The organism is Peptoanaerobacter stomatis (assembly GCF_000238095.2).
GTDB classification, from domain to species: Bacteria; Bacillota; Clostridia; order Peptostreptococcales; family Filifactoraceae; genus Peptoanaerobacter; species Peptoanaerobacter stomatis_A.
Genome location: NZ_JH815226.1, coordinates 36,850 through 94,520 on the forward strand (window position 1 = coordinate 36,850; position 57,671 = coordinate 94,520).

50 protein-coding genes and 1 other annotated feature (1 of these 51 running past the window's edge) are annotated in these 57,671 nt (G+C 28.5%); of the genes, 7 read left to right on the top strand and 43 right to left on the bottom strand.

The window, feature by feature from the left end:
- Window positions 1–214: 214 nt before the first annotated feature.
- The 17 genes from cas2 to HMPREF9630_RS08625 form a co-directional block, all read right to left on the bottom strand.
- Window positions 215–493 (bottom strand): CRISPR-associated endonuclease Cas2, encoded by a 279-nt coding sequence (gene cas2 / locus HMPREF9630_RS08545; RefSeq protein WP_009528181.1) that lies wholly within the window; start codon window positions 491–493, stop codon window positions 215–217.
- Between the two features lie 350 nt (window positions 494–843).
- Window positions 844–1,836, bottom strand: a complete 993-nt coding sequence (gene cas1b, locus HMPREF9630_RS08550) for a type I-B CRISPR-associated endonuclease Cas1b (RefSeq protein ID WP_009528182.1) — start codon at window positions 1,834–1,836, stop codon at window positions 844–846.
- Window positions 1,837–2,094: 258 nt separating this feature from the next.
- On the bottom strand, window positions 2,095–2,589 hold the full coding sequence (cas4, locus tag HMPREF9630_RS08555; protein ID WP_009528183.1) for a CRISPR-associated protein Cas4: 495 nt from the start codon (window positions 2,587–2,589) through the stop codon (window positions 2,095–2,097).
- Window positions 2,590–2,774: 185 nt separating this feature from the next.
- The gene (locus tag HMPREF9630_RS08560) at window positions 2,775–5,153 is read right to left on the bottom strand and encodes a CRISPR-associated helicase/endonuclease Cas3 (RefSeq protein WP_009528184.1); all 2,379 of its coding nucleotides are present in this window, start codon (window positions 5,151–5,153) and stop codon (window positions 2,775–2,777) included.
- A 151-nt stretch (window positions 5,154–5,304) separates the two neighbouring features.
- Window positions 5,305–6,429: a CRISPR-associated protein Cas5 gene (cas5, locus tag HMPREF9630_RS08565; RefSeq protein ID WP_009528284.1), complete on the bottom strand. Its 1,125-nt coding sequence runs from the start codon at window positions 6,427–6,429 to the stop codon at window positions 5,305–5,307.
- Complete coding sequence (gene cas7i / locus HMPREF9630_RS08570) at window positions 6,419–7,327, bottom strand: type I-B CRISPR-associated protein Cas7/Cst2/DevR (protein ID WP_009528185.1); 909 nt, start codon at window positions 7,325–7,327, stop codon at window positions 6,419–6,421. Before cas7i ends, cas5 begins: the two co-directional genes overlap by 11 nt.
- Window positions 7,317–8,759 carry a type I CRISPR-associated protein Cas8a1/Csx8 gene (gene cas8a1 / locus HMPREF9630_RS08575; protein ID WP_009528186.1) on the bottom strand — a complete coding sequence of 481 codons (1,443 nt, stop codon included), beginning with the start codon at window positions 8,757–8,759 and terminating at the stop codon, window positions 7,317–7,319. Before cas8a1 ends, cas7i begins: the two co-directional genes overlap by 11 nt.
- Window positions 8,756–9,499, bottom strand: coding sequence for a CRISPR-associated endoribonuclease Cas6 (gene cas6, locus HMPREF9630_RS08580; protein ID WP_009528187.1), 744 nt, complete (start codon window positions 9,497–9,499; stop codon window positions 8,756–8,758). Before cas6 ends, cas8a1 begins: the two co-directional genes overlap by 4 nt.
- Window positions 9,500–9,818: 319 nt before the next feature.
- Window positions 9,819–11,168 carry a UDP-N-acetylmuramoyl-L-alanine--D-glutamate ligase gene (gene murD / locus HMPREF9630_RS08585; protein WP_009528188.1) on the bottom strand — a complete coding sequence of 450 codons (1,350 nt, stop codon included), beginning with the start codon at window positions 11,166–11,168 and terminating at the stop codon, window positions 9,819–9,821.
- Between the two features lie 172 nt (window positions 11,169–11,340).
- Window positions 11,341–12,321, bottom strand: coding sequence for a phospho-N-acetylmuramoyl-pentapeptide-transferase (gene mraY / locus HMPREF9630_RS08590; protein ID WP_009528189.1), 981 nt, complete (start codon window positions 12,319–12,321; stop codon window positions 11,341–11,343).
- Between the two features lie 20 nt (window positions 12,322–12,341).
- Entirely contained in the window at window positions 12,342–14,510 is a 2,169-nt protein-coding gene (locus HMPREF9630_RS08595) for a peptidoglycan D,D-transpeptidase FtsI family protein (RefSeq protein WP_009528190.1), read from the bottom strand.
- A gap of 13 nt (window positions 14,511–14,523) precedes the next feature.
- Window positions 14,524–15,039 (bottom strand): hypothetical protein, encoded by a 516-nt coding sequence (locus HMPREF9630_RS08600; RefSeq protein WP_009528191.1) that lies wholly within the window; start codon window positions 15,037–15,039, stop codon window positions 14,524–14,526.
- Window positions 15,020–15,976, bottom strand: coding sequence for a 16S rRNA (cytosine(1402)-N(4))-methyltransferase RsmH (gene rsmH / locus HMPREF9630_RS08605; protein WP_009528192.1), 957 nt, complete (start codon window positions 15,974–15,976; stop codon window positions 15,020–15,022). Before rsmH ends, HMPREF9630_RS08600 begins: the two co-directional genes overlap by 20 nt.
- 190 nt (window positions 15,977–16,166) lie before the next feature.
- Window positions 16,167–16,907, bottom strand: a complete 741-nt coding sequence (gene lgt / locus HMPREF9630_RS08610) for a prolipoprotein diacylglyceryl transferase (protein WP_009528193.1) — start codon at window positions 16,905–16,907, stop codon at window positions 16,167–16,169.
- Window positions 16,908–16,930: 23 nt separating this feature from the next.
- Window positions 16,931–18,661 carry a B12-binding domain-containing radical SAM protein gene (locus HMPREF9630_RS08615; RefSeq protein ID WP_009528194.1) on the bottom strand — a complete coding sequence of 577 codons (1,731 nt, stop codon included), beginning with the start codon at window positions 18,659–18,661 and terminating at the stop codon, window positions 16,931–16,933.
- 2 nt (window positions 18,662–18,663) lie between these two features.
- Complete coding sequence (locus tag HMPREF9630_RS08620) at window positions 18,664–19,062, bottom strand: RrF2 family transcriptional regulator (RefSeq protein WP_009528195.1); 399 nt, start codon at window positions 19,060–19,062, stop codon at window positions 18,664–18,666.
- 33 nt (window positions 19,063–19,095) lie between these two features.
- Complete coding sequence (locus HMPREF9630_RS08625) at window positions 19,096–19,983, bottom strand: hypothetical protein (RefSeq protein ID WP_009528196.1); 888 nt, start codon at window positions 19,981–19,983, stop codon at window positions 19,096–19,098.
- 298 nt (window positions 19,984–20,281) lie between these two features.
- Between HMPREF9630_RS08625 and HMPREF9630_RS08630 the strand changes: the two genes are divergently transcribed.
- Together HMPREF9630_RS08630 and ilvC are read left to right on the top strand one after the other, a co-directional pair.
- Window positions 20,282–21,418 carry a cysteine desulfurase family protein gene (locus tag HMPREF9630_RS08630; protein ID WP_009528197.1) on the top strand — a complete coding sequence of 379 codons (1,137 nt, stop codon included), beginning with the start codon at window positions 20,282–20,284 and terminating at the stop codon, window positions 21,416–21,418.
- A 191-nt stretch (window positions 21,419–21,609) separates the two neighbouring features.
- A complete protein-coding gene (ilvC, locus tag HMPREF9630_RS08635) occupies window positions 21,610–22,605 on the top strand; it encodes a ketol-acid reductoisomerase (RefSeq protein ID WP_009528198.1) in 996 nt (331 codons plus the stop codon).
- Between the two features lie 76 nt (window positions 22,606–22,681).
- Here ilvC and HMPREF9630_RS08640 read toward each other — a convergent pair whose 3' ends face one another.
- The 14 genes from HMPREF9630_RS08640 to potA all read right to left on the bottom strand — a co-directional run bounded on the left by HMPREF9630_RS08640 (window position 22,682) and on the right by potA (window position 39,875).
- Complete coding sequence (locus tag HMPREF9630_RS08640) at window positions 22,682–23,461, bottom strand: ABC transporter ATP-binding protein (protein ID WP_009528199.1); 780 nt, start codon at window positions 23,459–23,461, stop codon at window positions 22,682–22,684.
- Window positions 23,462–23,524: 63 nt separating this feature from the next.
- Window positions 23,525–24,394, bottom strand: a complete 870-nt coding sequence (locus HMPREF9630_RS08645) for an ABC transporter permease (protein WP_009528200.1) — start codon at window positions 24,392–24,394, stop codon at window positions 23,525–23,527.
- A gap of 220 nt (window positions 24,395–24,614) precedes the next feature.
- Window positions 24,615–25,580 carry an ABC transporter substrate-binding protein gene (locus HMPREF9630_RS08650; protein WP_009528201.1) on the bottom strand — a complete coding sequence of 322 codons (966 nt, stop codon included), beginning with the start codon at window positions 25,578–25,580 and terminating at the stop codon, window positions 24,615–24,617.
- A 128-nt stretch (window positions 25,581–25,708) separates the two neighbouring features.
- Window positions 25,709–25,951 (bottom strand) — a binding site (T-box leader).
- Between the two features lie 161 nt (window positions 25,952–26,112).
- The gene (locus HMPREF9630_RS08655; RefSeq protein WP_009528202.1) at window positions 26,113–26,886 is read right to left on the bottom strand and encodes a sulfite exporter TauE/SafE family protein; all 774 of its coding nucleotides are present in this window, start codon (window positions 26,884–26,886) and stop codon (window positions 26,113–26,115) included.
- Window positions 26,887–27,340: 454 nt separating this feature from the next.
- Window positions 27,341–29,365, bottom strand: a complete 2,025-nt coding sequence (locus HMPREF9630_RS08660) for a diguanylate cyclase domain-containing protein (protein WP_009528285.1) — start codon at window positions 29,363–29,365, stop codon at window positions 27,341–27,343.
- A 430-nt stretch (window positions 29,366–29,795) separates the two neighbouring features.
- On the bottom strand, window positions 29,796–31,616 hold the full coding sequence (locus HMPREF9630_RS08665; RefSeq protein WP_009528135.1) for an oligopeptide ABC transporter substrate-binding protein: 1,821 nt from the start codon (window positions 31,614–31,616) through the stop codon (window positions 29,796–29,798).
- Window positions 31,617–31,807: 191 nt separating this feature from the next.
- Window positions 31,808–32,749 carry an ABC transporter permease gene (locus HMPREF9630_RS08670; RefSeq protein ID WP_009528136.1) on the bottom strand — a complete coding sequence of 314 codons (942 nt, stop codon included), beginning with the start codon at window positions 32,747–32,749 and terminating at the stop codon, window positions 31,808–31,810.
- Between the two features lie 10 nt (window positions 32,750–32,759).
- On the bottom strand, window positions 32,760–33,722 hold the full coding sequence (gene opp4B, locus HMPREF9630_RS08675) for an oligopeptide ABC transporter permease (RefSeq protein WP_009528137.1): 963 nt from the start codon (window positions 33,720–33,722) through the stop codon (window positions 32,760–32,762).
- On the bottom strand, window positions 33,722–34,663 hold the full coding sequence (locus HMPREF9630_RS08680) for an ATP-binding cassette domain-containing protein (protein ID WP_009528138.1): 942 nt from the start codon (window positions 34,661–34,663) through the stop codon (window positions 33,722–33,724). Before HMPREF9630_RS08680 ends, opp4B begins: the two co-directional genes overlap by 1 nt.
- Entirely contained in the window at window positions 34,663–35,667 is a 1,005-nt protein-coding gene (locus HMPREF9630_RS08685) for an ABC transporter ATP-binding protein (protein ID WP_009528139.1), read from the bottom strand. The genes HMPREF9630_RS08680 and HMPREF9630_RS08685 overlap by 1 nt, the downstream gene beginning before the upstream one ends.
- Window positions 35,668–36,106: 439 nt before the next feature.
- A complete protein-coding gene (locus HMPREF9630_RS08690; protein WP_009528140.1) occupies window positions 36,107–37,162 on the bottom strand; it encodes an ABC transporter substrate-binding protein in 1,056 nt (351 codons plus the stop codon).
- 31 nt (window positions 37,163–37,193) lie between these two features.
- Entirely contained in the window at window positions 37,194–37,991 is a 798-nt protein-coding gene (locus HMPREF9630_RS08695) for an ABC transporter permease (RefSeq protein ID WP_009528141.1), read from the bottom strand.
- Window positions 37,985–38,827: an ABC transporter permease gene (locus HMPREF9630_RS08700; protein ID WP_009528142.1), complete on the bottom strand. Its 843-nt coding sequence runs from the start codon at window positions 38,825–38,827 to the stop codon at window positions 37,985–37,987. The genes HMPREF9630_RS08695 and HMPREF9630_RS08700 overlap by 7 nt, the downstream gene beginning before the upstream one ends.
- Window positions 38,820–39,875, bottom strand: a complete 1,056-nt coding sequence (gene potA, locus HMPREF9630_RS08705) for a spermidine/putrescine ABC transporter ATP-binding protein (protein ID WP_009528143.1) — start codon at window positions 39,873–39,875, stop codon at window positions 38,820–38,822. The genes HMPREF9630_RS08700 and potA overlap by 8 nt, the downstream gene beginning before the upstream one ends.
- 709 nt (window positions 39,876–40,584) lie before the next feature.
- Between potA and HMPREF9630_RS08710 the strand changes: the two genes are divergently transcribed.
- Window positions 40,585–41,319, top strand: a complete 735-nt coding sequence (locus tag HMPREF9630_RS08710) for a hypothetical protein (RefSeq protein ID WP_242824701.1) — start codon at window positions 40,585–40,587, stop codon at window positions 41,317–41,319.
- 166 nt (window positions 41,320–41,485) lie between these two features.
- Here the strand turns inward: HMPREF9630_RS08710 and xseB are convergent, their stop codons facing one another.
- The 8 genes from xseB to HMPREF9630_RS08750 form a co-directional block, all read right to left on the bottom strand.
- On the bottom strand, window positions 41,486–41,677 hold the full coding sequence (gene xseB / locus HMPREF9630_RS08715; protein WP_009528145.1) for an exodeoxyribonuclease VII small subunit: 192 nt from the start codon (window positions 41,675–41,677) through the stop codon (window positions 41,486–41,488).
- Window positions 41,678–41,714: 37 nt separating this feature from the next.
- On the bottom strand, window positions 41,715–42,905 hold the full coding sequence (gene xseA / locus HMPREF9630_RS08720; protein WP_009528146.1) for an exodeoxyribonuclease VII large subunit: 1,191 nt from the start codon (window positions 42,903–42,905) through the stop codon (window positions 41,715–41,717).
- Entirely contained in the window at window positions 42,902–43,549 is a 648-nt protein-coding gene (gene nusB, locus HMPREF9630_RS08725) for a transcription antitermination factor NusB (protein ID WP_009528147.1), read from the bottom strand. The genes xseA and nusB overlap by 4 nt, the downstream gene beginning before the upstream one ends.
- Window position 43,550: 1 nt before the next feature.
- The gene (locus tag HMPREF9630_RS08730) at window positions 43,551–43,877 is read right to left on the bottom strand and encodes an Asp23/Gls24 family envelope stress response protein (RefSeq protein ID WP_009528148.1); all 327 of its coding nucleotides are present in this window, start codon (window positions 43,875–43,877) and stop codon (window positions 43,551–43,553) included.
- A gap of 131 nt (window positions 43,878–44,008) precedes the next feature.
- Complete coding sequence (locus HMPREF9630_RS08735; RefSeq protein WP_009528149.1) at window positions 44,009–44,719, bottom strand: YebC/PmpR family DNA-binding transcriptional regulator; 711 nt, start codon at window positions 44,717–44,719, stop codon at window positions 44,009–44,011.
- 195 nt (window positions 44,720–44,914) lie between these two features.
- Window positions 44,915–46,051, bottom strand: a complete 1,137-nt coding sequence (gene cbiD / locus HMPREF9630_RS08740; protein ID WP_009528150.1) for a cobalt-precorrin-5B (C(1))-methyltransferase CbiD — start codon at window positions 46,049–46,051, stop codon at window positions 44,915–44,917.
- 183 nt (window positions 46,052–46,234) lie between these two features.
- Window positions 46,235–46,870: a precorrin-8X methylmutase gene (locus tag HMPREF9630_RS08745; RefSeq protein ID WP_009528151.1), complete on the bottom strand. Its 636-nt coding sequence runs from the start codon at window positions 46,868–46,870 to the stop codon at window positions 46,235–46,237.
- 22 nt (window positions 46,871–46,892) lie between these two features.
- Window positions 46,893–47,558, bottom strand: a complete 666-nt coding sequence (locus tag HMPREF9630_RS08750; RefSeq protein ID WP_009528286.1) for an RluA family pseudouridine synthase — start codon at window positions 47,556–47,558, stop codon at window positions 46,893–46,895.
- Between the two features lie 320 nt (window positions 47,559–47,878).
- On the opposite strand from HMPREF9630_RS08750, the gene HMPREF9630_RS08755 reads away from it, so the two are divergent.
- From HMPREF9630_RS08755 to HMPREF9630_RS08765, 3 genes are all read left to right on the top strand, one after another.
- Window positions 47,879–50,350 (top strand): putative bifunctional diguanylate cyclase/phosphodiesterase, encoded by a 2,472-nt coding sequence (locus HMPREF9630_RS08755; RefSeq protein WP_009528152.1) that lies wholly within the window; start codon window positions 47,879–47,881, stop codon window positions 50,348–50,350.
- Window positions 50,351–50,435: 85 nt separating this feature from the next.
- A complete protein-coding gene (locus tag HMPREF9630_RS08760; protein WP_009528287.1) occupies window positions 50,436–50,681 on the top strand; it encodes a hypothetical protein in 246 nt (81 codons plus the stop codon).
- A gap of 12 nt (window positions 50,682–50,693) precedes the next feature.
- Window positions 50,694–51,371: a GNAT family N-acetyltransferase gene (locus HMPREF9630_RS08765; protein WP_009528153.1), complete on the top strand. Its 678-nt coding sequence runs from the start codon at window positions 50,694–50,696 to the stop codon at window positions 51,369–51,371.
- A gap of 204 nt (window positions 51,372–51,575) precedes the next feature.
- Here HMPREF9630_RS08765 and HMPREF9630_RS08770 read toward each other — a convergent pair whose 3' ends face one another.
- The 4 genes from HMPREF9630_RS08770 to HMPREF9630_RS08785 form a co-directional block, all read right to left on the bottom strand.
- On the bottom strand, window positions 51,576–52,505 hold the full coding sequence (locus HMPREF9630_RS08770; protein ID WP_009528154.1) for an ABC transporter permease: 930 nt from the start codon (window positions 52,503–52,505) through the stop codon (window positions 51,576–51,578).
- Window positions 52,505–53,557, bottom strand: a complete 1,053-nt coding sequence (locus tag HMPREF9630_RS08775) for an ABC transporter permease (protein WP_009528155.1) — start codon at window positions 53,555–53,557, stop codon at window positions 52,505–52,507. The genes HMPREF9630_RS08770 and HMPREF9630_RS08775 overlap by 1 nt, the downstream gene beginning before the upstream one ends.
- Before the next feature lie 164 nt (window positions 53,558–53,721).
- Complete coding sequence (locus HMPREF9630_RS08780) at window positions 53,722–55,233, bottom strand: ABC transporter ATP-binding protein (protein WP_009528156.1); 1,512 nt, start codon at window positions 55,231–55,233, stop codon at window positions 53,722–53,724.
- Window positions 55,234–55,243: 10 nt separating this feature from the next.
- The gene (locus HMPREF9630_RS08785; RefSeq protein WP_009528157.1) at window positions 55,244–56,359 is read right to left on the bottom strand and encodes a BMP family ABC transporter substrate-binding protein; all 1,116 of its coding nucleotides are present in this window, start codon (window positions 56,357–56,359) and stop codon (window positions 55,244–55,246) included.
- An 808-nt stretch (window positions 56,360–57,167) separates the two neighbouring features.
- Between HMPREF9630_RS08785 and HMPREF9630_RS08790 the strand changes: the two genes are divergently transcribed.
- Window positions 57,168–57,671, top strand: partial view of a hypothetical protein gene (locus HMPREF9630_RS08790; RefSeq protein ID WP_009528158.1) — the beginning only. Its footprint extends 561 nt past the window's final position; only the first 504 of its 1,065 coding nucleotides appear in the window; its start codon is at window positions 57,168–57,170; its stop codon lies beyond the right edge, outside the window.

Here is a 57,671-nt window from a genome sequence, read left to right on the forward strand (position 1 = left end):
ACAACATAATTTACATTCCAATTTGGTGATTTTACTATAGGTTTAATTTTATATATTGAAATAACTATGTTATAGACATATGTTTTGTCTATCTACAACAAAAAATTTATTTTATTATATAAAATTTAACTTTAATATTTATTTTTATTATTATATCAATATTTTTTTATCCTGTCTACCCCTTAATATTTTAATGTTTATCTGCAATCGACAGTTATATAAATCTGTCCGTAGCCCTAATATCCACTCCTAAAATATCTTTTTCCAACCATCTTTCATTTCTGCTTTTAAATAATATTAATGAATCCATATCTTTTCTTATTGTTTTAGATAGTCGCTTTTTTAATTCAAATAGCTGTGATTCGCTTATCTCTCCTTCAAAAACTGAATTCTGCACATGTGATAAATATTTTTTACATATTTTATAAGTATCTCTCCAAATCTTTGTGCCTCCATTTTCTAATGATATATCATAAACCAGTATAATATACATCTGACATCCTCTCATTTTTTATAATAAATTTATCTTGTATTAAAAACTATTTTATAAATTAAGATATGCTCAGATTTTTTATGAACACAATTGCTAACACTTTTATAAACACTTGTCTTATAGGTATTTATAAAAGTGTTTCAAATAAATATATTTGAACATTATATAAAAAAATATATTTATTTAATTAAAATAATAGAATTATTTATAATCATAATAAAATTCTATCAAGTAATAGAAAACTAATTTTTTAAAGCAATTGTAAAAATCAAGCATAAATTTTTCAAAAAGACCCTTTCAATATATTAACTTATAGAAATAATTCAAACTGTTAATATAAGTTTTAATATTTACCACCACAATCTAAAGCTTTGATACTCTTTTTCTCCTATGAGATGTTTTATGAGCTTATATGCTTCTAATCTTATCAGGTATTTATAACTTACGTCTTTTCCCAAATTTTTATGTTTTACAGTTCTTGAAAGTCTATCATCAAATTCCTTTGATATAATCATTGAGCCTTGTTTAGTCAATTGCAAACCGTTTAATTCTTTTATAAAATGTTTTTCACTTATTTGTAATTTATTGAACAATGAAAATATCATTCTGTCTCCAATCAGAGGTTTAAATATTTCGGCTATATCTAACGCCAATGAGAATCTTTTTGTACTTGGAACGTGGAGATAGCTTATGGTTGGATTGAGTTGTGTTATATAGATTTGAGATAATACTGTTGTATATATCATACTATTCACATAAGATATAAGCGTATTTATCATATTATCAGGTGGTCTTTTTACTCTTTTTTCAAAATCTATTTCTTGATTTATTATATCGTTCCAAGTTTTATAATAAATTTTATGTATGTTCCCCTCTATACCCATAAGTTCCTGAACATTTTTCTGCTTTTCTATGAGTCTCTTCAACTCATTAATCTGTGATGTCTGTTCTTTCAGGTCTCTTCCTCTTTCATTATAATATCTCATATTTCTTAATATTCCGTCTGTTGCTCCAAGCACAAATTCTTTTGCTAAAATAAGTCGTTTATTTTCATTTGTATAGTGTTCTACTTGATTTACAAGTAATCTTCCGGAAACATTTTTTTCTCTCGGATAATAACTTCCATTATAAAAATTATAATAGTTAAAAAAATGTATTATTATTCCATATTGAGACAATAAATTTATAAGGCTTGTATTAAATGTCATTTCTGTCATAACATATATATCAGATATCGTTTCAATAGGAATATCTTTTTTTACTCCATCTACAGTCTTTATTTGGAGTGTATTGTCTTTTCTTTTTAGTTCTGACTCAGAATATATAAAATAACTTTTTTTCATATTTAAAGTCCTTTTAATAAATAATATAAATTTCATCAATTTATAACGGTTAGCTAATTAATACTAAAATTCAATAGAGCAACAGAAAGATATGCTTGTGTAAATTTAATAAAATATGATACTATTTATAAATTTCTTCTATAAACCACTATTATTCTATTGAAAATTGTATAAATATTTATTTTTATAATAATGGTTAATACAATAAAAAATAATACTGCAAAAGAATTATAAAATTTAAAAATTCAAATAATTTTCTTAAATTGCACAAATATCATAATATGCACATTTTTTGCATATTCCAATTTTTTTGTATTCAGGTGGAATATCCATACTTAATATATTTTTTATATTTTCCAAAATATACTCTATTTCCTGCCTGACTTCATCTGTCAAGTATATCTCTTTTCTTTTTTTGATTAGAGGATAATCCAATATGCCATAAACATTTAAAACTCCTTGTTTTTCCAAATAATATAAATAATATTCCACTTGTTTTATTGATGCTTCTTCTATTGAGCGACTCTTTTTGACCTCATGTATTACATTTCTTTCTTTTATATAATCAATATTTATTATATCTCTTATATTTATATGCTTATCTTCATCATTATATGTGTTTTCATCTATTGATTTGCCTATCGCTACATTTTCATCATTATGCTCCATTGTCAAATCATTGGAAAAATACCATAGTTTTCTCTTGCACACAACATAATAATATACCATGATTCCGGTTATATCTTTTTGCATATATTAATCACCTTTATAATCGTAAGTTTACACTATTAAAACATTAAAAAATCAGCATAATAAAGTTTTTGTAATATTAAAATTCAGTATTATATCATTTATTAAGATAAAGAGCTTTGCTATTATATAATTTTTTTATTAGAGATTGCACTCATATAGTTAACCTAAAAATATTTTATAAATGTCTATATAAAATTTTCATCATCTTTATTATCAAAATTTTCATTTTTACTTTCTTCTTCTGTAAGCCTTCTAAAACCCAATTCATCATAATGACACAAGAGTATAGGTATTGATGTATTTTTTGAAATTTCTATATTTTCAAGGTATTTAACTTTTTCCCCTCCTAAATCATATAGGCCTACTGATACAGTATATTTCATAATATCACTTTTCAGTTCACTAAGTTCAAATAAATATTTCTTTTTTTCTTCTCTGCTCTTGTTTTTGTCATTTAAATGTTCTTTAGCAGTTTTTATTCTTTCAAATATTGAACTTATTTCTTCTTCATTTAATAATCCATTATTAATATCTTTTGGAAAGACGTCAAAAGAAATTATATTTCTCAAATATTTTTCAGCATCTTTTGCAGAAAGTTCGTGCATATACAATTTTGAATAATAGTCATAAGAAATCCAATATCTTTTTAAAAATACACTTTCTTTCATATTTTCTGTTGTGAGATATTCGTCTATTAGATTCAATTTATCTTCCTCAGTCAATATGCCGTCTCCATGACTTAATATGGCTTTTTTGCTAAGTTTATATATAGCTTCGTCTATAAATCCTCTTGTAGATTCTTCTTTTTCTATCAATAATTTTCGATTTATTTCTGTAAATATGAAGCAGTTATGATCATTTATGTTTTTAGCTCCTTTTCTGTTTATTCTGCCTAATCTTTGGAACAGACCGTTCAAATCTGAAAGTTCTGTAAATATATAATCGAAATCTATATCCAAACTTGCCTCTACAATTTGTGTGCAAACCCATACTTCATCAATTTCATTTATTGTTTCATTGTCTTCTTTATAGGTTTTTCCAACAGACATTATATGATTTTCTTTTTCTTTACGCTCTAATTTTACAAATTTACTATGTAGTAAATTTATATTATCTATTCCTTTATCTTTTAGCTCCTGATATATTTCTTGAGATTTTTTTACTGTGTTACACACTACGAGATATTTTTTACTATAGCTGTTTTTATAGTGTTCATATATTAAATCTGCATTCATCTCTTCTTCTAATATCTTTATATTGTGCCTTTTCTTATAACCTTTTATATCAGCTATATTTTTTACAAATTTATATCTTTCAATTTTAGAAGAGCCCGCTTTCTTTAAAGACAGTAAGTCTTCTACAAATGGAGGCAGTGTGGCTGTGAATATAGATACTTTTCCGCCTATATCTATTATATTTTGTATCCCTATAATTATACATGCCAACAAATTTGAATCATATGCTTGTATCTCATCTATAACAACTTTTGAATAACTCAGCATCGCATATTTAGGTTCAAATCCTATTGCTTTGAATATAAAGTCGAAAATTTGGTCGGGTGTTGATATATTTAAAGGTATTGAAAGTAGCTTGCTTTTTTCATAATATGCCCATATATCTTCTTCATTTTTATTATTATCATTTATTTTTTCATCATTGTATATATTGAATGTATCTCCATGCAACAAAGCTACTCTTTTTGATATATTATCCGTTACTATATCTTTTTTCACTCTGTCATATATAGAATTTATAGCTGTTTTTAACGGGAGTATAAAAAAACCTTTATTATCTCCTATCCAACTCAATGCCGCCTCTGTTTTTCCCATACCTGTAGGTGCTACCACTATTAAATTCTTATCCTTATTGCTCATACAAAATTTTTGAATATCATTCCAAGATGCTGACGAATTTTTATTTTTCCATTCGTCCATCATATTTTCCAAAGCATTTTGCAAGAAATCTGCACTATATTCTACATCCATATGTGCACTTGCTGCATAATCACATTTATTAAGTAATCCTAAAATTAATAATGCTTTTTTCAAAATTTTAGGATTTTCCTCCAATTCTGTTTGCAAAATAGAAATAAATTTATATAAATCTAAAATATTATTCTTATCAAATTCTAAATTATAACTTTTATATATTTCTTCTATGTTTTTATTCAGTGTATCTTCTTTCTCTTTAATTTCGTTGAAATTATTTTTTACATAATAGTGATGATTTACTATTGCATATGCAGTTATATAATCTCTTTCATCATCTCCAAACCTGCACAAAAACGGAGATAATATGTTATGACCTACTTCATTTTCTTTATCAAAATATTTCTTCTTTCCTTCTTTTGCTGATAATATTCTGTTTTGAAAATATTTATTCGCTTTACCTACATCATGGCATTTTATGGCATCTCCAAGTATTTCCGCCTTTTCATCATCTATATAGCCCAATTTTTTTAATATGCCCATCTGTTCTAAAACATTGTTTACATGAACTTCTATGCTTTCATCTTCTTTGGCATAACAATGTTTTAATTTGTCATACAGTTTGTCATCTATCATTGTTTCACCTTGATTTTTCTAATTTGTAGAGTATATCTATTATATAAAAATTTAAAAATATAATTGGCAATATACTCTACAAATTACAATTATTTATTAGATTTAAAAATATTAAGTCATATAAAAACACTATAATAAAAATTTGCTTCCACTATAAAAAGCTCACTATATCTTTGTTGTCAATATCAATATATATTCCTTTAGCTTTATTTTGGTAATTATATTGACTTATATTTAGTCCAAATTCATATCCTGATAGATATACAACTCTTTTTTTCTCAAAAACTCTCTTGTTATTTTCTATTACATAGTTCTTGTTTATATAGTATGTTGTTCCTCGTGTAGGTACAAAGTTTACTTTGTGGGCTGATAAGTTTGATTTGATAATAGCTTTATTTTCAACAGCTTCTTTATCTACATAAGCTTTATACTTGCTTTTAATATGTTTAAAACTATCTTCTTCATCACTTATGTTCACAAATGATATTTCTATATTGTCAACAAAATCTTCACTTCTACCTACAGATGTTATGTTGTGATAATTTTTCTTTATATTATTGAGAGTTTCTTCATCACTTCTTATATGGATTACTAAGTCTACACCGTACAAAACTTCATAGCTCTTTATTGATTTTGTAAGAGAAGCATAATATGATATAGGTTTTAAATATTCTACTTTTCTTCTTTCATCAAACTCATCTTTTATTTTTTTTATTTCATCGTTTATTTCATTTATCTTATCTGACATATTTTTATATTCGTCTGATTTTTTATCTTTTGTTTTTTGTTCTTGTTTTATTTTTTTTATTTCATTTTTTTTTGTTGATATTTTTTGATTTATAGAAGAATTTTCTTCTTGAAATTTTATTCTTAAATCCGATATTCTTATATATTCATCAAGCTCTTTTTCATCACAAATTTCTATAGTTATTCTTTTTTTAAAGCTGTTTCCTTGTGATTTTAATGCCTTTGCAATAACTTTATATCCATTTTCTAAGAGATCCGGATTATTCAATTTCACAAGTATCCCTCTGTCATCCATAACACTGTTCAAAAAGCAATAGTCTGTATAAATCTCTCTTTTTATAGACTCATAACTACCTTGTATACTTATATCCATAGGTCTATACTCTTTATAATTACATGCATTATGTATAGCACCTATTATCATTGAATAAGTTGGTAAAGGATATGTCATCTTATTGTTTACTGTTTCTTCTTTCCTGTAATGTGCCTTATTTTGATGTAATTTTAAACGCAAAACGCTATTCTTCATAGTAGCTTTTCACATCCTCTTCTAAATCCTTAAAAAATTCAGATATGCTAAGTGGTGAAAATTCATTTACAATATCTTCTTCATTTATAAAATTACCTCCTCTAAGCAATCCTACTCTATATCCGTTTTTCACCCTGTCTTTTAATCCGTTTTCTATATTGAGAGTATCTCTTTTTACATTTACTACATTGTCAAAATAATGTGTCTTATATTCTCCTATACCGCCAAATATCAAAAGCGGTTCTGCATTATCCATATTGCCTTTAACAATTAGCGATAAGTTTTGAATGGTTTTTAATATTGAAAGAACTCTTTGAATTTTTTCACCTGTATCTGCTTGAGAAGGAGAGTTTTCATCCACTCCAACCTTGTCAAGATCTATTGTTATACTATATTTTTTCAATGATTTATCAAATTCGTATTGATACGGCATCAAACCTGAAGAATTTTCTTTTTTATCTTCATTTTCTCTATCTTTTTTAGCTTGAAAATTTATTTTATTTTCTTTTGCATATGCTGATGCAAGATATAAATTATTATGAAATCTTGTTTCATTTACGAATTCATCACAAGATACGGCATCAGTCAAATAAAACGAACTTTTTCTTATATTAGTTGTTCCTGATGTGTTCATATAACCACCTTCTAAAGCTTTACAATTGCTTATATTCACATCATCATTTACTAATTTTTGTGCTGCTCCGTCAACAGTTACTTTTAAGTCGTCATATAGACCACTTTGTACCATTATTGCATTTTTCAAACTCTCCCTGCTTCTTGTCGCATACACCTTTCCATTTCTAAACACTTTTTGAACAGTTGATACATTGCCCAATCCTTCTCCATAATTAGATGTAATATTTGAAATTATTGTCAACGTTAAAGCTTTATTTTTCATTTTTATTTTCCTCCTTGTTTTGACCTAATTCTTTAAAATTTAATGCGTTTACAAATGCATATGCCAAGTTTTTATTTTTTTCAAAATCTTCAAATAAATCATAAGCAAATCCGAAGCTTACTGAACTGTAAGTAGCTAATTGCAATAATATTGAACAAAATCTGTCATAGTCTTTAAATACAAGGCAAGATATCAATTTATTTTTATAGCTTATTATTTTGTTTGACTTATCTATTCTCAGTTTTTTGTTAACTTCATTAGCTGTAGCTATTACTCTTGCAATTTTATTAGATTTATCGCCTTTATTTTCCATAGTTTCATAATTCTCCTTATACAGTAAAATGTTAATCCTTATAAGTTGGGAAATCAAATACCCATGCTCATTTTCAACATCTTTCAATAATTTATCAATTACAGGATCTAAATGCAAAAGATTTATTATGGAATCTACAATCATATTTAATATAGGCAAATAATCTAATTTGCCATATTTGCAAGGATTGCTTAAAGCATTCACTATATTTTCATCCTTCATATCATCAATCGCATTAAAAATCCTTATTGCATCATCTCTTATAAACATCGTTTCAAAATAGTCATAGTCTCTCTGTTTACTTATAATTTCCACTTCATAATCTATATATTTTGCATTTTTGCTTGAAGAAAAAAACAATTCTTTTCTTATATTCTTCTTTTCATTATCATTAAAATAATCCAAATCTATATTTTCGTTAGATTTAAGCAATTCTTTTGCATTGAAATTATTGTTTATGAAAAAAACATCTCTTGTTCTTGTAAAAGCAAAAGGTATGTAATCAAATTCAAAAACATCGTTATAAACATAAGTGTCATAATTCCAATTAAAACCGAGAGATTTTTTCTTTTTGCCAAGATCAACATTGTATCCGAGTAATCTGCATATCTCCTGTGAATTTGAAAAAATAGAATTTATATTACAAAAATTTGCATACATAGATTTTGCATTTCTATACGTTTCTTTTATAATCTCATACCTATTGTCTTGTATAAGATTTATGATTTCATCTTTATTTTCTCCATTAAATTTTATATTGGCAAATATTTTTTTCATTATAACGTTTGCTTTTAGTGTATCATTTATTTTTTTTATCTTTTCAGTATCAAAATTATCAGAATCCAACAAAGCTATCACTCTTTTATGGTGAAATTTATCAGAAAAAAAATGTTCTGCAAAATCTAAATACTTATTTTCATCCAATATATCTTTCTTATTATAATATATGGCATCTTTTTTATATTCATAATCGTTTTCCTCATCATCATAGTCATAAATATAAAAATCCATATCATTATATTGGAGATATTTCATAATACCAACAGCTGCTGCAGAAAATCTCCAATCTGAAAATTCAAGAGATGTATCGTACTTTCCATAATTCCCTGTACTTATCATACATCAAACCTCCATGAATCAACCAATTTCAGTACTCCAAATCCTGAAGCTTTTCTTAATCCAAGTGAACCCTTTAATATTGTATCAAGTAACTTAGGCTCTCCGAGCATAATAATATCTCCAATGGAAACCTCTATATTCACACCATAAAGTGGAATTATTTCTTTATGCAGTTTAGATACATCTATCTTAAGTTCATCAACATAAGATGCATATTTAGGATAGCTTGTTCTTATATTTTCTTTAAGCCTTGATACAAAATCTTCATCTTCAACCGTAAAATATCTATCTCTATTAGTATCTCTATAATGCTCTCTCAATACTAAAGGTGAATAGAGTTTAAACTGTGCCATATTTTGAGTTATAGTCGGCTCTTTTAACATTGTTATATCAACAAGTGCAATTTCATTTTCTTTAGATATAGCAAAAACTTTTCCTTTTTGTAACAAAAATGCATTCAAAAATATGGCAGAATTCGTTTTACTTGGAGTAACAAAAGTAATTTCCAAATATTTCTCATTAACTTCAATCCTATTTTTAAAAAATGCAGGATTCGGTATTTTCATGCTCCACGAAAAATCTTTTTTGTAGTTATTTGAAATATTCTTAGAATAAAATTCACCAAAAAATTTTCCACCTTCATAATCTGTCAATGCCTTTTTTATATAACTGACCACAAATTTGTGATAGTCTAAAGGTAAAAAATTTGTCTTCATATTAAACTTTAATAAAACTCTCAAAATCTTTTCTCCTTTCTTTATCAACTTTAAATTCATTTTAGCATATCATTTTTATAGAGTCAATATTTTTACATAAAATTAATAATGGATGTTTTTATTTTTTATTTAAAATCTATTATTATAATAATACAAAATAAGCCTGAAAAGTAAAAGATACAATACTTTTCAGGCTTACTTTAAAATTTTAAATTACATTTTACATATATAAATTATTATTAATATGTTTTTATCTCATATTAATTTAAAATCTTTTTCAAAATTCATAAAAATGTTCTATAGATAAAAGTTTTAGTATAAGTTATGGCGAGCAGATATTTTTTCATTTAAGATTGTTTACAAGCTCTATGAATTCATCTCCTCTTTCTTCAAAACTTTGATACATATCCCAACTTGCGCAGGCAGGCGATAATAATACAACATCTCCTTTTTGTGCTATTATCTTTGCTACTTGTACACATTGTTTTAAATTTTTCAAGCTTATTATATCCTTATAATCATATTTAAGTGCTGTATCTCTAATAAGTTTTTTTGTTGCTCCGAATAACAAAAGTGTTTTTACTTTACCATTAAATCCTTTTATTAAATCGTCAAACTCAAGCATCTTATCATATCCTCCGGCTATCAGGATTATATCATTATCTATAGACTCTATTGCTTTTAATGTAGAGTCTATATTTGTACCTTTTGAGTCATTCACATATATTACGTCATCAACTTCTCTTACTTTTTGCAATCTATGTTTTACAGCCTTAAAATCTTTTATAGCTTCCGCTATTAAAGCTGTGGGTATATTGTCAAGTATGGATACTGTAACACAGGCAAGTGTATTTTGTATATTGTGTTTTCCAAGCAAATGTATATCTTTAACTTTTATTATCTCTTCTTCTTTTCCATTTATTGTACTTATTATGGAGCCTTTTTCTGTGTCATAATAAACTCCGTTTTTAAGTTTTTCTTTCATTGAAAAATATATAACTTTCGATTTTATATTTTCAAGATTTATATCTATACTTTCATCGTCTTTGTTTAAAACTAAAAAATCACCTTCAATTTGATTTTTTGCAATATTATATTTTGCATTTTTATAGTTTTCCATTGTCTTATGTCTTGACAGATGATCCGGCGTTATATTTAGTATTACTGCTATATGCACTCTAAAATTTACGATTGTTTCTAATTGATAACTTGAAAGCTCTGTTATAAAATTAGCTTTCGGTTTTGCAAGACTTATACTTGAAAGTACAGCATTTCCTATATTGCCAACAACATAAGTATTCTCATCATATTTTTTATAAATATCTCCAAGCATACTCGTTGTTGTGGTTTTGCCATTTGTCCCTGTAATTCCTATAAAATTGGCATTTTTTGCTATACTGTATGCCAATTCAATTTCATTTGTCACACAAATATCTCTTTGAATAAATTTTTGTGCAAAGTCTTCATTTGGTGATATCCCCGGCGAAAGATATACTATATCCGCTTCTTCATCTCCGGTAGGATTTTCCCCTAAAAAAAATTTTATATTATTAGAATTTTCATATTTTTTAAATTTCGATATATCAATATTTTGGTTATTTTCATAAGCAAATACCATTTCGTATCTATCTGAATAATAATCTAAAAGCGATATTCCGGATCTACCAAGTCCTACAACAATAATTTTGCTCATATAATAAAATCCTCCTTAGATTTATAGTCAATCATCAGCTTAAAATAAACCTTTAATATATTGTAAAAGAAACAAGAAAGTTATAAATATAGGCTTTATGATAAATTTTACTCAAGCATAAGTAAATACTTATAAATTAAAAAACTGTTAAAAGATTTTTATATTAGGCAAATTATATAAAAGCGGTTGATATTATACCTATTATAGATGCTATACAAGTTATTATACAAAATATTTTTACTACTTGTACTTCTTTATATCCGCTTAATTCCATATGATGATGAAAAGGAGACATTTTAAATACTCTTTTTCCATAGTGTTTAAAAGAATAGACTTGGATTATTACACTAAGGCTTTCTATAACATATATTATACCTATTATTATTATTATTAGATGCATATTCATAGCAATAGCAACAGCACTTACTGCACCACCAAGGGCCATGGAGCCTGTATCTCCCATAAATGATTTTGCAGGATGTGCATTTATTCTCAAAAAACCTAAACAAGCTCCTGCTACACTTAATGAAATCATTGCTGTTGTTATATAATTAAGATTTATTGCTATTATAGCAAAAGCCAACATAACTATTGATGTAACACTTGATGCCAAACCGTCCAAACCGTCAGTTAAATTTACAGAATTTGTAGTTGCTATTATTACAAGTGATGTAAGAGGTATATATAAAAATCCTGTATGAAATTTAAAACTTGTAAACGGTACTACCAAATCTGTATTGTATGATGATTTTACAAGCGAAATATATGATAATATAATTGCAAATACTAATTGTACTAATAATTTTTGCTTTTCTGTCAATCCCAAATTTCTCTTATTTACTATTTTTACATAATCATCTGTAAATCCTATTATGGCAAATAATAGCAGATATGCTAAAAATACAAGCACATCAAATATATTGTTGCGATTAAGTACCAATGAGGATATTATTATCGCAATTATAAATACTATTCCACCCATGGTAGGTGTTCCAGCTTTTGATAAATGCGACTGTGGTCCCTCTTGTCTTATTTCTTGCCCTAACTTTAATTTTTTCAGCATATCCAATATTTTGGGTGATATTACAAACGCTATTGCGAATGCAAACAAAAAAGACAGTATATATTCAATTATTTGACTCGTCGGTAACAACTTAAAGTCTCCTTTAATCTTTATTTTAATTCTATATTCACTCTGAAATCTTTATCTACAGGTGTACCTACCTTTGGAGATTGATTATACACTTTTCCACTTCCGCTAAAATTGTATTTTATCTCTAAATTATCAAGTATTACCTGTGCCTGCTCTTTTGTAAGTCCTATAAGATTAGGCATATTCGTTTTTAAAGTGGAGTCTGAACGCATATATAACATTATAGATGAATTGGGCTCTACCATTTCTCCTGCTTGCGGAAAGCTACTCATTACATGAGATTCCAATTCTACTACTATATTAGGATCAAAGACCGGATTTAAACCAATTGCTCTAAGCTCATTAGTAGCTTCTGTATAAGATTTGCCTTTCAACTCAGGCACAGCTACAGTTTTTTGGTTATTTTCTTCATTTATCCTTATGTTTTGATTTATTCCAAGATATTTAAGCGTTCCTTCCAATATCTGACCTGTTATAGGTGCAGCTGATTCGCTACCGCTTTGTGTTCCCTCCAATGGTTCGTCTATTACAACAAGAACCGTTATTTGAGGATCTTCTACAGGCACTATGGCTGCAAATGTACAAATATATTTATTATCTGCATATCCTATTTGCCCTGGTATTACTTTATTGGCACTTCCTGTTTTACCTGCAATTCTATATCCTTCAACTTTTGCCTTTTTACCTGAGCCGTTATCTACTATTGATTCCATAGCATATAGTATAGATGATGCAGTTTGCGAAGATATAACTTGTTTTAATGTTTTTGTTTCAGCTTTTGATATGATATTTCCATCTTTATCCGTTATAGCTTTTACTATATTGGGTTCTACCAGATTACCACCATTTCCTATGGCATTTATAGCTGTAATAAGCTGTATAGGTGTAACTGATATACCTTGACCGTAGCTAAGATTTGCAAGCTCAACAGGACCTATGTTTTCAACTTTCCTGATAACGCCTAATTCTTCTCCAGGCAAATCTATATTGGTTTTTTTACCAAAACCGAATGTATCTATATACTTCATAAATAACTCTGCACCTATTCTTTGTCCCAATTGAACAAATACTGTATTCACAGAGTTTTCCAATCCTTTTTTTAAAGTTATGACTCCATATGGAGTGGGTGTCCAGTTTTTCAGTTTTACTCCTGCAACTTCTATTGATCCTGTATCATTAAAATATTCTTCCATATTGCTTTTATCTTCTTCCAGAGCTGTTGCCGCAGTTATGAGTTTAAATGGAGAGCCCGGTTCGAAAACTACATTTACAGACGGATTTTTCCACATATCATATATTACTTTCATTTTTTCATCTTCATCTACAGCTTCTTGCATAAGTTTTGCATAGTAATCATATGCCGGCTCTCTTGGAAGATTGGGATTATAGTCCGGAATAGTGGACATTGCCAATATATTTCCGGTTTTTGTTTCCATTATTATACCTGTTACAGATTTTGGCGTATAAGTATAATAAGCATTATGAAGAACTTTTTCCAAATTATGTTGTATGACCTCATCTATAGTCAACATAACATTTTTTCCGGGTATTTGCTCTTGATACTTTATATCTCTTAGAGATATTTCACCGCCAAGCGCATCTCTAACATATAATCTTTTTCCCGGGATACCTTTTAATTGTAAGTCCATATATGCCTCAATCCCTGCAAGACCTACATTATTAGCAGATGTATGACCTAAAACATATGATGCAAAATTTCCATACGGATAATATCTGCTCGTCTTTTCATCAAACCAAGTATTGGAAATTTTCTTTTCTTTTAATTTTTTTACATCATCCAATGAAAGGTTATTTAATAATATTATTCTGTCTTTTTTCAAATTCAGATCTTTTTTTAATTTCTCAGTGTCAACTTTTAAAACTGAACTTATTTTTTCTACTATTTTTTGCTTAGCTTCTTCAGTTTTTATATTTTTAAGCTCTATCCAAAAATCATATTTAGGTATGCTTACAGCAAGTTCTTTACCGTTTGTGTCATATATTACGCCTCTTGTAGGCATTATTAATGCGTCTCTATATTGATTTTCTTTTGCTTCAAGGCTATATTTATCGCCTTTCACTATCATCCAAAATCCTAAGCGTGATACAACAATAAGCGTAAAAAATACAAACAGACCTAAACATATTTTTACTCTTTTGAGCATTATTTCATCAACATTTTTTGCCACTTGTATCCTCCAACTAATCAACCGTTATATATTCTATCTGGTCTTGACGTCTATATATCATACCGAGTTCTTCCATAGCTTTTTGTTCTATTATATCACTCCTGCTCGATTCATCTATCTTTAATTTCTCTACTTTTATCTCATTGTTTATATTGTGAATTTCAGTATTTTTTTTATTTATAGAATATTTTATATCAGCTATTTGGGATTGTTTGAAAGTTATTAAAGAAAGCAATAATATTATTGTAATTCCTCCTGCTACAACAATAAAACTGTCACTATTCAGATTTTTTATAATAGATTTCTTAAAATTTTCTCGTCTTGCTTTTTTTAAAGCTTTATTTTTTTGTTTTATGTCTTTTCTCAAATTATCTATTTTTTCTTTTTTTATTTCTTTTTGTTTTTTTGTTTTCTTTAAAGTATTTTTTTCTTTTTTCAGATTGGATTTTTGCACCTGAGTTTTATATGAATGATATGACATTTTAGATTTTTGACTTGTCTTATTCTTATTATCTCTTATCTTTCTCATCTCCCTCGTTTATCTTTTCCAATACTCTCAGCTTTGCACTTCTTGAACGTGGATTTGAATTTATTTCTTCATCTGTAGGTAAAATAGGTTTCTTAGTCAAAATTTTTGCTTTTTGTATTGTATTGCACATACATACAGGAAACTCCTTAGGACATACGCAATCTATGGATAATTCTTTAAATGAATTTTTTACAGCTCTGTCCTCTAATGAATGAAAAGTTATAATTGCAATTCGTCCTCCAATATTCATCATATCAAATGAATCTTGGATAAATTTTTCAATTATATCTATCTCATTATTAACTTCTATTCTTATAGCTTGGAAAGTCCTTTTTGCCGGATGTTTATGCTTATCTCGAAGTTTTTTCGGTATACTTTTTTCTATTATATCTACTAATTCCAATGTAGTAGTTATAGGTTTTACAGCCCTTTTTTCCACTATTATCTCGGCAATTCTATCCGCCCAATTTTCTTGACCGTATTCTCTTATTATATGCTTCAATCTTTCTTTTGAATATGTATTTACTACATACTCTGCTGTAAGAGATGAATTTTTATCCATTCTCATATCCAATTTTGCATCACTCATATAAGAAAAACCTCTGTCAGCATTGTCAAGCTGATATGATGATACTCCCAGGTCGGCAATTATTCCATCTACTTTTTTTATTCCTAAAGCTTGAAGATTTTTTTTTATATTTACAAAATTATCATTTATAAAATTGATTCTTTTTTCTCCCGAAAAGTTTAACTTTCCATTTTCTATCGCCTCTATATCCTGATCAAATACAAATAATCTTATGTCATCAGCCTTGGACAATATAAGTCGGCTATGTCCTCCTCCTCCAAATGTTGCGTCTACATACAATTTTCCATTTTTAACATCTATGCTGTCAACAGTTTCATTTAACAAAACCGTCTTATGTTCGTATTGCATAACTCCCTCATTCATATAATATATAACACTGTTTTTATAAAAAATAATTACATAAAAAAGTTTTAAAAAATTTAATTCTCATATTTAATAATTTTAAAAAATAAATATTTTTATTATTTGTAATAATATATTTGCTTAATTGTAAAAAGACATACAAAAACAACATTAAAAACTTAATTAAAAATCTGTATTAATCGCTTATTCTGTTGTTTTTGCTCGCATATACATATACTGCTACTCCCAATATAATAAGTGAAATACTTACAAACTGTGCAGTTTTCAAGCCTAAAATCATTAAAGAGTCAGTGCGAAGACCTTCTATAAAAAATCTCCCTACAGAATATATTATCATATACAAAGATATTATTTGTCCGTTAAATTTTCTTTTTTTAAATAATCTGTACAAGAAAATAAATAATACAAAATTCCAAATAGACTCATATAAAAATGTAGGATGTACCATTTGACCATTTATATTTATCGCCCATGGCAAATTTGTCACCGTACCGTATGCCTCTGAATTTGTGAAGTTGCCCCATCTGCCTATACTTTGACCAAGCGGAATGGAAACACATATTATATCAGCAAATTGCATAAAATTTATTTTTTTAGCCTTAGTGTAAAAATATGCTACCAAAAAACCGGCTATCAATCCGCCATGTATTGCAAGTCCACCTTCTCTTATATTAATTATTTTAAAAAAATCCCCTTTATAATAATCCCATTCAAAAATCACATAATATAATCTTGCACCTATTATGCAAAACGGCATTGCCCACAAGACATAATCAGTTATATAATCATCTTTAAGTCCTATATATCTTGCATTTTTCATAGCTATATATCCGGCTATTAAAAGAGCTAAAGTTATTATTACACCATACCATCTGACTTGAATTCCCAATATGGTGAAAGCTATCGGATTTATCATTTTGTTCCCTTTACTGTTGTTTATTAATATACATAAAAATTCACAATATTTCTGAAATTTTTTGTTCCAAAATAGTTAAACACTACATAACTTTCTTTTTTTTCAGATATATTTTCTTTATCAAATTTTTCTATGTCAATATCAAAAAGTTCTATGTTTATTGCAGAGTTTATATTTTTAATTTCTGAATTTATATCAAATTTCTTTGAAAAATCAATATCTGCAATTATATCTTTCTTTGTTTGTGAATTTAATTTGCAAGTATCATTCTTTAAAAACTCAGGTATCACTCTATTTCTTCCCATAAGAAGATAGTCAAATCGCAATAATTCCTTAAAAAAATATATATTTTTATCGCTTAAAAAACTTCTTGCATAATCAAAGAGCAGATAAAATCTGTCATCTCTTGAAAGATTTTTATTGTAATCATTACCCTTTTTAAAATTGCAAAATCTTTCAAAAAAAGAAAAATAATCATTGTCTATCTTACTTAAAATAAATTTCATAGAATAATTAAAAGTCATAGAATTATAATATTCTTCAAGCACAGATTCAACATCTTTTAGCAAAAATATATCTTTATATGATAAAAATTGCGTACTTATCACCTCATACGGTGCATAGCTTCTGTATTTTATAGCAAATTGACCAACTACCGAGTTAATGGGTGAGCCTTTCAGCATTTTCAAAAAGCCGAGCTGTAAATTGTCAGGCTCCAATGCCATTACATCGTTAAAGGAATGCTTGAAACTATCCAAATTTTCATAAGGTAATCCTGCTATCAAATCAAGGTGTTGATGTATATTGCCAAAAGATTTTATCTTTCTTACTTTTTTTGACAATTCATCAAAATTGTCTATTCTGTTTACAGCTTTTATAGTTTGCTTATTAGTCGACTGAACTCCTATTTCAAATTGAAACAAGCCTTGCCTTACATTTTTAAGTGCATCCAGCAAATCATCCTGCATGATATGTGCAGTTATCTCAAAATGAAAGTTTATACTTCCGTTGTCAAGTGTACATAAATATTTTATTAAATCTATGGTTCTTTTCTTGTCGTAGTTGAATGTCCTATCCACAAATTTTATCTGTTTTGCACCAAGATTCACAAGTTTTTCCAAATCACTGATTACTTTTTCATATGGAAAAAATCTTACTGATTTTGTAACTGATGATAGACAATATGAGCAATTATAACAGCATCCTCTTGAGGTTTCATAATAAACTATCTTATCTTTTATGCTGTTTTCATCAAATATATCGTATGCTCCCCTTATCATCCCAAGATTTTCTATAGGTTTTGCATCTACATTTTCAATTATTTCTTCATTTTTTCTATATGTTAACGACTCTATATTTTCAAAAGATTTAACTTCATATGCACTTATGAATTTTCTAAAAACTATTTCTCCCTCATCTCTTATTATATAGTCAACCACATCGTTTCGTTTCATAAAATCTATGCTTTCAAAACTTACTTCCGGACCTCCAAATAACAATTTTGTATCAGGGTTGGCTAATTTTATATCACAACATAATTTCAATATATGCTCCACATTCCATATATATGTAGAAAATGCTATCAAATCATAGTTTTCACTCATTATGTCGCAAAATATATCTTGCAAATTTTCATTTATAGTATACTCTTTTACACTTACATCAGCAATATCATATATATTGTTGTATAAATACTTTAATGCTAATGATGAATGTATAAATTTAGAGTTAAGTGTAGTAAGCAAAATCTTCATAATTATTTTTTTCCAAATGTATATTTTTCTAATTCTTCGTTTACTTTATCTTGTATTTTTCTTAAATTATTATTTATAGGACATTCGCTTCCCACCATATTTCTACTGCAACAGGCAGGATCTTGCAAACACTTATTGATATATATCTCGCCTTCTATAGCCTCTACCACCATTTTATAATTTATATCTTGTGGTTTCTTATTTAGATAATATCCACCGTTTACACCTCTTAACGCTTTTGTAATTCCATATATATTTAACTTTCTAAGTATTTTTAAAGCAAATCTTATAGGTATTTTTAATTCTTCAGAAAGTGTACTCGCCCCAACCACTTCTTCTTCACTGCAAGACAAATAGTCTATCATCCTCAAAGCATAATCCGTTTCTTGCGTTATTCTCATTAACTTCCTCCATTTTAAATTACAATTTATATACTATCTCATTCTAAACAGCAAAATAAATATTGAAGCGCTCAACATTATTCCTGATATTAATAATGACGCTAAATTAAGTTTAGGAGCTTTTGCCAAATATTCACCTGTTTCCTTAAATGCACTCACTTTTACTGCTTCAATCTCTTTTTTTTCAGGTATAGTTTGCTCTTCTTCTATAACACTTTCCTGATTTTCTTCTTGAACAACAGGCCCTGTATCTAAACCTAATTCAGCCTCCAAATCTGCCAGAGGATCACTTTCATCGTCTTCCACACTTCCTGCTATTTCACGTTCTATCATCTCTTTTATCTTTTCAATGGATCTATAATCAGAAAACACTTGATTTTGTTCTCTCATACAATTACTACAAAAATCTGACTCGTCTCCATTAAAATATCCGCAAACACATCTCCAATTAATACTCAGTTTTGCAGGCAAACATATTGCATCTTGCCCGGCTACTTTTTGAAGCAGTTGCAAATCATCATCACTAATAGGAGGTATTGCGAATTTCTCCATATGTTCATATACCAAATCTATAGATTTTCCATCTAAAAAAACAGCTTTAAGCAGTTTTACTTCTGCACGCCTTGCATTTGGAAAACTCTTGCTTAAATTAAATTTAGAAACTACACCTATTTCATTAGGCTTAATTTCTACATCTTCTCCTGTTATTCTATAAGGTTCTTCTTGAAGTTTTGTTTCCACTGAGTCATAAAAATATACTTCATATTCTATTTTTGCAAGTATAGAGCCACTTTTGTTGAGAGCTTTTAACTCCAATGTCAAATCTGATGTACTGCCTTTAAGTTTCACATCCACTATTTGTACAAAAGCATCTCCACCGACCCATACAACACCAGGCCTAAAATCAAGCTTTCTATTCATACAGGACACTCCACAATCAAGTTTAAATATCAAAAATCACGATTAAACAAGACGTCAAATAACAATTTTATATAAAAAATTATACTTAGCATGTATAAAAATAAATATTTTTCAAATTATAATAATAAACAAAAACCATTTTATATTAAATTGATACACTATCATTTTATAATAAATCATTTATTTTTTCAATACTTGTGTTTGCTTTATTCATTATAATATGTTAATATTATGGATATTTGTGGAAATTATTTATAAAATATAAATCTTTAATCTATTAAAAACAAAAAGGTGAACCATGATTAACAAGAGAATTTATCTTGATAATGCCGCAACTACAAAAGTTGATGATGATATATTAAATGAAATCACAAAATATTTCAACATTGAGTATGCCAATCCTTCAAGCATATATAAAGAATCAAGAACAGTTCAAAACGCAATAGATGAAGCTCGCTCATCTGTTGCAAAGCTCATAAATGCAAATTCTGATGAAATATATTTTACATCAGGTGGTACAGAATCTGACAATTGGGCAATACAATGTGTAAAAAACAAAAATAAAAAACACATAATAACAAGCAAGATAGAACATCATGCCATATTAAACACTTGTAAATATATGCAAGAATCAGGACATAATGTAACATATCTTGATGTAGACAAAAACGGATTTATAAATCCTCAAACATTAGAAGAAAATATAACAAAAAATACATCTATTGTGTCAATAATGACTGCCAACAATGAAATAGGAACAATACAACCAATAAAACAGCTATGCGAAATAGCACATAAAAATGGTGCGTATTTCCATACAGACGCAGTACAAGCCATAGGCAAATTGGACATAGACGTAAAAGATTCAGACCTTGATATGATGAGCATATCAGGTCATAAAATACATGGCTTAAAAGGTATAGGAGCACTCTATATAAAAAAATCAACACAGCTTAAAAACTTAATTTACGGCGGCAGTCAAGAAAGCACCAAGAGAGCAGGCACAGAAAATGTAGCAGCTATAGTATCTCTCGGTTTAGCTTGCGAAAAGCTTACAGCAAATAAAGACGAACAGAATTATATAAGAAATTTAAGAGATTATTTTGTAAATCAAGTCTTATCTAAAATAGATGATTGCATATTAACCGGTGATAAGGATAAAAGACTTGTAAATAACGCAAGTTTCTGTTTTGCAAACATAGACTCAAAAATACTTATAATATTATTAGATAAAGCCTGCATATGTGCATCCGTAGGCTCTGCATGTACATCAGGCTCAATAGAAAATTCTCATGTAATTAAGGCAATAGGCATAGATGATAAATATATAAATGGCAACATACGTTTTACATTTTCAAAATATAACACAAAAGAGGAAATTGATTATACTGTATCAAAACTTGCTGAAATAGTAAAAAAATTGAGAAATAATTGATAATATTTTAAAATTATACAAAATTAACTGACTATAAATTAATTTTTTGGGTAGAATTATCAAATATCACTTTCAATTTATATATCAAACTAAATTTATTTTATATGGATGTCCATTTAACTAAATTATAAGAAAATATATTTAATTGAAACTTAATAATATTATAAAATTCAGAAAAGGCGGAAAATCAAATGATTCAAAAATATTATGACAAAGATTGTGATTTAAGTTTATTAAAGGATAAAACAATAGCTATAATAGGTTTTGGAAGTCAAGGACACGCTCACGCACAAAACCTTAAAGACAGCGGAATAAAAGTCGTAGTCGGACTTAAACCGGACAGTAAATCTGCTGACGCTGTAAGAAATGCAGGAATAGAAGTTATGAGTGTAGAAGACGCTGCAAAAGCAGGAGATTTCGTAATGATGCTCGTACCTGATGAAATATCTGCAGACATATACAATTCACAAGTTGCTCCACATATGAAAAAAGGCGATGTGCTTATGTATGCACATGGATTTAACATACACTATAATTTGGTTACACCAAGTGAAGATATAGATGTAATAATGGTAGCACCGAAAGGTCCGGGTCATACTGTAAGAAGTCAATATCAAGCAGGAAAAGGTGTACCTTCTTTAATAGCAGTATATCAAGATAAATCAGGAAAAGCTAAAGATTATGCTCTTGCATATGCATCAGGAATAGGTGCAGGTCGTGCAGGAATATTAGAAACTACCTTCAGACAAGAAACAGAAACAGATTTATTCGGAGAACAAGCTGTACTTTGCGGCGGAGTAACACAACTTATGAAAGTAGGTTTTGAAACTTTAGTTGAAGCAGGTTATGAACCTGAAATGGCATATTTTGAATGTATTCACGAGATGAAGTTAATAATAGACCTTATAAACGAAGGCGGATTTGCAAAAATGAGAAATTCAATCTCAAATACAGCTGAATATGGTGATTATACAGCAGGAAGAAAAATAATAGGCGAAGACACAAGAAAAGCAATGAAAAATATATTATCAGATATACAAGACGGAACATTTGCAAGCGAATTTATGACAGAATTTTCTTCAGGAAGAAAAACAAAATTTTTATCAACAAGAAGAAAAGAATCAGAACATCAATTGGAGAAAGTAGGACAAGAGCTTAGAGATATGATGTCTTGGTTAAAGAAATAAATTTTATTTAATTATATTTTTTCTACAAAAAAGGGGCTGTTGCATAATGATGAAAATCATAGCAACAGTCCCTTTTTTAACCTACTCTTCTTCTTTCATTGAAATCTACCAATTTTTCTGTATATATATCTATTAACTCCTGCTCAGTAAGGTTTTTGCTCTCTTTATCCAATATTATATTTCCACTGTCAAGCATAATCACTCTGTCAGAATATTTTATAGCGTCTTTCATATTGTGAGATATCATAACTGTAGTAATTTTTTTACGTTCTATAAGCTGTCTTGTCTTTTCCATTATAACCGCTGAAGTTTTCGGATCAAGTGCCGCAGTATGCTCATCCAATAAGAGAATTTTCGGATGTTTCATAGTTGCCATACAAAGTGATAGAGATTGTCTTTGTCCTCCTGAGAGAAATTTTACTTTCGTGGAAAGTTTATCTTCTAAACCAAGGTCAAGTTCTTTCAAAATTTCTCTATATTTTGAGACATTTTTAAAATTTATCAGTTTTTTTATTCCGAATCTTTCGCCTTTTTTATCTGCTAATGACATATTTTCCAATATAGTCAATGAAGGTGATACTCCTAATGATGGATTTTGATGTACTTTTCCTATATATATTGCTCTTTTTTCCTCTTTAAGCTTGCTTATATTTTTTCCATCCAATATTATATCTCCATCATCTTGAAATATACTGCCTGATATTATGTTCATAAGCGTTGACTTTCCACAACCGTTTGAGCCTATAAGAGCTGTACATTTCCCCTTTTCTATAGTCAAATCGAATTTATCAAAAATTTTTATTTCATTTTCTGTTCCTGTATTAAAAGTTTTACTCAAATTTTTTATATTAAGCATTTTTTCACCCCGATTTTGCAATTAATAAATATACAATTTTTAGTTAATATATTATTATTACTATTATTTTCTGTTTTTCTTGAACATTTTTCTTCCTATTTCCATATTATTATATGCTATAAATATTATAACTATCAGTGATGTGACAGCTTTTAAATAATTCGAAGGCAATCCTCTGTCCAAAGCTAATCCCCATATAAATTTATAAATCATAGCTCCACATATAGCTCTTAATGTTCCTTTTAATTTTTGATTGCTTTTCATTATTGTATCTCCTATTATTATGGATGCCAAGGCATATACTATTATTCCTGTACCCATATTGGAGTCTGCAAATTTTTGACTCTGTGCCATTAACGCTCCTGAAAGTGATACCAATCCGTTTGACAACATCAATCCGAGAATTTTATATTTGTCCGAGTTTTGTCCAAGTGCCCTTACAAGAGTTTCATTATCTCCTGTAGCTATTACAAGATATCCTATCTCCGTTTTAAAAAACAAATCTAAAATAATTTTTATCAATACTACAAAAGCTAACAATATCAATATATTAACTGTTTTTGATTCTTTAAATATTATAGGTACCTGAAAAAGTGGTATGTTTGAATTTCCAAGACCTATTGCAAGATTTAGTGAATATAATATGTTAAGTGTAAGTATTCCTGATAATAACGGTGTTATTTTTAACTTTATAAATAATATTGCCGTAAGTAAACCTGCGAGCATTCCTGCTATAAATGCTACCGTCATTGATATAGCAGGATTTATCATTTTTGTTGCCAAAATTGCAAATGTAAATGCTCCTAATGGAAAAGAACCTTCTACAGACAAATCTGCTATATCAAGTACCTTATATGATATATATACTCCCATTGCAAGCACAGCAAATATAAGTCCCTGCTCAACCGATGTTATAAAAAGTGCATTTCCCATTTTAAAATTTTCCTCGCTTTTGTTAATATTTTCTATTTGTAAATCAAATTGTATATAATATTTTTATGTTTTATACTAATATTCGTTTGATTAATGAATAAAATTTATTATAGGTTGTTTATTTAAAGTATGCTTAATATTACTTATCTAATAAATCCTTAAAAACAAAAATATCTATTGTTATATTAGAGATTAGTATTATATAAAATTGTAAAATATGCTATTCTATTTTTTGAGCCTCTTTTATAATAGGATTGTTTTCATCTAATCCCAAGTCTTTTACTATTTTCATACTGACTGTATTGTATGTTCTATCTGCATACTCTACAGGTATACTTGAAGGTTTTACACCTTCTAATAATATTTTTGCAGCCATATCTCCGGCTTGTTTTCCAAAATCCACATATGACACACCATTTGCTAACAATACGTTTTTGGCTGAAGCTGAACTGTCCACATAAGACATAATCAACACTTTTTTTGAAGCATTTACTTTAGATGTTAACAAATCAAGTGATTTTGCTACTAAATTATCTGTAATTACATATACTCCGTCACATTTTCCTATTAAAGCATCTATTGCCTGTGGCATATCATTGATATTGTTGATTCCAATATCCACTATTTCCAAACCGATTTCTTTAGACGTTTCTTTTGCATCTGCAACTTGTATTTGTGAATTTGTTTCACTTGTTGAATATATTATTCCAATTTTTTTAATTCCATCTTGTAATTTATTGAATAATTCCAACTGTTCTTTAATAGGTGTTTTATCTGATACTCCTGTTATATTTTCGCCTTCAAGCTCTGATTTTACAGGATCTGTAACCGCAGAGAACACTATCGGTATATCATTTGTAACTTGTTTTGCCGCCTGTGTAGATGTTGTAGATATAGAGTATATCAAATCTACTTTTTCATCTGTAAAGCCTTGTGCTATTGTTGTAGCAGTTGCTACATCGCCTTGAGCATTTTTATATATTATTTCAGCATCTATACCTTTTGCTTTCAATTCTTCCTCAAAACCCTTTCGTGCATCATCAAGCGCTGGATGTTCTATAAGTTGTGTTATACCTATCTTATATTTCTTAACATCCCCTTCTTTTTTTTCTGAATTATCTGATGAAGAACACCCTACTGTCAATAATAAAGATGATATAAGTATCATAGACATTAATTTTTTCATATATAAATCCTCCCTTTTCAGTGTTTATAAAACTACTATAAATAAATTTTCAATGATTTGTATAAGAATTGAATTTTTATAAATTAAAATTTGAGTAAAAAAAATCTCCGTCCATATGTAATCAAATACATAGGGACGAAGATACAATCTCCGCGGTACCACCCAAATTATGAATTATAAAATTCATCACTTAAAGAAATCCATCAATTTCCGCTTATATAACGGTAAGCCTCCGCCCAATTCTACTCGCTAATGCTTTAAAACTGGGAACTCAAAAGTGAATATTACATATCTCGTTAAACTGCCGACTTTCACCTGATACGGCTCTCTGTAAGTATACTTGATATCTTTCTCTTTTTCAAAGTCTTTATTCTTTTGCTTTAAAGAATAATACAATAATAAATTTATTTTGTCAATAAATATTTAAGTTTTTTTTAAGATTTTACAATAATATCATAAAAATATTTGAAAATTAATTTATTATTTGTCTTAATATAATTTACTGTTTTTCTTTTTAAAAATATCAATAAGACTAAAACATCTTCCCAAAAACATCTAAAAACATCTTGGCAAACAGTAATACTATTACAACTATCATCATAGGTCTTATAAATTTTGCTCCTTTTTTTATTGCAAAACCTGCTCCCATATAATTACCTACTATCCCTGATATTGCAGCCGGAATTGCTATGGCATATAATATTTTACCAGAGTATATAAAAGCTATGAGAGAGGCACAATTAGATGCAAAGTTAAGCATTTTTGCATTACCGGACGCTGTTCTTAAATCATACTTCATAATCAAGCAATACGCTATTATTGCAAATGTCCCTGTCCCCGGACCGATAAGTCCATCATAAAATCCTATTATAATCCCTATTACAAATGCTAATATGTAAGCTTTTATTTTGGGTATTGAATCAGAGTTATTTTCATCTCCAAAATCTCTTTTTAATAATATAAATACGGCAACTAAAGGCAAAACACACACAAATATTTTATTCAACAATTTTTCGTCTATCAATAAAGCCAAATTCGTACCCATAGATGATCCGGTAAACGAGCTTATAGCTGATACCAATGCCACTTTCCAGTCGAGTACCTTATTTTTAAAAAATCTGAATGTAGAAAAAGTAGTACCGACACCTGCAGAAAATTTATTGCACGCCATCGCATTATGTATTGGTAAGCCTATGAATAAATATGCCGGCAGAGATATAAGACCTCCACCTCCTGCAATAGAATCTATAAATCCTGCAAGAAACGTCAAAAAACACAATATAGCAAGTAAATGAGTTGCAACCATAATAATCCCCTTAAAAAATATTTATAGAACACCTATATACTCAATATTATACTAAAATTCAATAGAACAAAAGAAAAAATGTGTAAATTTAATATAATAATTGATATTATTGTTTTTAAGAATTTATTAGCTAAGTAAAATTATATAGTCAAAATAAAAAACTTATATACATCTTATCTATTAATTAAACGAATATCAGTATAATACTGAAACTCAATAGAATCACAGAAGAATAATACTTTGTAAATCTAATAAAATACATCATTATTTATGGACTTCTTAATATAAACTATCTATTATTCTATTAGAAATCAGTATAGACATTATCAATAAAATAAACGTATCAGGACAATAAGCCCGAAGAGTAGAAGATACAATACTTTTCAGGCTTATTACAATTCTTTTAATTACATTTTAAACACATATATTATTCCTAATGCGTTTTTATATAATCTTATTCGGAATCTTTTTCTAAATTCATAAAAATGTCCAATAAATACGGATCATAAAACTCGGCTTTTTTTCGTTGCAATTTTTCAACGGCAACATCATTCTCATCAGTATCTGACAATATCTTATTATCTTTATGTGCAATATCCAGTTCATAATAATAGTCGTTAACTATGCGAAGTATTCTTGATATAAGAGGTATATCTTCCCCTTTTATACGATATTTTCCGCTACCGTTCCAATTTTCCATAAAATATAATATCGCAAGTGATATATCCATTGTCTTTGATATTTGTTTAGTAAGATTGTATGTGTTTTCAAAAGCACTTACTTCAAATGATTTACTTTCTAAATAAATATCTCCTACATCATAATATTTTGTCAACAACATCAGATTTTCCATAGTTGTTTCATCAAGATCAATTGCATATGCCAGTTTTCTGCAACATTCTTCTATGCAATTTTTATAAGTTTTCTTAAATCTGTTATTATCAAGAGATATGTTGTAAATTATTTCCAAAAATCTCTCTTTAAATTTTTGACTTTCAAGTATTTTTATCTCATACATCTCTTTATCTGCTAAATTCATTGTTTTTACAATATCTTCGTTTTCATTATAAGAGATAGCTGCTCCCATAGATACAGATAATTCACCATAAAAAACTTTTTTATTTTTAAATTCATTTAGCGTATTTTCTACAAATGATTTAATCTCTTCTTTCGATGTATTATTAAAAATAACTGTAAATTCATCTCCACCCATTCTCACTACAAATCCGTTTTCAGGTGTCATTTTTGCCAATACAGATGCCGTATCAGCCAAAGCTGTATCTCCTCTGCTATGCCCAAAAAAATCATTTATCAGTTTAAGTCCGTTTAAATCTGCTACAATAATTCCTATCGGATATTGCTCAGGTTTAAGGTTTATAACATATTCATTAAGATATACTCTATTATAAACACCTGTAAGTATATCCACCTGAGATTTTTTGACAAGCTCTTCTTCTTTAGACTTTCTAAGTCTTATATCTCTAAAAGACATATAGGCAAAATCTTTATTAGAAAAATTTACCTTGCTTATAGTAACCTCGACATCAATATCGATATTGTTCTTATCCTTCATCAAAAGCTCACATTTTTTTATGTCTTTTTCGTTTAACACTTCTTCTAATATTTGTAAGAACTCTTCTTTTTGATTGTCATAAAAAAAATCAAGTACGGATTTGCCTATAAGTTCTTTTTTGTTATCATAATTCAAAAGATATAAGCTCTCTCTATTTGCCTGAATTATTACAGCTTTATCCAAAACAAAAGAGGCGTCTGAAGAATTTAAAAATATATTTTTAAACATTTCCTCGCTCTTTTTCAAGAGATATTCCTTATTTCTGATTTCTAAAACGGTTCCTTGCAACTGTTTATTTTGTGATTGCAACTTTTCTTCACTATCTATAAGCTCTTTCATAAGGTGATTTTTTAGATTGATGGTTTTTATAAGCTCCGCAGATATTACCGTCGCAATAGGATATATTATCATTATAGCTATATAAAGCGGTATACTATCCACATTTCGATTATGTGAATTTATAAGTATAGCAATTATACTTACAAAATTGGTTAAAAATGATAATATAAATATATCTCTTGGAGAAATTTTTTTACCTTCAATTTTCTTATAAGCAATCACAGTAAATATATATGTCAAAACAATATCTACAAGTGCAGGTATAGTTCCGTTAGTGTGTCTATACGCTCTAAAAACAAATGCAACAAGCGAAGTTATTCCTCCACCAAGTGGACCATAGAATATACCGGAAATATTTATCAAGACTTCTCTCACATCAAAACTACTTTCGCTTCTCATCACAACAAAAGGTACGGACATATCCACGATAACAACTATTCCAAACACTATTCCCTGGACTATTGAATTTAATGTTCTATTTTTTATACGATTGTTTATTGATCCTGATAATAACATAATAGATACTATAAAACCTATTTTTATGATAAACTCCAATACTCCTTGCATAAAGCCTTAGTTCTCCTTTGATATGCTGCAATAGTTTTTAATCCTATATGCGATTAAAAACCTAAATCTTTAGCTTGATTTATCAATTAATCTATTATATAAAAAATTTAAATAAAGTATATCATAAATTATAAAAAAAGAATATATTTTTTCAATTACTTTATAAAATAAATAAATCTATGACATTTATTAGAGTATTAAAAAAATATTGCAGTGAAATATAACTCTTATACTACCCACTATTTAATACTAAAAATCAATAAAAATATTGAAGGATGTAGTAGATATATATGGTATTTCAAATGGAGAATAGTATTCAAAAAATAGTATTATATGTATAAACATAAAAAAGAGATAGTACACGGAGTACTATCTCTTTTTTATGTTTATTTCATCTTCAAAAACTTATTTTTAAATTTTTTGAATTTTATTATTTTGCTGCTATAGGCTCAGCCGCTGTAAGCTCTACCTTAGACCAATCAAAACCACTTGTGTCATCATGACTAAATGTATACATCTTAACTCTCTTATTTACAGGTAAGAATTCAACTCTGTTAGCCTGTGGTATAGATGGCGCTTCGTCAAAGAACACTTTTTCAAAATTATGATAAAGTGCAGGCATTTTTTCAGGATCCATAGCCTCTTCTGTTCCTAATGCTTTTAATGCATCATCTAAAGTTTGTGATGTATATCTTGATAGATTAAATGGAGCTTCTGAACTGTAAAGTCCTGAAGGATTAGGATCTGATGCCAAGCCGAATGCTGCAATAAACGCATCAATTCCAGGATCATCTGCTGTCAATCTGTCATAGAATATATTAAAATCTAATAATCTTCCATCTACCAATTCTACATCTAATCCTATTTCTTTCCATTGTTGCATATAGTATTGTGATAACGGCTCTTGTATTTCTGAACCGCTCATCATTGCAAAGTTTATTTTAAATTCTTTTCCGTCTTTTCCTTCTCTTACACCGTCACCATTTACATCTTTATATCCTGCTTCTTCAAGTAATGATTTAGCTTTTTCCAAATCATATTCATATCCTGTCATCTGAGGATCGTGTAGAGTTGAAAATACAGGAGGTATAGGGCTTACTGCATTGAATCTCAAGCCATTATAGAATTTTTCTCCCAAAGCATTGTTATCTATTGCATAAGCCATTGCTTTTTTAAGATTTACATCATTCATCTTAGCATTAGGATCTACTATAACTTTATTGTTTGCTGAATCCCATTTTCCTTGTTTAAATCCAAGATATGACATATACAAATCCATTCTTGTAGCTATTTTGATATTGTCAAGTTCTTCTAATTGAGGGAACACATCTGCCTGTGCGTTAAATAAAATATCATATTTACCCGCTTGCATTGCAGCTACTTGTTGAGATGGAGGTACTATTTCTATCTCAACTTTTTTAACTTTCGGCTCGCCTTTATAATAATAAGGGTTTGCTTCAAATATAACTTTTTCACCTTGAATTATATCTTTTATAACATATGGTCCATAAGATAAAGGATTTTTTCTAAGTGCATCTGATTCTGTGACTTTATCCATTGCTATGCCTTCATATTGTTTTGCATTTACAAACTCTGATACAAATCCTCCACCCCATAACATATTAGGTGTAAGCTGTTTAATGTGTATCTTCATATTTGCATCGTCTATAACTTCAAGTCCTGATATCTTATCAGCTTTTCCTTCGTTATAATCTTCTATTCCTTCAATAACCTTCATGTCTGAATCATATCTTGCAGATTTAGCAGTCAATATATATTGTTGGTTTGCTACTATTTCATAAGATTTTACTATATCCGCTGTTGTAACAGGATCTCCGTTTGACCACTTGAACTTAGGATTTATAGTGTAGTTTACTGTTTTAGCTTCTTTATCTATGCTTAATTTTATAGGAGTTTCATCACTATCAGCTATAAGCTTGAAATCAGCATCTATAGGAAAAGCCCCATTCATAGTATACTTCATAATAACATTATCACTATTATCAGTATATAAGTATCCATTAAATATGCCTTTAAAAGGTGAGTCCGATACAAGACCTACTTTTAATGTACCTCCGTCTACTGCCTCTCCTTCATTTTCAATAAGTCCCGGATATTTTTCTTCTATCGAAGAAGTTGATTTCGCAGTTTCTTCTTTTTTGTCAGGTGTAGCGCTCGGGCTACCGCAAGCTGTCAATGTCATAGTTAAAGCAATAGCTGTTGCTACGCCTTTGAACCATTTTTTCTTCATTATTAAATTCCTCCTTTTTTAATTTATATTTTAAATAGTTTTGTATATATTTATTTGATATAATCATAAACTCATCTGTAAAAATCTGATATATTAAATAAAAACACCGTTTTTGAAATATATGTATTGATGAATTTAAAAAACTATTTGAAACTCAATATATACACTACTATATAAAAACTTGTTTATTATTAACCCAATCTCTGTTTTGCATCTGATGCACGTCTTAATGCCTGTCCTATATAATTTATGCAAAGCATTATCACAAGCAATAATATAGCCGCAGGTAGCCAAACATACAATTTATATTGTATGATTTCAGGCTTTGAAGCATATGCTATGAGAGTACCTAACGAAGGTGTAGAAGCCGGCAAACCGAATCCTAAAAAACTAAGTGATGTTTCTATTCCTACATTTCCTGCTAATGCCAATGTTGCATCTACTATTATTATTGATGATATGTTAGGTAATATTTCTTTAAACATTATTTCCAAATCGCTTGTTCCCATAGTCTTAGAAGCACTTACATAATCTCTTCTTGCTTCAGAAAGTGCTTTTGAACGCACCAATCTTGCTGTTCCTGTCCAATAAAATGCTGTCATAATAAATATAAATGAAAACAAGTTATAAGTCGGTATTATTGATACAAATGCTATTATTATAAGCATTGTAGGTAATATACCTATAAAATCTACTATTCTCATCAAAACAGAGTCAACTCTTCCACCGTAATATCCCATACAAAGCCCTGTAAAGAGCCCTATTGTTGATGTAAGTATAGTTATAGAAAAACCTACAATCAAAGAATTTCTCGCTCCGACTATCAGCAATCCTATTATACTTCTACCGCCGGCATCCCTACCTAATATGTCCCAAAAATTGTTAAACGATGGAACATCATATTTTCTTAATATATCTACTCTTCCAAGCTCTTTCATATTTATAAACATTGAAGCTATAAATACAAAAGCTATGAGCAACACGACTATACAAAAAGATACTGTTGCAAGTCTATCTTTTTTAAACTCCCTGAGTATTACAGCAAATCCCATAGGGGTTTCTTTTTTTTGATTTGCCTCTAATATCTCTAATTGTTTTTCTATATTCATTTTTTTATTTTGTATATTTTCCACTGCTACACCTCTATTCTATTCGTATTCTCGGATCTACTATACTCATTGTTATATCTGACAGCAATGAGCCTAATAAAAACAAAAATCCATAAATTAATATTAAAGATGTAACAACACTGAAATCACGAGTTTGTATTGATTCCAAGAAAAATTTACCCATACCTTGATAGTTAAAGATTGATTCGGCTATTACAGAGCCTCCGAGCAATCCTGATATTTGAAAACCGAAAAATGCAGCTATAGGTAATAGAGAGTTTCTGAATATATGATGAGTATATACTTTTTGCATAGGTACTCCCTTGCTTCTCGCTGTCTTTACATAGTCCTGTGTCTTTGCGTCTATTACTTCATTTCTAAGGTATTGTATTGTACTTACAGAGCTTATTATAGCTATACATATGGCCGGCATTATCATATGATGTAATTTACTCATATAATAAGCAAATGTGCCTTTTACAACATCTGATGATACCGAACCTATTGTAGGAAACCATTTTAGTTTGTACCCGAATATCAAAATGAAAAATAAATACATTACAAATGAAGGTATTGCAAATATAAAAAAGTTAAAAAATACAACTGTTTTATCGAATCTACTACCTTGATTTTTACCGGCAAAAATACCGATTGGTATAGATGCCGCATACATTATTATAATTGCGAATAATGAAAGTGCAAAGCTGTTCATGGCACGTACGCCTATTACTGACATAACAGGAAGTTTATAGTTATAACTCATTCCAAAATCGCCTTGCATAGCTTTTGTAATCCACCTTCCGTATTGTACGTACCATGGATCATAATAACCGGCTTCTATTCTAAGTTGCTCAACTACATTTTGATCTATATTGGGATTTAATAAACCTGTGAGTGCATCTCCTGGCATAAGTTTTGCCAATATGAATACTAATATACTAAGTACAAACAGTTGCGGTATCATTATAAGTATTCTACGAAATATAGTCTTCCACATCAGTTATTTCCTCCCTTCTTCATCGCTACATAATGAGTTTCTCCAACTTTTTCTAAAGGATATACTCTTCCGGACTCATCATAATACTCACTATAATATTTTTCAAATTCTGCATCGACTTTTTGTCTGTTATCTTTCAATTCATGTTTTAAACTCGGATTTATCTGAGGTATTGATGCAATAAGCCTCTTAGTATATATATGTCTTGGATCTTTATATATATCTGCTTTATTCCCTGTTTCTGTAAAACGTCCTCTGTGCATTATATAGATATAATCACACATATGCTTTACTACACCGAGGTCATGGGATATAAATATATATGAAAGGTTGAACTCTTTTTGAATTTGTTTAAGATAATTCAATACCTGTGCCTGAACCGATAAGTCAAGCGCCGATACCGGCTCATCTGCAATTATAAGTTTCGGTTTGCAGGCAATAGCCCTTGCTACTCCTAATCTTTGTCTTTGTCCACCTGAAAATTCATGCGGATATTTAAATATGGAGTCCATTGGCATACCTACTATTTCCAACAATTCACATACCTTTAATTTTTCCTCTCTCTTATCGAGTTTATCAAAATTTCTAATTGGTTCGGCTAATATATCAAGCACTCTTTTTTTAGGATCTAAGCTGGACATGGAATCTTGAAATATCATCTGAACATCTCTGTTATATTTTATTTTTTTTCTTACTTCGGCATTTAATATATTCTCATCGTTGTATAAAATTTGTCCGGATGTTGCCTTTTCTAAACCTACAATAGTTTTGCCCACAGTAGATTTTCCACTACCGCTTTCTCCTATAAGTCCATAGGTTTTTCCTTCTTCTATTACCATATTTATACCGTCTACCGCATAAACATGATCTACTATTTTATTAAAAAATCCTCCACGGATAGGATAATGCACTTTTAAATCTTTTATTTCAAGTAAGCTCATCAATTATCCTCCTCTTTAAAATAAAAGTCTTTCCAACAAGTACACCTAACAAAGTGCCCCGGTTGTACTTCATGTAATACAGGATTTTCTTCATGAGATGATTCAGATATATGTGGTATTCTTGAGGCAAATCTACAACCTTCTCTCGGCAAGTTTTTAAGTGAAGGCACCATTCCTTCTATTACATGCAGTTCTTTTCCATCTTCAGCATCCATTTGAGGTATTGAATTTAATAAACTTCTTGTATATGGATGAAGCGGATTTGAAAACAATTCTTCACTTGAGGCAAGTTCAACAATCTGACCTGCATACATTACTGCAACTCTGTCCGCCATTTGAGCAACTACTCCAAGGTCATGTGTTATAAGAACTATTCCGGCTTTTATTTCTTCTTGCAAATTAGTAAGCAAATCCAATATTTGCGCTTGTATAGTCACATCTAAAGCTGTTGTCGGCTCATCTGCTATTACAAGTTTGGGTTTACAGCTAAGTGCTATAGCTATTATAACTCTTTGACGCATACCACCTGATAATTGATGCGGAAACTGTCTGTATATTCTTTGAGGGTTTTCTATACCTACCATCTTTAGAAGCTCTAATGCTCTTTGCTTTCTTTTGTCTACATCTAAATCCGTATGATATATAAGTGCCTCTTCTATTTGATTTCCTATTCTTTGAAGAGGATTTAATGCGGATAAAGGATCTTGGAATATCATTCCTATTTTTCCGCCTCTTATTTTATTATATTCATTTTCACTTATATTCAATATGTTTTGACCTTCAAATTCCACTTCACCGGATACTTTTGTATAATTTGGATTATGTAAGCCCATTATTGTTGTAGCAAGTGTGCTTTTACCACAACCTGACTCTCCCACTATAGCGAGTACTTCATTTGAATATATAGTGAGGTCCACATCATCAACCGCATCGTAATAGTTGTCTTTTATTCGAAATGCAGTGTGAAGATGTCTAAGTTCGCATAAAGCTGTTTTTTCTTCCATTTTTCACCTACTGTATAATTTTTGTTAGCGAGTATTTTTATAATACTATTAGACTGATTAAAATCGTATTATAATTATGACTTAAAAATTTATATTTTTAAAATCATAAATTATATAAAATTTACAATTAATGTATGCTTAAATATATTTTGTACCATACACTTTTTTATAAATACCTTCAAAGAATATGCTTATAAATGGGTTATCAATTTAGATTACAAAATAATTTGAACATTACATTAAAAAAGATATATTTAATTAGATAATAGTATCAGTATAAAACAAAAATTTTATAAATATTTTTTATGTTCGCATTACATTTTACTTTACTTTAAAAAAAAATGCAATATAATATGAATGAACTTATTATTGCATACCATTAATTATATTGCATTTTTTATAGTTATTTTTTATTTATCGTTTCATTTATATTATAAATCTAATTTGCTGTTTTTATTTGTGTCCATATCTTGTCATATACCTGATTATAATCTCCCAAATCTATGAATATCTCTCCCAAAGATTCTATTGAACCTTCCGGATACATTTGAGGATTATTTTTTTCTTCATCAGGTAGAAGTTTTATAGCTTCCAAGTTTGGTGATGAATATTTTATATATTCAGCATTTTTAGCCGCCACTTCGGGTTTATTCATAAAGTTTATGAACATTTCAGCTTCTTTTTTGTGTAGTGATTGTGTAGGTATAACCATGCAGTCTATTGATACGTTAGTACCTTCTTTCGGTATAGAGTATTCAAAATCAGGATTTTCTGATTTTATATACATTGCATCTCCGGACCATGCCAATGACATATCAGCTTCTCCACCTATTAAAGCTGTTTTATAGTAATCTACTTGATATGAACTTACCAATTCTTTTTGTTTTATAAGTTCTTCCTTTGCTTCTTCAAGTTCCTTATCATTTTTTGTATTTAAAGAATATCCTAATTTTTTCAAAGTTATACCTATTGTATCTCTTGATGAGTCAAGCATTATTATATTTCTCTTATATTTTTCATTCCACAATATATTCCAAGAGTCTACAGGGTCAGTTACAACCTTGGAATTATATGATATACCTACTGTTTGCCACATATACGGTACATTATATTCCTGCTTAGGATCATAATTAAGCCCTACAAATCTTTCATCTATATATTTGGCATTTGGAATATTGCTATAATCAAGTGTTTGCAACAATCCTTTTTCTCTCATTATTCCAACCATATAATCTGAAGGGAACAGAACATCATAATTTGTACTGCCTGCCTCTATTTTTGCCAATAATTCTTCATTATTATTAAAATTTTCATAATTTACTTTTATACCTGTTTCTTCTTCAAACATATTAATAACATCAGGATCTATAAAATCTCCCCAGTTGTAAACATTTAATGTTATATCTGATTTTTTTGTTCCTTCATCACTGTTGTTAGATGAACATCCTGTTAAAAATAATGTTAATAGCAAAATTGATATAAAAATTTTTTTCAAATCTCTACCTCCTATATTTTTTAATAATACTTTATAATTTATTTTTTTCCTGTTCCATTTTATTTGTTCTTAATTGCAATACCACCATAAGTGCCACTATAACTACAAGCATAAGTGTTGTAAGTGCATTTATCTTAGGCGAAACACCTCTTTTTGTCATAGAGTACACTTTTATTGACAAAGTAGCTATTCCTGAACCTGTTGTAAAAAAGCTGACTATAAAATCGTCAAGTGATAATGTGAATGCCATAAGCGCCCCGCTTAAAATTCCAGGTTTTATCTCAGGCAATACAACTTTAAAAAATGTCTGTATAGGCGTAGCACCTAAATCTTGAGCAGCTTCCGAAAGATTTGGATTAAGCTGTTGTAATTTGGGCAATACCGCAAAAACCACATACGGTAAACAAAAAGTTATATGCGCAAGTATAAGTGTGGCATAGCCTAATTTTAAAAACTTGAACAATGAAAAAAATGATATTAATGATACACCTATTACTATATCCGGATTTATCATAGATATATAACTAAGGTTCATCATAGCTTTTTTATAATTGGATCTCATCGACTGTATCCCAAGAGATGCTAAGGTTCCTATTATTGTAGATATTATTGATGATACAGCAGCCACAAAAAATGTATTGTAAAGTGATGATATTATTGACTTATCTTTAAACAACTGTTTATACCAGTCTAATGTAAATCCTGTCCAGATTCCACCATATTTAGACTTGTTGAATGAAAATACAATAAGCACAACTATGGGTAAATACAAAAACAACAGTACAAAAAACAAATACATATTTGAAAATAAATTAGTTTTCTTTACCATAATGCCCCTCCTGTATCATCACCTGAATATTTATTGAGAAGAAGCATTGATATTAATATTATAAGTATCAATATCATAGAAATTGCAGAACCGAACTGCCAATTTCTTGCCGCCAAGAATTGATTTTGTATGAGGTTACCCATAAGCATACTGTGTCCTCCACCTAATAAGTCCGATATTACAAATGTAGATATGGCAGGCATAAATACCATTATAATTCCGGAAACCACACCAGGCATACTTAGTGGAAATATTATTTTTCTAAACGTTGTAACTGTATTAGCACCCAAATCTCTTGCAGCCTCTATATAATTTTTGTCAATTTTTAAAATAACAGTATATATCGGTAATATCATATATGGCAAAAAATTGTATACCATACCCATAAGCACAGCACCATCAGTATATAACAGTGTAAGCGGCTCATTTATAATACCTGTTCTTAGTAAAAAAGAATTTATAGGTCCGTTATCTTTAAGTATAGACATCCACGCATATGTTCTAAGCAAAAAATTGGTCCACTGTGGCAACAATATAAAAATTATCAAAAAATTCCTAATTTTCAATCCCTTATTTGCTATTATATAAGCTACAGGATAACCTACTATAAGACAGACAATCGTGGAATATAAAGATAGTTTTACAGAGCGAAAAAACACATCAATATATATCGGTTCAAAAAACTGCTTATATTTGTCTATTGTAAAATCAAGAGAGATTTCTCCGATTTGATTGGATGAGCTTACAGAAAATATAAATATTATTATTAGCGGAATAATGGTAAATAATAATGTCCAAAGTATATAAGGGGTACTCAAAAGACTTTTTTTATTCATCCTTATCCCCTTTCTTCATTACATGTATGGCATCAGGAATAAATTCAAGTCCTACTGTTGTATCTACTTTAGCTATATGGATTGTATGTATCATCCATTCAAAATTAGTATTTTCATCTACAACTATAACTTCATAGTGTACACCTTTGAAAACAACATCTGTAACCTTACCTGTTATTTTCGCATTTTCAGGCTTTATTATACTTATATCCTCAGGTCTTATCACAACATCCACTTTTTCATTATCTCTAAAACCTTTATCAAGGCATGGAAATTGAGCACCATTAAAAGATATAAGATAATCTTTAAGCATTACTCCGTCTATTATATTGCTCTCTCCGATAAAATCAGCTACAAACCTGTTTTTAGGTTCATTATATATATCTTCCGGTGTACCTATCTGTTGTATAACCCCATGATTCATAACAACTATGGTATCCGACATTGTAAGTGCTTCTTCCTGGTCGTGAGTAACATATATAAATGTTATTCCAAGCTCCATTTGCATAGTTTTAAGTTCATATTGCATATCTTTTCTAAGTTTTAAATCCAATGCAGCAAGTGGCTCATCAAGTAATAAGACTTTAGGTTTGTTTATAAGTGCTCTTGCTATTGCTACCCTTTGTTGCTGTCCTCCAGATAAAGAATGTATAGATCTTTTTTCAAAACCTTTTAAATCTACTAATTTCAGCATTTTTTGTACTTGCTCATCTATAACAGCTTTATCAACTTTTTTCAATTTAAGCCCAAAAGCAATATTTTCATATATATTCATATTAGGAAAGAGTGCATACTTTTGAAATACTGTATTTATTGCCCTTTTATGAGGCGGAAGATCATTTATTTTTTTCCCCGCAAAAAATAAATCGCCACTATCAGGATATTCAAAACCGCCTATAATCCTAAGCGTTGTAGTTTTACCACATCCGCTTGGACCCAAAAGAGTTATAAACTCATTTTCCCTGATGTAGAGATTGATATCTTTTAAAGCATCTTTGCCGTCATACGACTTAGATATACCTTTTAAGTCTATTATTATATTGGCCAACTAACTACCCCCTTGATATAATTTTGAAAATTAATAAATCATACACTTCAAAATAATAAAAACATTTTAAAAAACTAAATACTTAAAATCTTGCCATATATTTAGTTTTACAACCCATTCCATTAAAAACTATAGTTTTCTAAAATGCCTTGTATGATTAATTAACTAACCATTAAGCAAACTATATTATGTTTTGCTTAACTCTGTTTTAAAACCATAAAAATTTTAAAACTATTTCAAACGAAAAACCAGTTTTCACTGAATTTTAAACATTTGTGCACTTTATAAAAGAGGAGAAAAAGTGCATTCCATATTTATTACAATTTTAATTGTTGACACAGGTTTTGTCAATCATTTTTTTATTGTTAAATTTTTTAAACTTCAATAATAATTTTCTCAAAAAATATATAAAATTTTCTTAATATATGATATATTTTTATATAATGATTGTATTATACTGTTAATTTATACTAAAAATTAATACTATAATGAATATTCTTATTTTTAAAAATTTATTGCTAAATAAAGCATATTTATTAAGAGTAAAAAATATACACTATATTCTATACATTAACTAAATGAATACCGGTATCAAATCGTAAAAGTGTCAGTAATATACATTAAAAAAATGAGTATAAAAAATTATAAAAATCAATAACACGCTTATTTTATGACATTACATTAATTTGGAAAGTGAGATAATATGTTTATGGATTTCATAGGAAATGTAAATCTTCCTAAAATTTTGATAATTTGCCCTATAGGCTTTGAAAAAAGTATTTTTGATAATTTGGTAGATAATTTAAAACAAACTTATTCATTTTGCATTATAAATTTAGAATATGAAGATGGTAAAATTTCTTATAAAGGTGCTTTTAACAATGCTATAAAGATAGAAAATCTGTTATCTGAAAAAAACATTACAGGGTTTAAAATCTTATTTTCGCTATCGCTTAGCGGAATGACAGCAATCAAATTATATGCAAATAATAAAATAAAATTTGATTATTGCATATTGGACAGTACCCCTATGCTTGATCTTGGTCTTATAAAAGAAAAATTTATAACATCCGTATTTTTAAAAGAAAGAGCAAATTCGAACTCTTATGCAAATGAATATAAAGATATATTAAAAACGGCATTAGGAGATAATGTGGATATATTCTTAAATATGGTAGACAAATTCGATGAAATATCTTTAAAATATATAATACAGGATACTATAAGATTTAATTTTCCAAAAATACAGGAAATCAAGCAGAACAAACTGTATATAAGATATGGTGAAAATGACTTCTCCAAAAAATCCATAAATTATATAAAATTACATTACAATAAATCAAACATTTATATAAAAAAAGGAATGACACATCTTCAGGAGTTTTTAGAACATAATGACAAATATATTGATTTTATAAAGAAAGTAATAAATATAACTGACTGATACTACTCTCTTACACTAAAAATTAATAGAATAATAGAAAAACATAATAATTAATTTTTCCGATAGACTATGTGTACTAATGTTATATAATTATACAAATTGTCCATAATTTTATTAGAGAATAGTATAAAAACTAAAAAACATACCAAAATAAGTGATATGTTTTTTAGTTTTTATTGATTTGTTCTATTATCAATTCTTTTTCTTCCAAATATTTTTTACACATCTTGCTAAGTTTCATACCTTCTTCATAAAGCTTTGACGCTTCTTCAAGCGATATGTCTGACATAGATATTTTTTCTGATATTTCCTGTAATCTCAATACATTATTTTCAAAATCATTTGTTTTTTTAGGCATATTTTTCTTCCTTAAAAATCTTCATTTAAAAATATTATTATTTTATAATATTTTTTATGTCTTCTACAACTACACTTATATTTCCATCTTCCAATCTTACTGTAAGTTTATCTCCCAATACAAGATCTTTTACAGTTTTTATAAATACATCATCTTTTTCTACAAGCGCAAAGCCTTTTGACAATATATTATTGTAGTTATTTTCTTGCAAAATGGAACTTATATAAAAAAGTCTATCTTTATAGCTTTGAATTTTATCTTTATAAGCCTGCTCTATAAATGATGTCAACTCTAATAATGATAACTTTTTTTGATTTATCTTTTTATATGGTGTGTTGCTTTGTATCAAAAATCTGTATGAATCAATCTTTGAGTTATATAGGTTTATTATATTTTTATATGAAATCTTGATTGATTTTTCAAAATTGTCTATTGTATCATATACTTCCTGTAGATTAGGAACTGATAATTCGCCTGCTATAGAAGGCGTAGGTGCTCTCATATCTGCAACAAAATCACATATCACATAATCAATTTCATGTCCTATAGCTGATATTATCGGGATGTCGCAGTCAAATACAGCTTTTGCAATAAGTTGTGAATTGAACACGCTTAAATCGTCTGTATCTCCGCCACCTCTTGATATTATTATTGTATCTACGCTTAAATCACTCAGAGTATTTATTCCTTGAATTACATTATTTTCAACATCTATTCCTTGCATCTTCGAGTCATAAATAATAAGTGAAACTTTAGGATATCTTCTGGTTATCACAGATATTATATCTTTTACAGCAGCTCCTTTTGCAGAAGTTATGATACCTATTTTTTGAGGGAATTTTATTATAGGTTTTTTTAATTCATATTTAAAATAACCTAATTTTTCCAATTTTTCATATAATATTTTAAACTGTTCATAATTATTACCTTGCCCTTTTTTTTCATAACTGTTTATTATTATAGAATATGTTCCGCTTTTCTTATAAAAGCTTATCTTTCCACTTACAGTTATAAAATCGCCTTCTTGAACATCAAATTTTTCCAAATACGTTATTGCATTTAGCTTTGATTCATCATCTTTAAGCGATAAAAAAGTATATCCATATCCGGTTTTTTTGAGATTGAAAACTTCTCCTCCAACCGACATATTTGAAAATATAGGATTTGTACCTATATAATTTGCCAAATAATCATTAACTTGTGATACTGTTAAAGTTTTTAATTTCATTTTTCAATTTCTCTATCAGAATTTTGTGCATATTCTTTTAATACACCGTTTATAAAGCTTGAGGATTTTTCATCTGAATATTCTTTTGCCATATTAAGAGCTTCATTTATAGCAACTTTATAAGGTATATTCATATATTCTATATCTAATATTGCTGTTCTAAGTATGGCTAAATCTATCTTTGAAAGCCTTCCTATCTTCCAAGTGTTAAAAAGCAGTTTTTCAATCTGTTCATCTATATGCTGTCTATTTTTTATGAACAAATCCATCATATTTTTAAGATAATCTATATCATCATACTCTTCCAAGCTCTCTTTAAAATACTCATTTCTTCCGCTATTTTTATACAATATCTTACCGTCATTTGATGATATTTCTTCAATGTCAAAATCATCTTTTATATGAGAAGCCGAAAAATCTGAAATTAATTTTTTTATATGGTCTATATTATCAAAATCCTCTATATTGCTCGCATCTATCTCTTTGTTTTCATCTTTTTTTCTGTAATCTACATATATGTTGTCAACCTTTGAATAATCTCCGGTTATGCTCATCTGATATATTATCTTCATAACTATCTGTCTTTGTGTTTTTCTTGTCATTTTCTTCTTCATATCTTGTATATTTTTTTCTTCAAGCTGCATCTTAGTTTTCTTCCTTTGGCACTATATCGTATACATATACATTTACAGCAGATACTTTAAGCTCTACCATTGTCTCTATTGAATTTTTTATATTTTCTTGTAATTTTTCCACTTCTTTTTTTATTTCGCTTCCATAATAAAAACTTACATATACATTGACTTTTACTTCATTATTTTCTATTTCCACTTTTGGCAATTTAGTATGAATTTTTTTTGTAGCATCTTTTGGTATATTGCTGACACTGTCAATTTCGCTCATAGCTAATCTTACAATAGTGTTTATTACTTCTCGTGATATCTTTACTTCTCCTAAATCTGTATTTATCATTATTTATGCCTCCTTTTTTATTGTTCACACTTAAAAGACATTAAAAATTTTATTATAAAACAACTCAAATCACACCAAAATATGATGTGATTTTGAAGCTGAATATTATATTTTTAAAGTTGAATATTTTATTATTTTGCGTTGTGGAACACATTTTGGATATCATCATCATCTTCCAATGAGTCCAATAATTTTTCCATCATTTTTTCATTACTTTCATCTATAGTTGTATAATTTGCAGGTATCAATTTTACATCTGCTGATACAAACTCATAGTTTTTACCTTCCAATGCTTTTTTCACTTCAAGAAAATCTGCTGCATCGGTATATATAACGTAACAGTCTTCTTCTGTAACAAAATCTTGAGCATTCGCTTCAAGAGATACTTCCATAAGCTCATCTTCATTTATGCTGTCATTTTTTTCTATTATTATTTCACCTTTTCTCTCAAACATAAATGATACACAGCCTGTTGTTCCTAAGTTGCCGCCATTTTTATCAAAGTAATGTCTTACGTTACCTGCTGTTCTGTTTTTGTTATCTGTAAGAGTTTCTACTATCATAGCCACTCCACCAGGACCATAACCTTCATATACTATGGATTCGTAATTATCTCCTTCTCCACCGCCTGCACCTTTTTTAATTGCTCTATCTATATTATCGTTAGGCATATTTTCAGATTTTGCCTTATCTATTGCATTTTTAAGTGCCGCATTATATTCAGGGTCTGCTCCTCCATCTCTTGCAGCAACTGCTATAAGTCTTGCATATTTTGTGAATATTTTTGCTCTTTTGGCATCTTGTTTGCCTTTTCTGTTTTCGATAGTGTGTAAACGACCCACTATATTACCTCCCTAAAAATAAAATTATTGCAATAGCAATTTTACCATAAAATAAGTTTGTTGTAAAATATTTGTTAAAGGTGACAGTTTTATTTTTTATAATTATGAAATGTGAGTTTATTCAAGTATATACTCAAAAAATATTATAAATATTATAAATCTAATAAAACCATCGTATATATAACTATACAAATATTACTTAAAATCGTCAATATTAGTCAAATCGTTCAACTTGTTATTATCATAGTCGAACATTAAAACATAGGTTTTAAATTGATTTTTTATCGATATTTCACATTTTTGAGACGCTTTTTGCGCCAATATGTCATAAACTTTTTCAAAACCATATTCTTTTATATATTCATTTACTTGTCTCGTAGTATTGGAATTTATAACCAAATTTAAAAGTTCATATGGTGCTTTCATCAAAGCAAGATTTGCTACAATTATTTCATTTTTTGCATCTGCTATATGTGAGTGCGTATTGAATATTCCACCTGCCAATTTTACTGCTTTACCGAAATTTCCGGCTATCAAAACTTTTTTTATATGATTATAGGTCACTATCTGTTCCAACGCATATCCTATATAATTACTGCATATACATATTTTTTCCGATGATATGCCCATCAAATTCAAGGCTTTTTCACCCATATTGCCAAACGCAAGTACAATATTATCAGAGTTTTGAATTTTTACATTTATTTCTTTTGATATGGATGATTTCATGGCTTCTACACTCATAGGTTCAACTATACCCGTTGTGCCTATTATTGATATTCCTCCTATTATTCCAAGTCTTTCATTAAAAGTTTTTTTCGCTATTTCTTCTCCGTTTTCCACACATATTTCTATGTCAAATCCTATATCTGTTATAGATTTTATCTCTCTTATAATATTTTCTTTAGGCTTTGAATTTATAGCGCTTTGACCTATATTTGCATCAAGCCCTTTTCGTGTTACAACACCTACACCTTTTCCGCCTGTTATATTTATATTTTTATCGTTTCTCTTATTCACTTTTGCATATATAAGTGCAAGATTTGTTGCGTCTATATCATCTCCTGCGTATTTTCGTGAATATACTGTTACCTCATCTTTTTTTATTTCATATCTTTCCAATAATACTTGTATATTCTTGCCATCATACAATGTAAGTTCTATACTCTTTAGTTCTTTTTGTTCTAAAAAATATAAAGCTCCTGCCTTTGAAACTGCTGTAGCAACTGTACCAGTTGTGATTCCACGTCTAAGTTTTTTTCCATTTGAATCCACATATCCAAGTTGATTTTCGTAAAATTCTTCAAGGTTTTTCTTGATTGAATTGTCCATTTTTTCCTCTTATTTAAATTAATACTAATATCCAATTATATGCAGGACAAACAAAAACTTTTTAATACAATAAAAATCAACGAATTTAAAATTAATTGAAATATATTTCTGTATAATTATAAAAAATATTAGTATAAGATATGTCAAAATTACTTCACTCTAATAAAATAATTATTATAATCTTTATTCAAACGAATATAATATTGCATTTATTATTGCCGCCGCTATATTACTGCCGCCTTTTCTTCCAAGAGCTGCTATATAGTTTATATTTGTTTTATATAACATATCTTTTGATTCTTTAGCTTCAACAAAGCCAACAGGTGCTCCTATTACAGCTCTCACATCTGATTTATCAATATTGTATAACTCTATTGTTTTATATAAAAATGTCGGTGCATTTCCAACTACTATTATTTTAGGTGTTTTTTCTTCAAATATTCTTATAACGCTTGCCATTGAACGTGTTATATTATGTTTTTGTGCAAGAGCTTTGGTTTCTTCATCAGCAACAAAACATTTTATATCTATACCATATTTTTTCAACGTAACTTTGCTTATTCCGGACATAGCCATTGTAGTATCGGTATATATAGTAGCCTTATCTCTTATGGCTTTTTTTATTTCCTGCTCAAAATCAGGTGATATTTTCAGATTATACAAATAGTCGAAATCTGCCGATGTGTGTATACATCTTTTTATAATTTTTTCTTCAAATTCACTACTAAATTTATAGCCTTTATGCTCATTTTCTATTATATCACTTATAATTTCAAAACTTTTTTTCTCTATAGCTTTAGGGTCTTTTATATAATTCATAATCTATCCTTTTTATATTTTTTTAAATCATATCATCAAACGGGTATCTTTTGGGTTCACATATGAATGTCATCTCTTCTTTTTTAGTAGGATGTATGAAACTAAGTTCATATGAATGAAGTGCAATAGCTTTTTTTTCTTTATTTTTTGCTCCATATTTTGCATCACCGTATATATGATAGCCTCTTGACGAAAATTGCACTCTTATTTGATGTGAACGTCCTGTAATAAGCTCTATTTTAGCAAGTGTTCTGCCTTTATTTATATTTAACACTTCATAGTTTAATACAGCTATTTTCCCTTTATTCTTATCTTTAGTAACGGTAACTATATTTTTTTTTGAATCTTTTAAAAGATAATCTGTATAGTTGCCTCGTTTTTGTTTTATTTCTTCTTCAAAAACAGCTAAATATGTTTTTTTCATATTGTTTTGTCTTATTTGTTCAGATAGTCTTGAAGCTGACTTTGAAGTTCTTGCAAATACCATAACTCCTGAGGTAACTGTATCCAATCTGTGAACAAGTCCTAAAAATACTTCGCCAGGTTTGTTATATTTTTCTTTTATGTAGCGTTTTACAAGGGTAAGCATATCCATATCATTGCTATCATCAGATTGTGAAAGTACACCTGCTATTTTATCCACAACTATTATATGATTGTCTTCATATATAATATTCAAATTGTACATAAATATTCCTTTTCAATATATTTTAAAAATTAACCATATGTTTTTTACTACAAAAAAGTTTAATTTTTACTATCATACCCATTTTATAAAATTAAATGGATTTTTACAAGGATTAAATCTAAAATTAATACTGTACAAATCATTAAAGTACTGTTTAGAAATTATATTTTTTTACATAATAATTCATCAAAAAAACTATAAATGTCATATAATTATAAATTGTAAGTAAATTCTTAAAAATTTTGATAAATATATTAATAATTATGGTATAATGTAAAAGTAAATGTAAATTGTTTTTATATTTTTAGGAGATTTTAAATATGCCTTATATATATTTTTTGCTTTTATTCTTAATATATATATTCCTATTTCTTGCGACAGATGTTTATATGCAAAAATCAGATATGCTGCTTAAACGTGGTTTTATATTCTTTTCAGTGTTTTATGCTTTTTTTTGCATCATAGCAATGATATCGCATATACAATATACCAACAACATATTACTTTTGAATTTATTTTATATATTTAAAAGTATATTTCCTTTTACTATACTTTGCTTACTTGATTTTATAATAAATCTTCAATATAAGAAGCATATAATATATGTTTCAATAATGAGAATATTTTTCATTTTTACTATAATTGTATCTATATCTAACTCTATTTCTGCAAATAGCGCAACTCTATATATAGACTCAAATCTTATAGTTCACGGATTGGTTTTTAACGATTTTGTATTTTATATGAATTCTGCATATTATATTTTAATATCTTTATTCATATTAGCCTTAACTATTAAATTGTATTTTAATTCTGCTAAAAAAAGAGATAAACAATCATCTATTCTTTTAGTATTGTCCATATTTACTTATTTAGTATATGTGTTTGTTACAGATATATCTATTCCAAAGATTTCCGGTGTATATAGCCTTAACAGTAATTTTATTTTAAGTATTTTACCTATATCTTGCATATATTATGCTATAAAAAATTTGGATTTACTTGGTATAAATACATCAGATTTACTCTTGCAGGCATTTGATAAATCTCCGGAAGCAATATGCCTTATGTATAACGGCAAAATAGAATATGTAAATGCTATGTTTTTTAATATTTTGGGTGAAAAAGGTAATAAAATATTACCTTCAAAAACGGCTAAAAATATATTTCCAAAAGAAATTTTTGAAGAAGATAAATTCTTTAGCAAAATATTCAAGTTAAAAAAACTTGATTCTCCTGAAACTGTAAATGTGCTGTGCAACAAATTTCAATTTGAAGAAAGCTCTGCATATGAACCTTTTGATATATTAACTATACTAGATATAGGAATAATTCAGGAATCACAAAAGAAAATAGAAAACATAAATAAAAATTTGGAAAAGCTGATAAAAGAGAGCACTCAAAAGTTAGAAAATATAAACAACGAATTAAATACAGAAATAAAAAGAAGAATAGATTCTGAAAGTAAAATGCTCCAAATATCATCAACAGATTCTCTAACAGGCTTATACAACAGAACATTTTTCTCACAAATAGCTCACAATATAATAATGGATTCCAACCCTATTATAAACCGACATGTAGTCATATATCTCGATTTGGATAACTTTAAAAATATAAATGATACACTCGGTCACACTATGGGGGATGAAATTTTAAAAGAAATAGCTGTAAGATTAAAATTATCAGTTCCCGATACAAGTATAATATCAAGAGTTGGCGGAGATGAATTTTTAATATTTGTAAAAAATTATAGAAGCAGCCCTGAATATCTTATAAATAAATTAAGCACTAAAATATTAAAGAATTTAAGAGAGCCTATATTATTGGATAATAAGATTGTTAATACTTCGATATCTATAGGATTTTCAGTATATCCACATGCAGGAAAAGATATAGAAACCCTTATAAAACATGCCGATATAGCTATGTATAAAGCCAAAGAAAATGGAAAAAATTCATTTGCAATTTTCGAAAAAGAAAATCACAGCAATATAAAAAAGGAATTTGATCTTACAAATGATATGATATTGGCTATAAATAACAATGAATTCAAGCTGTTTTACCAACCAAAAATGGAATATATAGACGGAAAAGTTGTTATTGTAGGGCTTGAAGCGCTTATAAGATGGTTTCATCCTCAAAAAGGACTTATATACCCTGATGTATTTATACCTATAGCAGAACGTTCAGGCTATATATCTAATATATTTTTATGGGTTCTAAACGAGGTGTGTAATCAGCTGAAAAAATGGAATAGTAAAGGGAAAGATTTCAATATCTCCATAAACTTTTCGGCCCAAAGATTCGGACAAGACAACATATATACAAATATGTCAAAAATCTTAGAAAACACAAAAATAGATCCTAAAAAAATAAGCATAGAAATAGATGAAAAATATTTAGCAAAAAATATTGAAACATCTATAGAAATGCTCAACTATATGAAAAGTTTCGGAATAAATATAACTATCGACCATTTCGGTATAAACTACTCTTCTTTAAATTATCTTCGTTCACTTCCTGTAAACGGAATGAAAGTTGATATGAGCTTTATAAACGGTATAGGAAGTAATACAAAAGATGAAGCTATAATAGTAGCGTTGATAGAATTATGTAAAGGTACTGATATAGATATAATAGCAGAAGGTGTTGAAACAAAAGAGCAATACGATTTTTTAATTGCTCATGACCTTAAAAAAATGCAAGGCTATTACTTTTACAAGCCTATGTCGGCTGAAGATATTGAAAAAATACCTGAACTCGGATTTGATAATTCTGTAGAAGATTAGTTTTATAAATCTTAATAAATTTCAATGATTTAAAAAATAATATTGTTATATAAATTTAATAAAAGTCTATCAATTAGGAGGCATTTTGAATATATATACAAAAATACTGACACTAAAAGGCAGTTATTTCACTAAGGATTATGAAAAAACAAAAAAAAATAAATTACAGATAAGACCGATATTAGAGGCTACTGTAATAAAAAACTTTAAATCTGACGATGAAACAAAAATTATAGTAATAAACCAGGAAACTCAAAGTAGTATCGAAATAACACCACATTCAGACAAAAAAGATATAAAAAAATACTTAGGCGAAAAATTTTTGAAATGAGGTGCTTAAATCTTGATAATAAGAAAAGCTACAAAAGAAGATATAAACAGCATAATTAAAATCTTTGACAATGCAAGCAAGTTTATAGCTTCCTATGGCTCCGACCAATGGCAAGGCTATTCAAAACCGAGCGAAAAAAGTGTAATAAGAGATATGCAAAATGAAACTGCTTATGTATTGGTGGATGATGATGCTGTAATAGGTTATATTAGTCTGTCATTTGACAAAGACACAAATTATGACAAAATTAAAAACGGAAGATGGGAAAGTAATTATGACTATGGTGTAATTCACAGATTATCATTAGATGAAAACGCAAGAGGCAAAGGTCTGTCAAAAGTATTATTCGATTTTGCAGAACAGGAATGTATAAACAAAAATATACGCTCCATAAGAATAGACACACATTCACTAAATGTGCCTATGAAGAGCATATTAAAAAATAGAAAATATAAAAAATGCGGTATAGTCACAATACCTCCTGACTTACAAAGAGAAGCGTATGAAAAAATATTGATACCCTTCATAGTAGGAGATATAATTCAACTGAAAAAATCTCATCCTTGTGGAAATGATGTATTCAAAATACTTAGAATAGGTATGGATTTTCGCTTGGAATGTGAAAAATGCAAAAGTCAAATATGGCTTTCAAGAACAGATGTAAACAGACGTCTTAAAAAAAGACTATAACAAAAAACTCAGACTTTTCAATAATTATACTGATATCAATTTTTTAACAGATGTCAGTATAATACTAATTTCTAATAGAATAATAGATAATTTATTACTAAGAAATATCTAAATAATGTTGTGTTTTATTAAATTTACAAAACACTATTTTTCTATCCTTCATTAGATTTTAGTATAATATGTTGAAAAAGCTGAGTTTTTTTATTATCTTTCTTCTCTGAAATATGCAACTGATAAATCTTTAGGTCCCCTGTCTTCAGGTGCATTTTTTCTTGTGCTTATTATTATAACAGCTATTGTACACAAATAAGGAAGCATATCTATTATATACTGAGATATGTGTATGCCCATGCCTTGCAATCTGAAACCTAATATGTCAAGTCCTCCGAACAGCAAAGCTCCTATAAATGCTTTTACAGGTCTCCAAGATGAAAATATAACAAGTGCAACAGCTATCCAACCACGCCCGCTTGTTATTCCCTCCTGCCAAACAGGAACTGTGACAAGAGATAAATATACTCCTCCTAAGCCTGCAAACGCACCTCCTATTAAAGTATGTACATATTTGTACAAGTTTACATTTATTCCTGATGCATCAGCTGAGGCTGCACTTTCTCCAACTGCCCTCAAATTTAAACCAAACCTTGTTTTATATATATATACCCAAGTAAATATCACCAATAGATAACTTAAATATACAAGTATATTTTGATTGAAAAATATATTTCCTATAAACGGAATTTTTGAGAATAAAGGAATTTCAAAAGAAGAAAAAGCTGTTTTTAATGTATCCGGTGTAGCTTTTCCTACAAAGTTTTTGCCGAAAAAAGTTGAAAATCCTGTTCCGAATATTGTAAGCGCAAGACCTGACACAACCTGATTTGCCCTTAAAGTTATAGTAAGTATGGCATATATCAGTGCTCCAAACATTCCTGCACATACTGCACTCAAAAGTGCTATTGAAGAGCTTTGCGTATTATAGCCGAATATAAATCCTACTACTGAACCCATTATCATCATGCCTTCTACACCAAGATTCAGATTTCCTGATTTTTCGGTATATATTTCACCTATTGTCGCAAACAATAACGGTGTAGCTGCACTAACAGCTGCAGTAAGTATATCTGCAATCATTATTTACTCTCCCTTACAAGTTTATATTTTATAAAAAATTCTGAGCCTAAAACAAAAAACAGTATTATTCCTTGTATCATTCCGGAAACTGCTGACGGAATTTGCATAGATACTTGAACAAATGTTCCTCCTTGCAATAATATAGCAAATGCAATTGATGTAAGTAATATATAGTTAGGTTTCAAATTTGAAAGCCAGGTTGTAATTATAGCCGTATATCCATATCCTGCTGATAATGTATAACTTAAAGTTTTTTCCATTGCGGAAGCTTGCACCATACCTGCCAAACCACATAATCCACCAGACAATGTAATGGCAAATAATATTATAAAATTTACATTCATACCTGCATATTTTGCAGTATTTATACTTTCTCCTACAACTTCTATTTCATAACCTTTTTTTGTATATTTTATGAATACATATATAAATATCAATAATACCATAGCCATTATTATTCCGATGTGAACTCCGAATATCTGAGGTAAAACGGCATTTTGATTAAATGTAGGTATTTTAGGAAAGCCGGTTGCAGCCGGATCTTTCCACGGTCCGAATTGCAAGTATTGTACAATTTTTATTGCTATATAATTTAACATCAAAGTAAATATTGTTTCATTTGTTCCAAATTTTACCTTAAAAATAGCCGGAATCAAAGCCCATATTCCACCAAATATAACAGATGCTATAATCATAGAAATAATTAATGGTAATTGGGGAATTTTATCTCCATAGTTAAGTGCTATAAATGATGCTCCTAAAGCACCCATAGTAATTTGTCCTTCTCCTCCTATATTCCAAAACTTCATTTTAAATGCTATAAGCATGCCAAGTGATGTTATTATAAGCGGAGTTACTTTATTTATTGTCTCTTGAAGTCTCATCTGTGTCCCCACAGCTCCAAAAAACATCTGTGCAAAAACTTTTACAGGATTATATCCGATAAATGCTATGAACATACCTGCAAAAATTAACGAAAATAATACTGCTGATATTCTAATTATGGTAGTAAATTTTTTATCAACATCTTCTCTTTTTATAATCTTTATCATAGTTTCTCCAAATTTATATATTTGAATTCATATTTTATAGTGATACTTGTTTAAATAATGGACATCATGCTTTCTTAATTTTTTTATTAACAACTTTGTTGTGTATATAATTTTATTTGATATTTAGTATTCTTAATCGTATAAAAAATATACAGACTTATAAATTAACTATATTTTTTCGTTCCACCTGACATCAAGGTCCCAATCTCTTCCTTTGTCGCAGTAGAAGCATCCAATATACCATTTATATTACCGCTATATATAACTGCTATTCTATCGCATAACTCCAACAGCATATCTAAATCTTCACCTATAAAAAGTATAGCCGAACCCTTTTGTTTTTGCTCATTTAATAGTTCGTATATTTTATAAGATGCTCCTATATCTAAGCCTCTTACAGGATAAGCAGTTATAAGCAACTTAGGATTTGAATCTATTTCTCTACCAAGCAAAACTTTTTGTATATTTCCTCCTGACATCTTTTTTACAGGCTCATTTAAACCTGATGTCAATATTTCCAATCGCTCTACAATTTCTTTTGCTTTCGCTACCATAGATTTTTTGTTTAAGAATATGCCTTTTTTATTATCATAATCCTTCAACATCATATTATCCACTATATCCATTGAACCTACTAATCCCATTCCAAGTCTGTCTTCCGGTATAAAACCCATTCTGACACCAAGATTTATTATTTGTCTGGGAGATTTGTCTGTTATTTTTTCACCCTTAAAAAATATATCACCTTCACTTGCTCTCATAAGACCTGCTATAACCTCACAAAGCTCTTTTTGACCGCTACCTGCAAGACCTGCTACTCCAAGTATTTCTCCACCATATACATCTAAATTTATATCTTTAAGTGAGTATCTGTTATATTCTGACATTATGCTCACTTTTTCTAATTTCAATACCGGCTCTTCAGATTTTTTTGTTATAGGCTTTTCTATTGAAAGTGATACCTGCTTCCCAACCATCATATCTACAAGTTCTTTTGAAGTTACATCTTTAGTATTTACAGTCTTAATGCTCTTACCTTTTCTAAGAACTGTAACTCTGTCACTTATCTCCATAACCTCATTCATCTTATGAGTGATTATTATTACACTACATCCGCTATTTTTCATATTTCTTATTATTTGAAAAAGTTTTTGTATTTCTTGTGGTGTAAGCACCGCTGTAGGCTCATCCATTATAAGTATCTTCGCCCCGCGATAAAGCACTTTTATTATCTCTAATGTCTGTTTTTCTCCAACCGACATATCATATACTTTTTTATCAGGTTTAATATCCAAATCATATTTATTTGATATTTCCAAAACTTCTTTTGTCAGTTTTTTCTCATCTATAAATTTACTGCCTTTTTGTCCCAATATTATATTTTCTTTTGCCGTCATAACATCTATCAATTTAAAGTGCTGATGAATCATACCTATTCCGATATTTATAGAATCCACAGGCGAGTTAAATGTCCTTTTTTCTCCATAAACAAAAATAGAACCGCTGTCAGGCATATATATACCTGACAACATGTTCATAAGAGTGGATTTTCCTGCACCATTTTCTCCAAGTAAAGCATGGATTTCTCCATTTTCTACGGTTAAATTTACATCCTGATTAGCTTTTATACTTCCAAAGCTCTTTGAGATGTCTTTCATTTCTATGGCTATTTGCATAAATCCTCCATTATTTTGTAGTTCCTATCACTCCATCTACAAGATAGTCTATTTTCCATATCTCTTCTCTATTCAAGCTTTTTCCTTCTTCTACCACTACTTCACCTGCTTGATTTTTAATAGGACCTGTGAATACTTTGAAATCTCCTGAAACCATTTTTGCTTTTATTTCATCTACCTTAGCTTTTGCTTCTTCAGGCGCATTTTCTGTAAGAGGTAACAAATCAACATATCCATCTGCTATATTTCCATAGTAGCTTTCCGGTTTCCAAGTTCCGTTTAATATTTCTTCAACAGTTTTTGTATAAAATACTCCATGATTCCATATAGGAGCTGTCATAAATGCTTTTGGAGCTGAGTCATAACTGTCAGAATTATATCCTATTGCAAACGCATTTTTTTCTTCTGCTGCTACTTGTGGACCTGTTGTATCACAATGTTGTGCCAAAACATCACAACCTGCTGCAAGCAAGGCATCAGCAGCTTCTTTTTCTTTTGCAGGATCATACCAAGAATTAGTCCATACAACTTGTACTGTCGCATCAGGGTTTACAGATTTAACGCCTAATGTGAATGAATTTATACTAATGAATAATTCAGGCAACGGAAATGCACCTACAAATCCTATTTTATTTGATTTTGTTTTCAAACCTGCAACTATTCCTGACAGATATCTCGGTTCTTCCATAGCTCCAAAATAATTTCCAAAATTTGTATCATTCATCTTATAGCCTGAAAAATGTATGAATTTTACATCCGGATATTCTTTTGATAATTCTTCTATTGCGTCCATAAAGCCGAAACTTGTAGCAAATATTACACTTGCTCCCTGATCTATCATTATTTTTGCCGAATTTTTAACATCTTGTGTATTTTCAGCAACTCCTTCTTGATATAATGTTTCAACTTTACCTTTTAAATTTTCTTCCAATGCCAATCTTCCCTTATCATGAGCTTGTGTAAATCCACCGTCATTTATATGTCCTATATACAAAAATCCTACTTTTATAGGCTCAGAGCCATCAGATGTTTTAGTATCTGAAGTCTTATCATTTGAAGCACTGCAACCAACCATTAAAAACAACGTACACATCATAACAGCAAAAATTGAAAAAATCTTTTTCATAAAAACACTCCTTGTCAAAAAAATATTAATCATAATACAAAATAAGTAATGATAATAATTTACAAATTTACAATATTAAGGCTGTTTATAAAGATATTGTAATATGCTAAAAATAATACAATAAAAAATATCTCGCATGATTATATCTTTTTATAACAGTTCTTATCATAATTTGTAAACTATTTGTTAAAATATGTATTGTAATGTTCTTAAATTTATGTATATTTTTTCATAAATATAAAAAATCATCACTTGTTTTATTCCAAAATTATATAGCACAATTTTAGTTTTGTAAATACTTTTTACTATTATTTTTTTAAATATTAAATATATAGTTTTATATTAATCGTATGAAAGTATTATAATTGTATTTAAAGTTTCATATTTTTTTTAATTACATTCTTTACTTATGTTGTTTGATATTATCCGAATAAATAGCTTGCATTATACTAAACACCAATTAAAAGTATATATAATAATATAATTAAAAAATTGTATTTTTTAAAAACTATAAATATATTCAATTTAAAATTCTCATAGTATTTAGTGTTAAAATATAATGACATTATTTTTTTATCATTGATTTTTAAACTTATATATTGTATCATTAAATATATAAACGTTTTTCCTTATATTTATACTTATATACTGTAAAAAATATATGTACCAATATTTAAAAAATGATTTTTTCTTTTAAATATTTTGTCGCCTATTATATTTACTTTCTGAATAGCAGTATAAAAATTATATGTTATTTCTGATATATTTTGGTATTATTTTCAAAAAACTATTAACAAGGAGGAAAAAAATGTTTAAAAAAAATAATTTATTTATATTGCTCATTTTTGCTTGCATGCTAACTTATTTGGGTGGCAATGTCTTTGCCGTTTCCAAAAATACAACGCCTAAGACCAATGTTACTACAAATAAAAAAACTGTCCAAAAACAACAAAAAATTTCTATTGAGAAAACTATAGCGAAATATCTTGAGAACGTACCGAGAATTTTTTACATAATACCTGAACTTGATAAAGCAAAAATTACAAAATTAAAAAATAACTACAATATCACTGATTTTACTTCTGAAGCTGATTATTTTTATTATGAATATGACAAAATAATGATAGATGAGCTTAATGAAAGAATTCCTGGCAACTATTCAGTTTATTCTGTCAACAATAAACTGTACTGTTATGTTGAAAACAATACAAACAAGATATATATAGAAAATGACGGTATATTTTCTCTTCCCGATTATAAAATTGTCGTACCTATTTTTAATAAAGCAAAAACTTTTTCTTTTAACAGAGAT

Bases quoted from the DNA above. Each gene is read 5' to 3' on its own strand.
- cas2 (WP_009528181.1), bottom strand. From the start codon at position 493: ATGTATATTATACTGGTTTATGATATATCATTAGAAAATGGAGGCACA.
- cas1b (WP_009528182.1), bottom strand. From the start codon at position 1,836: ATGAAAAAAAGTTATTTTATATATTCTGAGTCAGAACTAAAAAGAAAA.
- cas4 (WP_009528183.1), bottom strand. From the start codon at position 2,589: ATGCAAAAAGATATAACCGGAATCATGGTATATTATTATGTTGTGTGC.
- HMPREF9630_RS08560 (WP_009528184.1), bottom strand. From the start codon at position 5,153: ATGATAGATGACAAACTGTATGACAAATTAAAACATTGTTATGCCAAA.
- cas5 (WP_009528284.1), bottom strand. From the start codon at position 6,429: ATGAAGAATAGCGTTTTGCGTTTAAAATTACATCAAAATAAGGCACAT.
- cas7i (WP_009528185.1), bottom strand. From the start codon at position 7,327: ATGAAAAATAAAGCTTTAACGTTGACAATAATTTCAAATATTACATCT.
- cas8a1 (WP_009528186.1), bottom strand. From the start codon at position 8,759: ATGATAAGTACAGGGAATTATGGAAAGTACGATACATCTCTTGAATTT.
- murD (WP_009528188.1), bottom strand. From the start codon at position 11,168: ATGAGCAAAATTATTGTTGTAGGACTTGGTAGATCCGGAATATCGCTT.
- HMPREF9630_RS08600 (WP_009528191.1), bottom strand. From the start codon at position 15,039: ATGAGAAAGATAAGAGATAATAAGAATAAGACAAGTCAAAAATCTAAA.
- rsmH (WP_009528192.1), bottom strand. From the start codon at position 15,976: ATGCAATACGAACATAAGACGGTTTTGTTAAATGAAACTGTTGACAGC.
- lgt (WP_009528193.1), bottom strand. From the start codon at position 16,907: ATGATAAATCCGATAGCTTTCACCATATTGGGAATTCAAGTCAGATGG.
- HMPREF9630_RS08615 (WP_009528194.1), bottom strand. From the start codon at position 18,661: ATGAAGATTTTGCTTACTACACTTAACTCTAAATTTATACATTCATCA.
- HMPREF9630_RS08620 (WP_009528195.1), bottom strand. From the start codon at position 19,062: ATGAGAATAACGCAAGAAACGGATTATGCTTTGAGGATGATAGACTAT.
- HMPREF9630_RS08625 (WP_009528196.1), bottom strand. From the start codon at position 19,983: ATGAATAGAAAGCTTGATTTTAGGCCTGGTGTTGTATGGGTCGGTGGA.
- HMPREF9630_RS08630 (WP_009528197.1), top strand. From the start codon at position 20,282: ATGATTAACAAGAGAATTTATCTTGATAATGCCGCAACTACAAAAGTT.
- ilvC (WP_009528198.1), top strand. From the start codon at position 21,610: ATGATTCAAAAATATTATGACAAAGATTGTGATTTAAGTTTATTAAAG.
- HMPREF9630_RS08640 (WP_009528199.1), bottom strand. From the start codon at position 23,461: ATGCTTAATATAAAAAATTTGAGTAAAACTTTTAATACAGGAACAGAA.
- HMPREF9630_RS08645 (WP_009528200.1), bottom strand. From the start codon at position 24,394: ATGGGAAATGCACTTTTTATAACATCGGTTGAGCAGGGACTTATATTT.
- HMPREF9630_RS08650 (WP_009528201.1), bottom strand. From the start codon at position 25,580: ATGAAAAAATTAATGTCTATGATACTTATATCATCTTTATTATTGACA.
- HMPREF9630_RS08655 (WP_009528202.1), bottom strand. From the start codon at position 26,886: ATGGTTGCAACTCATTTACTTGCTATATTGTGTTTTTTGACGTTTCTT.
- HMPREF9630_RS08660 (WP_009528285.1), bottom strand. From the start codon at position 29,365: ATGCAAGGAGTATTGGAGTTTATCATAAAAATAGGTTTTATAGTATCT.
- HMPREF9630_RS08665 (WP_009528135.1), bottom strand. From the start codon at position 31,616: ATGAAGAAAAAATGGTTCAAAGGCGTAGCAACAGCTATTGCTTTAACT.
- opp4B (WP_009528137.1), bottom strand. From the start codon at position 33,722: ATGTGGAAGACTATATTTCGTAGAATACTTATAATGATACCGCAACTG.
- HMPREF9630_RS08680 (WP_009528138.1), bottom strand. From the start codon at position 34,663: ATGAGCTTACTTGAAATAAAAGATTTAAAAGTGCATTATCCTATCCGT.
- HMPREF9630_RS08685 (WP_009528139.1), bottom strand. From the start codon at position 35,667: ATGGAAGAAAAAACAGCTTTATGCGAACTTAGACATCTTCACACTGCA.
- HMPREF9630_RS08695 (WP_009528141.1), bottom strand. From the start codon at position 37,991: ATGGTAAAGAAAACTAATTTATTTTCAAATATGTATTTGTTTTTTGTA.
- HMPREF9630_RS08700 (WP_009528142.1), bottom strand. From the start codon at position 38,827: ATGAATAAAAAAAGTCTTTTGAGTACCCCTTATATACTTTGGACATTA.
- HMPREF9630_RS08710 (WP_242824701.1), top strand. From the start codon at position 40,585: ATGGATTTCATAGGAAATGTAAATCTTCCTAAAATTTTGATAATTTGC.
- xseB (WP_009528145.1), bottom strand. From the start codon at position 41,677: ATGCCTAAAAAAACAAATGATTTTGAAAATAATGTATTGAGATTACAG.
- xseA (WP_009528146.1), bottom strand. From the start codon at position 42,905: ATGAAATTAAAAACTTTAACAGTATCACAAGTTAATGATTATTTGGCA.
- nusB (WP_009528147.1), bottom strand. From the start codon at position 43,549: ATGCAGCTTGAAGAAAAAAATATACAAGATATGAAGAAGAAAATGACA.
- HMPREF9630_RS08730 (WP_009528148.1), bottom strand. From the start codon at position 43,877: ATGATAAATACAGATTTAGGAGAAGTAAAGATATCACGAGAAGTAATA.
- cbiD (WP_009528150.1), bottom strand. From the start codon at position 46,051: ATGGACAATTCAATCAAGAAAAACCTTGAAGAATTTTACGAAAATCAA.
- HMPREF9630_RS08745 (WP_009528151.1), bottom strand. From the start codon at position 46,870: ATGAATTATATAAAAGACCCTAAAGCTATAGAGAAAAAAAGTTTTGAA.
- HMPREF9630_RS08750 (WP_009528286.1), bottom strand. From the start codon at position 47,558: ATGTACAATTTGAATATTATATATGAAGACAATCATATAATAGTTGTG.
- HMPREF9630_RS08755 (WP_009528152.1), top strand. From the start codon at position 47,879: ATGCCTTATATATATTTTTTGCTTTTATTCTTAATATATATATTCCTA.
- HMPREF9630_RS08770 (WP_009528154.1), bottom strand. From the start codon at position 52,505: ATGATTGCAGATATACTTACTGCAGCTGTTAGTGCAGCTACACCGTTA.
- HMPREF9630_RS08775 (WP_009528155.1), bottom strand. From the start codon at position 53,557: ATGATAAAGATTATAAAAAGAGAAGATGTTGATAAAAAATTTACTACC.
- HMPREF9630_RS08780 (WP_009528156.1), bottom strand. From the start codon at position 55,233: ATGCAAATAGCCATAGAAATGAAAGACATCTCAAAGAGCTTTGGAAGT.
- HMPREF9630_RS08785 (WP_009528157.1), bottom strand. From the start codon at position 56,359: ATGAAAAAGATTTTTTCAATTTTTGCTGTTATGATGTGTACGTTGTTT.